The sequence below is a fragment of the Arthrobacter sp. LAPM80 genome (assembly GCF_046736435.1).
Classification (GTDB): Bacteria; Actinomycetota; Actinomycetes; order Actinomycetales; family Micrococcaceae; genus Specibacter.
On the sequence record NZ_JBCHVD010000020.1, the window covers coordinates 1 to 56,879 of the forward strand.

A 56,879-nucleotide genomic window follows, 5' to 3' on the forward strand; every position below is an offset into this window, starting at 1 on the left:
CAAAAAAGCTGATCGGGGTGAACTCCGCGGGTGCCGCGGGCTTGCGCAGTGGTTTCCTGGCGGGTCATGACGCTGCTTTCCACGTGGCCTGTCCCTCTTCTTTCCCCCAGCCTAACTATTTCGCGTCCGCGTAGCACTGGACAACACTGACATTGACGGGAAACTCCAGCGGCATCGTTCCAAAGATCAGCTCGGTGGCAGCCCGGGATGACTCGTGGACAATCCGGGTGACGTCATCCACCATGCCTAGGGGGCAATGCACCATGACCTCGTCGTGCAGGAACGCGACCATGTGAGGTGCCTCCTGCACAGTTGTGGCACCCGGGTCAGGCGTTCCCCCGGCGCCGGGTGGGGTGGGCGGCAGGGCCCGCAGCCGCCGTCGTAGTTCAGCCAACCAGCAGCAGGCCCATTCCGCGGCCGTTCCCTGGACCACAAAGTTACGGGTGAAACGGCCGCGGGAGCGGGCCGCCGACTCGGCGCGGCGCTGCTCCTGGGCGGAGGAACTGCGCTGGCCGTCGAGCCATTCCTGCGATACGGGCGGGGTGCTGCGGCCCAGATAGGTGCTGACGCGTTCGCCGCGCTCGCCAGCGCGGGCAGCCTGCTCAACGTAGTTAAGGGCGCGTGGGTACATGCGGGCCAGCTGGGGCACAAGCCTGCCGGATTCACCCGTGGTTGAACCGTAGATGGCACCCAGCAGGGCGATCTTGGCCATGCTGCGGTCGCCGCCGAATCCTTGGGCCGCGATCCCGGCGTAGAGATCCGTGTTGTTTCCCTCGGAGTCCCGGCCCGCGGCAGCCATGGCGGAATCCTGGGCCAGTGCGGCAAGCACCCGCGGCTCGAGCTGGGCGGCGTCGGCAACGATGAGCACATGGCCGGGGTCGGCGACGGCTGCGCTCCTGATTTGGGCGGGAATCTGCATGGCGCCTCCTCCGCGGGAGGCCCAACGCCCCGAAACCACGCCGCCCACCACGTACTCGGAGTGGAAGCGCCCGTCACGGACCCACTGCTCAAGCCAGCCCCAGCCATTGGTGGTGAACAGCCTGCTGAGCTTTCGGTAGGCCAGTAACGGTTCAATGGCTGGGTGCTTGAACTCCCGCAGTTCCCAGCTCCTGGTGGATTTTGCCTCAATCCCGGCCCGATGCAGGGCCCGGATCAGGTCCTGCGGGGAATCCGGGTTCAGGGCAGGGGCATTTAGGGCGGTGCGCAACTGCCCCGCCAGGGCCTCCAGCTTTTCCGGGCGGTCGTGGTTGATGGGTTTGGGTCCGAGCAAGTCATTGAGCAGCCTCCTGTGCAGGTCTTCCCTCCAAGGGATGCCTTCATATTGCATCTCCTCAGCGACCAATGCACCCGCAGATTCCGCACTGAGCAAAAGTGCGAGCCTTGCTGGGTGTGTGGAGGAATGAACGGCCGTTTTTTGGGCGCCCAGTTCCCCGGCCACCGTGGCAAGATCCCAGGCAGCCGTGGCCGGGTTTGCCGCCGGGGCATCAAATAAACTGTCCTGGCCCGCCTGTTGTCCGGCGGGGGATAGGCCGTGGCGCACCGGGTCAGTTTCCGGAGGCAGCGGGGTGGCTCGCTGGTTGTATCCGGTTGAGGCTGCAAAAGCAGAATGAAGCAGGATGTTTTGGCACAGGGCGAGGTCGTGGCATTTTTCCACGCGCACTCCCGCTGAAAGCAGCAACGGGTACCACTTGGCGGTCCTCTCCCACACCCAGCGGGGGTGATGGGCGTCTTCCACTTTCTGCACAGCCGGACCCAGTGCGGCCAAGGCCACCGTCCGGGCGTCCGAGGCGGGCTTGCCGTCGTCGTGCCTGAGCTGGACCACGGCGGTGGAACCCTCGGGACCCTCGGCCAGCAATGCGTACATAAGTTCTATTCTCCACTGGTGGCCCGCTTTATTCCTCCACAACGGACGCTGCCTGCCGACTTCCCCACTTTGCGGCCCCAGGGTGTGGAACCTGCTGGCGGGCGGCGGCACAGTTGCCCCATGAGAAAAAGTCACGGCCTTCCCCTCGGCACTGTGCCGGAACCTTGGCTTCCGCGCCGGGACACCACAGTTTTGCTGCTGTCCGCTTCCGCGGAATTGCAAGGTGCGGTGGGGCGCGTCAGTGCGGCGGCCGACGTCGAACTTGTCGTGGGGGAGGGGCTGGAGCAGGCCGCCGGTCGATGGGGGGACCTGGCCGCGGTGCTGATCGATGCAGCCTTGGATGCCGAGGTTGCAGTGGATGCAGCGCTTGCGGGGTGGAGAGGTCCAACCGCAGTGGTCGGCTTTTCCGCCGACTCGGCGCAGGTGTGGCAGCAGGCCGAGCGGATGGGCGCCGACAGAGTGGCCATTCTGCCCGAATCCGCGCCTTGGCTTGCCAATTACCTGAGTTGTTTGCGGAAGCCTGCCTCGGGTGCCGGAGTGGTGGGGATTCTGGGCGGATGCGGCGGGGCGGGCGCATCCACCCTGGCAGTTCTGGTGGCGGCAGGGGCTGCACGCCAGGGTGTGCGGACGTTGCTGGTTGATGGGGACCCATGGGGTGGCGGCTTGTGCACGGCGTTGTCGGCGCAGGATGTTCCGGGCCTGCGCTGGCCGGAGCTCCTGCGGGCCTCGGGTGCCATCAATCCCGAGCAATTGGCGGCTGCACTCCCGCACATCGAGGGGCTGGCACTGCTCTCGTGGGACACTGCGCGGCAGCAGCCGACCCGGCCCTTTGGCACTGCTTCGTTCGGGTCCTTGCCATCCCCGCAGCCTGCTTCCCCGGCGCACTCCCAGCAGCGGGCTGGAACTGCGGTGGGTGAGGTCATGCGTGCTGCGCGGGGGGCCTACGGCCTGGTGGTTGTTGATGTGGGCAGGACCCCCGACGCCGTCAACGGCCTGGCGCCCCACTGCAACGGGGTCGCCGTCGTGCTGCCGGGAAAGGCGCGCGCCGCCGCAGCAACTCTGCAAATGCGGCTGGCACTGCCGCCCAAGCCTGTGGCCGCCGTGGTGTCCGGCCCTTTGGGGGAGGGGCTCGATGCCCCGATGGTTGCTGCCGCGGTCGGCATGCCGATGGTGGGCAGGCTGCCCAGGATGCGGGGGCTGGCTGAGGCGATGGAATCGCGGCGTCTTCCCGAACTCTTGGGACGGCGGCCAGTGCAGGCACTCGTGGCGAACATTCTGGACTGGATGGCAGGGGATGACCCCAACACTGGCCGAAGACCAAACGACGGCATGGCTGCGGCAGGAACCCTGCCATGACCGCGCAACCACAACCGGACGGTCCGGCAGCGGGGCCATGGGACGGTGCCGTGGACGCGCAGTTGCTCGACGTCGTGAGGCGCAGCATCCTGGCGCAGGCCGGGCCGGTGACAGACCTGAAGGTCGCCGCTGCCGTGCGGGAAAGCGGACGATTGCTCGGGGCGGCAGGATCGCTGGTCGCCATGGAAAGGATTACCGCCGAACTCAACGGCCTGGGTCCCCTGCAGGGGCTGGTGAAGGACCCCGAGGTGACAGACATCTTTGTCAATGCCCCCAACTCGGTATGGCAGGACCGCGGGGCGGGGCCGGAACGGGTGGCGGTGCGGTTTTCCAGTGAAAGTGAACTACGCGCGCTCGCCGTCAGGCTCGTGGCCAGCGGCGGGCGCCGGCTCGACGAAGGCAGCCCCTGCGTGGATGTCAAGACAGCCTCCGGATACCGCATCCATGCGGTGCTACCACCGATTTCCGCCACCGGAACCCTCCTATCTATCCGCATTAAGCGTCGCACCGTACTCACGCTGGCCCAAATGGTGGCTGCCGGAAGCGTGGGGCCCGGCTTTGCCGAAATTCTTGAAGCCGTCATTGCCCGCAGGCTGAATTTCCTGATCAGCGGTGCAACCGGGGCCGGGAAGACCACCTTGCTTTCAGCACTTTTGGGCCTGTGCCCGCCAAGGGAACGGCTGGTGCTCATCGAGGACGCTGCCGAACTGGAACCCGAACACCCGCACGTGGTGACCATGGAAGCCCGCCATGAAAACACCGAGGGTGCCGGAGCCGTGGATTTGGCGGAACTCGTGCGGCAGGCGCTGCGCATGAATCCGGGACGTCTCATTGTCGGTGAGTGCAGGGGCCGGGAAGTCCGCGAACTGCTGATGGCCCTGAATACGGGCCACTGCGGGGGTGGGGGAACCATCCATGCCAACAGCGCCCGCGACGTCCCCGCCCGGCTCGCGGCGCTGGGCGCCCTCGCCTTTATGTCCCCGGAAGCCGTGTTCCTGCAGGGCGCCAGTGCGCTCGACGTCGTCATCCACCTGACCCGGATCAAGGGGCGGCGCATCGTGGCAGAGATTGCAGTGGTGGAATTGCACAGCGGCAGGCTTGAAGTGGTTACTGCACTGTCCCTGGCGTCTTCAGGACCGGGGCGGGAGCATGACGACCCGGACGGTGCCGACCTTGTTGCAGGACCTGGCTGGCCGCCCCTCGCTGAGCGGTTGGGGCTGGACAGAATCTTTGGTTTGCCGCCGGGAATGGGGGATTCCGGGAAACCACGTGGCACCCAGCCATGACCGCACTGCTGATTTTTGCCGTTTCTGCAACAGCCTGCTGCCTCTTCAGCCTCCAACGGGCCGCATGGCGGGCACCCCCGGGCGGCGGGTGGATCCGTGCGAGTGGTTTCCACCGGAGCCGGCCGGGTAAGGCGGAACCACAGTCGCTTCCAAGACTTGTACGCCAGTTGGCATCGCTGATGGCAGCAGGACGCACGGGACCACTCCTGTGGGAGGCGCTGGCCCTCGTACTGGAAGTGGAACAACACCGCACACGGGAAAACGCGAGGGCCCCAACACGTGGGCCACTTTGGAATCATGGCTGGCAGCCGGATCATCCTGCCGGACCAGTGGACGAAGGGTCAGAGGGAATACAGGCAGACGCCACACTCCTGCTGGTCCTGGCTGTGAGGCGCGCAGGCATACTGGGGCTTCCCACAGCCGCCGCCCTACGCGATGCTTGCGCCGTCGCGGAGGCAGGCCGGAGACGGTCCACGGGGCAACGCCGAGCGCCATTGACGGAGGAGCAGCTACGCATGTGGCTTGATGTGGCCGCGTGTTTTGAGGTGTGTGAGGACAGCGGAGCATCCGTTGCCGGCGTACTTGAACGCCTGGCGGACACCATTGAGGCAGACCAGGATGCTGCGGCCTTGAGGGAAACCGCGCTCGCGGGCCCCCGTGCCACGATGCGGCTGTTAAGCTGGCTTCCCTTCATTGGGTTGGGTCTGGGGGTGCTGATGGGTGTGGATCCGCTGGCCGTGCTTTTCGGCCATCCCATGGGATGGGCTGTGCTGGGAGCCGGCGTGGGTTTTGCCGTTGTGGGACGGATCTGGTCGGCGAGGATGATTGCCGATGCTGCACGCCCCGCCCAGCGGGGAACAAGGCATCTGGCCGACGCAAAAGTACTGTGGCCCTCCGTCCACGCGCGGAGGAGGGGCTGACCATGGGTGCACTCATGGTGTTCGTCCCGGCGGCCTTGGCAGCCTTCTGCCTGTGGGGCGGACACAGGGGGAGTGGCGTGTTGCTCCCCGATCGGGGAATGGGCCCCACCCGCAGGTTTCCAGTAGGCGGTGGAACCGTACCGGCGCGCGTGGACGGTGGTGGAGAGTCGCCATCGGCCCCATATGGGGGAGTGGCCTCGGTGCCATTGCTGCTTCAGCTTTTGGGCACGGCACTGGACTCCGGGCTGACTGTCCAGGGCGCCTTGGGCACAGTGGCCGGTATCTCGGCGCCGGGAATCCGGGACAGCCTGCTGCGCGTAGTGGCAGGCCTGGAGATTGGGGCGTCTTGGCAAAATTCCTGGGACGGGAATACCGTTCGCGCCGACGTGGCTCAAATTCATGACGCTCTGAGCTTCGGTGCGTTGACGGGTGCATCCGCTGCGCCGCTCCTCTACGCCGAGGCGCGGCGATGCCGGACTGCCGCCAGCCGCCATGCGGAAAAGCGTGCCGCCGCCTTGGGCGTGAAACTCGTCCTGCCACTCGGTCTTTGTTCCTTGCCGGCCTTCATTGCCTTGGGGATCGTACCCGTGGTGATGGCCATGATTCCGAAGCTCTGACCGATGTTCATTCATCCACAGCAACAGCCGCCACCGTTGCACTCCACCAAACGCCGTTGGGGCCTTTTTCCTAGACCGTGCGGGGAGAAGAGTTGGATGATCGGATTCTGGCAGGCCATCTTGCCGGGGCCCGGTGCCAGAAGTGATGCAGCATTGTGAACAAGGGAGTTGAAATGAAAAACAACGACGCAGCAACGGGATTGGCACCCGGGGCAGAGGAGGTCTTCGACGGCGGGAATGTCAGCGAAATCTTTCCCGGCGCCAGCATGAACAAGCCTGTGCTGAACCCTCCCAACCCCGCCTGGCCGGCGGAAACGGAGCAGCCTGCGCTGGGTCTGGCCGGGGCGAAGCGGGCAAGGAAGTGGGCCAAGGACGGCATGGAAGCCGGAATGGCAACTGCCGAATACGCGATTGCAACGCTGGCGGCCGTGGGTTTCGCCGGGCTTCTGGTGGTGATCCTTAAGAGTGACGAAGTGCGTGGTTTCCTCTTGAACGTCATTCGCACAGCCTTGAGCTTTTAGCCGCCGGCAAGACAGGCCCGACAGGAGGCTTAAGGTGAAAGCATCGAGAGAATCCCCACAGGCAGTTCATGCCGCTCCGCTGGATCATGCCTCAACGGGCGGCGGCTGTTGGGCAAGGACAATGCGGGGCTCGGTGACAGCCGAACTGGCAGTGGTGCTTCCGGCGCTCACGGTGCTGTTGGCAGTCCTGCTGCTCGGCGTTTCTGCCGGCATGCTCCAACTGCGGCTGGAGGAAGGCGCCCGCGCCGGTGCCAGGGCCCTGGCCCGGGGCGACTCGCTGGTCCAGGTTCAGGACACTGTGGCACGGGTATCGGGCTCCGACGCCTCAGTCTCGCTGGCCCTGTCCGTGGGTTATGCCACAGTCACGGTTCGGGGACGCGTGGGCGGGGCCTTGTCAGGACTGGTTCCGTGGACCCAAACAGCCCAAGCCAGCGCGAGGGTTGAGAGTGCCGGACACAATATGCGGTCCGACGGATCCACGGCACGCAAGTCATCGTTGTGGCGGTGGGTGCGCACTCCGGAATGCAGGCTGAGAACGGGGCTGTGCGAGGCAACCGCGGCGGGAACGTTGGGAGGTGTCCTTGTTCAGGGGTGAGGAAGGCGCTGGTACGGTGCTCGCTGCCGGATTGGCGTTTGCCATGGTGTTGCTCACCGTCCTGGCATTGGGTGTTGGTCAGGCAGCCGTCGCGGCGTCAAGGGCGGCCACGGCCGCCGATTTGGCGGCGCTGGCCGCAGCAGATGCCTACAGGGGTCTCGTCCCGGGGAACCCGTGCCACATTGCCGGGGAGGTATCTGCCCGGCACGGAGCTTCATTGGTGGAATGCACCTTGGCGGGAGACCAATCCGTCCAGGTGGAAGTGACCGTCAAGATGGCACTGCCGTGGCCATCAACGGGCAGGGCGAGGGCGGGCCCACCTCCGGACACTGTCCTACCGGGAGTTCGCTGAACTTCCCGGCCCAGTCACCAGTCCCTGCGCGCTGCTGCGCAAGCTCCTTGAAAACTGAACAGGGCAACTAACCGGGTGCGTTGGCCCTTGAGGCGTTGCCGAGCAGAAGCTTGAGCAGAAGTATGGCGCCTGCCTTGTCCAACGGGTTGTTCTTGTTGCCGCACTTGGGCGACTGGACACAGGAGGGGCACCCCGACGGGCACTCACACGCTTCAATGGCCTCCATCGTCGCCTTGATCCACACCCTGGCCATGTCAAAGCCGCGCTCAGCGAAGCCGGCTCCGCCCGGATGCCCGTCATAAACAAAAATTGTTGGCTGTCCGGTGTCGGAATGAATGGCAGTGGACACACCGCCGACATCCCACCTGTCGCTGGAGGCAACCAGCGGAAGCAGTCCGATGAGTGCGTGCTCCGCCGCGTGCAGGGCGCCCGGAAACTGCGGTTCCACCAGGCCGCCGGAAATCATCGTCTGGTTGTCGAGCGTGAACCAGACTGCCTTCGTGAAGAGGTCGCGGGCCTCAAGTTCCAGGGGTTCCTCGCCCAGGACTTCGTTGGAGATCATGGCCTTGCGTTGAAAGGAGACCACCTGCGTGCGGACCTGGACCGGCCCAAAATGCATCTCCACGGGCCCCCACAGCTCATGCTTTGTGGATTCGAGCACTTCAATCTGGGTGACGTCACGGGCAGTGGTGTAGAAGTCGGGGGTGCCGCGGCGGACCAGGGCGCAGTGGTCTGCTTCGTTCAGTTCAAGCACCACGTAGCTTGTTCCCTGGTGGACGTACACGGCCCCGGTGTGTGCCTGGTAGTGGGATTGCGGTGATCCCATGGTTCCCAGCAGTGCCCCGGTATCAGCCTCAATGATGTTGATGGGACCTCCGCCGTCCTCGCGCAGGTTGACCATGGCGGCGGCGCTTTGGGGGTGTGTCCAAAACCAGCCGGCAGTCCGTTTGCGCAGGTAGCCCTGGGTCACCAGCTGGTCAAGCAACGTGATGGTGCTGGCGTCAAAGATGGCCAGGTCCTGGTGGGTGATGGGCAGCTCGGCGGCGGCTGCGCACAAGTGCGGGCCAAGGACATAGGGGTTGGCTGGGTCAAACACTGTGGCCTCCACTGCCCGGTCAAAAATGGCCTCCGGATGGTGGACCAGAAAGGTGTCCAGGGGGTCGTCGCTGGCCACAAAAGCGGCCAGCGCATCCTGGCCGGCCCTTCCCGCCCGGCCGATCTGCTGGAAAAAGGATGCCCTGGTGCCGGGCCAACCGGCAACGAGCACGGCGTCCAGCCCGGAGATGTCAATGCCCAGCTCAAGGGCCGAGGTGCTTGATACACCGAGCAGCTCGCCAGCGCGCAGGGCCTTCTCCACTTCCCTGCGCTCTTCGGGCAAATACCCTGAGCGGTACGCGGCGACCCGCGGCGGAAGGCTGGGGTCGACGTCGTCCAGGAGCCGTTTGGTCACACTTGAGATGGTCTCCGCACCGCGCCGGGACTTGATGAACGCAATCGTGCGCACATGCGAGGAGACGAGATTGGCCAGCAGGTCGGAGGTTTCGGCAATCGCGGAGCGGCGGGACTTCGCGCCGTTCTCACCCTTGAAATCCGTCAGCTCCGGCTCCCAGAGCGCAACTGTGGTGGCGCCGTGCGGGGAACAGTCTTCGGTGACTGTTGTGACAGGCGCCCCGATCAAGCGGGCGAAGGATGTGCCTGGATCTGACGAGGTAGCCGATGCCCCGATGAAGATGGGATTGGCACCGTAGTGGGTGCAGATGCGGCGAAGGCGTCGCAGGAGCACGGCCACATGGGAACCAAAAACCCCCCGGTAGCTGTGGGCCTCGTCGATGATGACGTACTTGAGGCGCCTGAAGAACCGGGCCCACCACGTGTGGTTGGGAAGGACCCCAAAGTGCAGCATGTCCGGATTGCACAGAATGAAATTACTGTGGTCGCGGATCCAGCGCCTGTCGGAGGGAGCCGTGTCGCCGTCGTAGGTGGCGGCGCGCAGGCTTGGCAGCTTCAGGGAATCCAGCGCAGACAACTGGTCCGCCGCGAGCGCCTTGGTGGGGGAGAGATACAAGGCGACGGCGCCGTCGGTCTCCAACAGCCCGGGGTTTTCCGCCAGCCGCGCCGCAGCACGGTGCACGGCATCGAGGGCAGGCAGCTGGTAGGCGAGGGATTTTCCGGACGCCGTCCCTGTGGCGATCACCGTGTGCTCACCCCGGTGGGCCGCATTGGCCCCCTCAACCTGGTGCCTCCACGGCTCGGCAACACCGAGCATTGAATAGGCGCTGACGATGTCGGGATGAACCCAACCGGGCCACTGCTCGTTGACCGCCTGGCGGGCCGGAATTCTGCGGACATGCTGCAATTGGGGAGGGTTGGCTCCTCCCCCCAGCAGTGAAATCAGCGAATCATTGGTAGGCACTCCATCATTGTGCCACCGCGGCCATCACAGCCGGGCCATCTCCGCCAGCCGCTCCTTCGGCACCAGGACGGTCACAGGGCTCAAGGAGCGCCAGCCAAGTTTGTAGTACAGGCGCTGTCCGCCGGTGCTGGCCAAAATCAAACCCGTAGTGACGGGGTAGTCAAGAGCGCGGGCGGTCAGGGTCTTCATCATCAACATCCCAAACCCATGGCGGCGGTGCGCCGCATTCGTCTCCAACCCGTCAAAGATCGCGTACTCGCCATAAATGCCGACACTTCCACTGGCCAGGATCGTTTTGCCATGCAGAATGGCAGCGGAAAACCGGGCCTGGCAGGCAGAATCACTATGCCTGCCACCAATCCTCCTGACCGTCAGGACAAGCTCGGGGTCGCCTAAAAAGGGATCCTGGTTGTCCTGGGTTTCCATGGCGCAGACCATGAGCTGTTCGGACGTTGAGACCATCCCCATACCGGACCGGTGTGCCAGCTTCACGTACCCATGAATATCAGGGCCAAAAACGGACAGCGCCCGCTGCTTTGAAGCGGTCACCTCGGAGGCCACCGCGGCAAAGGCGGAGGGCGTCGGGGTGCAGGTGAAATACTCCCAATCGCCGCGGCGGTCAAAACGCAAAGCGGCAAAAAACCCCGGCCCGGTGCGGCTTTGATAGCTCCGCAGTGCACTCCAGCCGGTGAACCATGCTGTTACGTGGTCCGCAAGCTCAGTGGCGCCATCAGTCATGTCTCCAGCCTATGCCCCCGAAGCTGTCGGCAGCCATGAAAGCCGGGCCATTTGGCGGCGCAAAGTAGTCTTTAATACGTGTCGATGAACAAAATTGTGCTCTTTTATGGCTTTACCCCCCTTAGCGACCCTGAAGCGATTAAGCTCTGGCAGCGTGCCTTGTGCGAAAAGCTCAGCCTCAAGGGCCGCATCATCATCTCCAAGGACGGCATCAACGCCACCGTTGGCGGGGACATCAAGGACCTCAAGCAATACCTGAAGACCACCCGTGAATATCCCGGGTTCAAGGACATTGACATCAAATGGTCCGACGGCACAGGGGATGATTTCCCCCGCCTGAGCGTGAAGGCGCGCGAGGAAATCGTCAGCTTCGGCGCACCGGGCGAACTTAAGGTCGACGTGAACGGCGTTGTCGGCGGTGGCACCCACCTAAAGCCAGAAGAGCTCCACGAGCTTGTTGCCGACAAGGAGTCCAAGGGCGAGGAAGTGGTGTTCTTCGACGGGCGCAACGCCTTCGAAGCCCAAATCGGCAAGTTCAAAAACGCCATCGTTCCCGACGTCGACACCACCCACGACTTCATCAAGGAACTGGACTCCGGCAAGTACGACGACCTCAAGGACAAGCCGGTCGTCACCTACTGCACCGGCGGCATCCGCTGCGAAGTCCTCAGCTCCCTCATGGTCAACCGCGGCTTCAAAGAGGTCTACCAAATGGACGGCGGCATCGTCCGCTACGGCGAAACCTTCAAGGACAAGGGCCTGTGGGAAGGTTCCCTGTACGTCTTCGACAAGCGCATGCACATGGAATTCAGCGATGAGGCCAAGGAAATCGGCCACTGCATCCGCTGCAGCAACCCCAGCAACAAGTTTGAAAACTGCTCAAACCCCAGTTGCCGCAACCTGAACCTGTACTGCACCGACTGCGCCAGCGCCCCCGAAACACTGCAGTGCCCACAGGGCTGCACCAACTAATCCCCACTCGCCGGCCCGATAAATCGCTGACGCGATTTCCCGGGAACCTGGCGAGCGTGGGCCCAGCCGGCCCGATAAATCGCTGACGCGATTTCCCGGGAACCTGGCGAGCGTGGGCCCAGCCGGCCCGATAAATCGCTGACGCGATTTCCCGGGAACCTGGCGAGCGTGGGCCCCGCCGGCCCGATAAATCGCTGACGCGATTTCCCGGGAACCTGGCGAGCGTGGGCCCCGCCGGCCCGATAAATCGCTGACGCGATTTCCCGGGAACCTGGCGAGCGTGGGCCCAGCCGGCCCGGCGGGGCTCCGCCGACTCGTTAAGCTTGGTGCATGACTGATTTCGCCACAGTGCCCGACGCTCCTCGCAGCGACAACCCGGACCTGCTTGCCACCCTGGCCCATGACTTGATGGCCATCAACTACACGGTTGACGGCGTGGCGGAGCTCCTCGGCGATGACGCCAACCAGGCCCTGGGGCGGGACCAGACGGTGCCTGCAACGCTGGAGCTGCGCAACAACGCCGAGCCGCTGGCCGTCGTCGTCCGTCTGTGGCTGCTGGCCCAGAACGTAAGCCCCGAGGAACTCGGGAAGGCCCTGCCCGGCGTCGGCGTTGACGCCCTAGCGGCACTGGGGCTCGTTGAATCGGCGCATGACCAGGCCATGATCCGCGCGGCCGTTGACCTTCGCCCCTACGGCTGGCCGGCCACGGAAGATGGCGGCCGGGACACCAACCTCTGGGTTTCCAGCGACCTCGGCGCGCACCAGCGCCCCGGCGTGCTGCGCAAGGACCACGTACTGGGGATCGGGCAGGCGTCATTGACCTTGGCGCAGGCCACCATCCGCCGCGTCGTGGGCCGGGCCCTTGACCTTGGCACGGGCTGCGGCATCCAGACCTTCCACCTGCTCCACCAGGCAGGGTCGGTCGTGGCCACCGACATTTCCCCCCGTGCACTGGCGTTCACCCGCTTCAACCTCATGCTCAACGCCGCCTCGCTGGGCCTGGCGCCAACCGATTTTGACCCGCACAACGAGGTCGCCCGGATTTCGCTGCGTCTGGGCAGCCTCCTTGAGCCGGTCGCGGGAGAGACTTTCGACCTTGTCGTCTCCAACCCGCCGTTCGTCATCACGCCCCGGCACCGCGGCGAGGAGTCCGCAGAGCAGTTCACCTACCGGGACGGTGGCTTGGCCGGTGATGCCATCGTGGAAACGCTGGTGCGCGGACTGCCGTCAGTCCTAGCGCCCGGAGGTATGGCCCAGATGCTGGGCAACTGGGAGATCCAGGAGGGCGCGGACGACGCCGGCACCGGAGCCGGGTGGGCCACCCGCCCCAAGCAGTGGGTCAAGGAAGGGATGCAGGCCTGGTTCATCCAACGCGAACAGGTCAGCCCCGGCGGTTACGCCGAAACCTGGCTCCAGGACGCATCCCAGGGCCGCGACTCGCAGGCCTACATCGACGCCTACGAGGACTATCTTCTGGATTTTGCCTCACGCAACGTGGTGGGAATTGGCTTTGGCTACATCCTGTTGCGCCGCCCTGACGCTGCGGACTCGGATGGCGGGCCGGTCTGGAACTTCTCCACTGACTCCCGTTTTGAAGAAATCCTCTATCCGATCGAACAACCCGTTGGTCCGCACCTAGCCTCCACCCTTGACAGGGAAGCCTGGATCGACGCGCGGGAGTCCATCATGGACGAGCGCCTGGTGGTCGCCGATGACGTCACCGAGGAACGGCATCAAAAGCCCGGGGCCGAACACCCGGGGGTGATCCTGCTGCGCCAGGGTGCAGGCCTGCGACGCACCAACCTGCTCAGCACTGAGCTGGCGGGGTTTGTCTCGGCCAGCGACGGCGAACTCACGGTGGGTCAGCTGGTGGGCGCCCTGGCTTCGTTGCTTGAACGCGAGGATGCGGATTTTGCCGACGGACTGTACTCGGACGTGTGCAACCTGCTCCGGGACGGGTTCCTCCTGCCCGCCTAATGCAGTCCCGGGCCAACCGAAAATGCCCACCCCCCAGCGGTATTTCCTTCGAGGGAGAAAACGAAGATAGTGCTCCTTGGGGTCCCGCAGATAGCCAATTTTTTTGACCCGGTTTCCCAAGCAATACGCGTTCGCGGTAAAAATATGGTGAACTAGGCTCTTGGGGGACGCCGTTCGTCCACCTTTCATTCCCCGTAGGAGTACAGTGCCCAGCAAGGCAGCAGCCAGCAAGCCCAAGACCGGCAAAAAGCTCGTAATTGTAGAGTCCCCTGCCAAAAGCAAGACCATCGCCAAGTACCTTGGCGAGGGTTTCGTTGTCGAAGCCTCCATTGGGCACATCCGTGACCTGCCGCAGCCTTCCGAGCTGCCCGCGGAGCTGAAAAAGTCCTCGATCGGTAAGTTCGCCGTCGATCTTGAGAACAACTTCAAGCCGTACTACGTGGTCTCCTCCGACAAGAAGAAGAAGGTGGCGGAGCTCAAGGCGCAGCTCAAGGACGCCGACGAACTTTACCTCGCAACTGATGGGGATCGCGAGGGTGAAGCCATCGCGTGGCACCTTCTTGAGGTGCTCAAGCCCAAGGTTCCCGTGCACCGCATGACCTTCGCCGAAATCACCAAGGAGTCGCTCCAGCGCGCCCTGGGGAACCTGCGCGAGCTGGATACGGACCTGGTTGACGCGCAGGAAACCCGCCGCGTCGTCGACCGCCTGTACGGCTACGAGCTCTCCCCGGTGCTCTGGCGCAAGGTCGCTCCGAAGCTGTCGGCAGGCCGCGTGCAGTCAGTTGTCACGCGCATGGTGGTTGAGCGCGAACGTGAGCGCATGGCGTTCCGTTCTGCCAGCTACTGGGACCTGGTCGGAACCTTCGGCACCACCGACACCCACGAATCCTTCAGCGCCAAACTGGCCGCCGTCGACGGAAAGCGCGTCGCCTCCGGACGTGACTTTAACGACAAGGGTGAGCTGACGGGCAAGAACGTCGCCCACCTGGATGAGGTCGCCGCCACGGCCCTCGCCGCAGCCCTGCAGGACGTGAGCTTTGCCGTCCGCTCGGTCGAGCACAAGCCCTACACCCGCCGCCCGGCCGCGCCGTTTACGACGTCGACCCTGCAGCAGGAAGCCGGCCGCAAGCTTCGCTTCTCCTCCAAATCCACCATGCAGACCGCCCAGCGCCTGTATGAAAACGGTTACATCACTTATATGCGTACCGACTCGTCCTCGCTGAGCGAGGAGGCAGTCAACGCCGCCCGCCGCCAGGCCTCGGAACTGTACGGCCCCGAATTCGTGCCGGCAGCCAAGCGTGTCTACGCCAGCAAGGCAGCCAATGCGCAGGAAGCCCACGAGGCCATCCGCCCCGCCGGTGACTCCTTCCGTACCCCGGCCCAGGTGGCCAGTGCCTTGGGCAAGGACGAATTCAAGCTGTACGAGCTGATCTGGAAGCGCACCGTCGCATCCCAGATGGCCGATGCCAAGGGTTCGACGGCGACCATCAAGTTGGGCGCCACCGCCGTCGGTGGCGCTGCCGACGGCCAGGACGCCGAGTTCTCGGCCTCCGGCACTGTTATCACCTTCCGCGGCTTCATGGCCGCCTACGAGGAAGGCCGTGACGAGTCCCGCAACGACTCGGAGGATTCCGACCGCCGCCTGCCTAACGTCAAGGAAAATGACACGCTCTCGGCAGCCGAGGTCCAAGCCAATGGCCACGACACCTCACCGCCGCCGCGCTTCACTGAAGCGTCCTTGACCAAGGAAATGGAAGAGCGCGGCATCGGCCGCCCGTCCACCTACGCCTCCACCCTGTCCACCATCATGGACCGTGGCTACGTGCGCAAGCAGGGCTCGGCGCTGGTGCCGAGCTGGATCGCGTTCTCCGTGGTGCGCCTGCTGGAACTCCACTTCACCGATTACGTGGACTATGAGTTCACGGCCGGCATGGAAAAGGGCCTGGACAGGATCGCCAACGGTCAGGAGCAGGGCTCCGATTGGCTGACCCACTTCTACTTTGGCGGCGACGACAACCGCGGCCTTCAGGACATCGTGAACAACCTCGGTGAGATCGATGCGCGCGAGATCAACTCCATGCCCATCACCGACACGCTGGTGCTGCGCGTTGGCAAGTTTGGCCCGTACCTGGAGAGCACCGTTCCCACGGTTGATGCCAAGACCGGCGAGATCATCGAAGCCGCCCGCGCCAATGTTCCCGAGGACCTGGCCCCGGATGAGCTCACGCCTGAAAAGGCGCAGGAACTCATGGACACTGCCGCGCCCGAGGAACGCGTTCTCGGCGTCGACCCCGTTTCTGGGCACTCGGTTGTCGCCAAGAACGGCCGCTACGGCCCCTACGTCACCGAGGTCATCCCGGAAATGACGGAGGAGGACATCGCCAACCAGCCGGTCGAGTACTACAAAAACGGCAAGCCGAAGCCGCCAAAGAAGCCCGTCAAGGTCAAGCCGCGCACGGGTTCCCTGTTCAAGTCCATGACGGTTGACACCGTCACCATGGACGAGGCGCTGGCCATTATGAGCCTGCCCCGGGTTCTGGGTGCCGACGCCGAGGGTAACGAGATCACCGTTCAGAACGGCCGCTTTGGACCGTACCTGAAGAAGGGCTCGGATTCTCGTTCCATCGGCACCGAAGAGGAAATCTTCACCATCACGCTGGATCAGGCGCTGGAGATCTACTCCCAGCCAAAGCAGCGCGGTGCCCGTGCGGCAGTGGCTCCGTTGGCCGAGTTCGGCGAAGACCCGGTGTCGGGGAAGAACATCGTGGTGAAGGAAGGCCGTTTCGGGCCCTACATCACCGACGGCGTCACCAACATCACCGTTCCGCGCGGCACCGAAGTTGAACAGCTGACAAGGGAAACCGCCATCGAGCTCCTGGCCGACAAGCGCGAACGCGGACCCGTTAAGCGGACCGCGAAGGCGCCTGCCAAGAAGCCCGAAGCCAAGGCCCCGGCCAAGAAGAAGGCTCCCGCAAAGAAGTAGCCTGACCGCAACGTCCGGCAGTTCCGGACATCCAAAAAGCCCCGCTCCCGGCGGGGCTTTTTGCATTCCCGGCCATGGTTCCGGAGCGTCTCGGCGAGCCTAAAGAATTGTTCAATAATGTTCGTTTTACACCGAAATGAGATCGGTAACTTATGGATTTAATCCAATGAGACCCGTAACATATCTCCAGTAGCCCCCTTTTTTATGTCTTGGATCACGTTCCTTTGGTGGTTGGCAGCAGGACCGGGTGCTCGAGTCCATATGACCAATCCAGCATTTCTGGGGAGATATGAAAATTCGCCATCGCACGGGCCGGAATGCCGTTGTTGCGGCTTTGACCGCGGCCGCATTGACCCTGGCCTCCACCGCCATAGTGCTCCCGGGCGCGAACGCCGCCGTGGCACCGGCGCTCGCGCCGGCAGTGCTCGCCGTTACGGCACCGGCCGGTGCCGTCCCGCTGACACCGGCCGGTGCGCCCCAAACAATTCCGGGACTCTCAACCTGGACCGCTGCTACCGGCCAGTTCACCCTTGGCGCCAGCGCCAAGGTCATTGGCGCCGATGGCGTGTTGACGGGCGATCTCGCGCAGCAGCTCTCCTTGGTCCTTGACCGGAGCGTGGCAACGGCTACCATCGGTGCCATTGCCGGAGACCTAGAAGTTGCCATCGATCCGTCCCGCAGCGCAGCGCTTGGCAAAGAGGGCTATGAGCTCGTTGTTGGCAACACCGTCAAGGTTGTCGGCGCAACGGACACCGGCGCTTTCTACGGAGCCCAGACCATCCTGCAGCTTCTAGCCCAGGGCAACACCGTTAACAAGGGCAGTTCCATCGACGTCCCCCGATACCAGGAACGCGGTGTAGGGCTGTGCGCGTGCCAGCTGAAGATTTCCATGGAATCCCTGGAACGCACCATGAAGGACATGGCATATAACAAGCTGAACCAGCTGTGGCTGGAAACCAAGCTGAAATCGGATGCCTACCCCAACGCCAACTTTTGGTCGTATTACACCAAGGTCGAAGCTGCCCAAATCAGTGCGTGGGCCAAAAAGTACCATATTCATCTTGTCCTTGAGGTCAACTCTCCCGGTCACATGCGCCCATGGCTTTACAAATACCCTGAGCTGCAGCTGGTCAACAATGCGGGTGTGAAGAAGGAGAACCAGCTCGATATCAGCAAGCCTGAGGCCTTGGAAATGGTGACGAAGCTTGCCGACGAATACGCCGCAGCTTTCCCGGATTCGACCTATTGGCACATGGGCGGTGACGAGTACATGATCGGCGACAGTTACAGCAATTACTCACAGTTTGCTGCCTTTGTTGCCGCGAATCCGGATAAGTTCCCGGCCGGTTCGGGGCCCGGGGATGTCTTTATCTGGTTCATGAACCAGGTCAACGCTTACGTCAAGTCCAAGGGCAAGCAGTTGCGCATTTGGAACGACGGCGTGCCCTCCTCCAGTGTCATCCCGCTGGACAAGGACATCATCGTTGAGCACTGGGTCAACTCCGGCCCGACCCCGCAGGCTCTGCTCGACGCGGGACATGACGTGGAGAACTCCATGCAGGGGTTGTACTTCAATCGTCCGGGCCAGTTCAACGTTAACCTGGTGAACCTCTGGAACACGGGTTGGACTCCGGAGAAGTTCGACGGCGGACGAACGGCTACCGTTGTTCCCGGCAAGGGCAAGATTCTCGGTGCCAAGTTCTCAGCGTGGCCCGATGACACTCCCGCGGCCACCGAGGCCATGGTGGAAAAACAGATGTTCGCGACAATGCGCTTCCTAGCCCAGAGCACGTGGGGCAGCCCCAAGCCCACCAATGATTTCGCATCGTTCACAGCCTTGACGAACAACCTGGGGCGTACCCCCGGTTACAACAGCTACGCCCGCACTCCGCTTGGCAATGGTGGCTACGCCATCTCCACGGCCAGTAAATCGGTCAATGCTTCGGGTTCCGGCGTCACTGTTTCGACGGCTGCTAACACAACCTGGACACTGGCATCCACCGATGACAACTACTACAAAATAACTGCTGAGAATGGGCAATGCCTGGCCATGGCAGGGGGCACCTTGTGGCTGGAAGCGCCCATGGACCAGAACTTGGCGCCGTCACTTTCTGCTTGCACCACAACGGATCCTCGCGTGAACAACCTGCAAAAATGGGAAGTTCTCAAGGTCGACGGCGGCTACATGATCCGCAATGCCATCACGCAGATGCCGTTGAGTGTAAACGCATCCGGTGCATTGACGCAGCAACCAGCGGACATCCTGCCTGCAAGCGTCTTCACCGTGGCTGGCGAGGTGTCCACCAGTGTCACCGGTCCCGCCCGCGCAGTGGCCGGCACCCCGGCTTCCCTCACGGTGAATGTTGACAACCGCACGACGAGCATCATCACTGGCGCCGTGGTCACCCCCTCGGTTCCGGCAGGTTGGGGTGTTTCACCATCCTCCATCACAGTGGGTGATGTCGCGGCGGGAACAGCCAAGACAGCCAGCTTTACACTCACGCCGGCTGCCGGCGCGTCCTACGGAAACTTCGCCGTCACGGCATCCACCGCTTACACAGCGGGGGACGAATCACGGACAAGTGCTGCAACCACCACCGGACTGTTGAGCTGCTCTGCTGCCCCGGTGCGCCCAGTCGGTGCAACTGTGGACAGCTTCAACAACGGCGGAGGAGAAATCACTCCGGGCTCTAATGCCATCGACGGGGATCCCAACACATTCTGGGGAACAGCATGGACCCCCTCCGACGCGCCCTTGCCGCACACCATTACGGTGGACTTGGGCAAGGAGATGAGCATCTGCGCCGTCAATGCACTTCCTCGCCAGGGCACTTCCACCGGTGCTGCTAACGGCCGGATCAAGGACTACGAGCTCTACGTCAGCAACACTGCAGGAAGTGTGGGAAGCAAAGTTGCCCAGGGCGCCTTCCCTAACCTCGCCAGCCTGCAGATTGTGGCCCTTGAAACGCCAGCGGTTGGCCGCTACCTCACCCTGAAGGCACTTTCCGAACAGGCGAACAAGCCGTGGACCACCTTGGCAGAGCTGACTGTAGACGCAGTTGACCCAGCTCTGATTCCAACGGCGCCTGCAACGACGGCGCCTGCAACGACGGCGCCTGCAACGACGGCTCCGGCGACGACGGCTCCGGCGACGACGGCTCCGGCGACGTCTGCCCCGGCGACGACGACGGCGCCTGCAACGACGGCTCCGGCGACAACGACGGCGTCTGCCCCGGCGACGACCGCACAGGCGACGACCGCACCGGCGACAACGACGGCGCCTGCACCGACGGCCCCGGCGACGACCGCTCCGGCGACGACGACGGCGCCTGCCCCGGCGACGACGACGGCGTCTGCCCCGGCGACGACCGCCCCGACTGAAACCGACCCTGAGACGTCGGCTCCTGCCGGCACCACGGCAGCAACCACCCCAGCCGGGACCACTCCCGCGGCCACTGCCACGACCACGAACCCGGCCGCCGCAGTCGTGGCCAAGGACGTTCGCCAGGGCCAGTCGGTGACGTTGACCGGTTCGGGATTCCAGCCCGGGGAACAGGTCACAGGCACCGTTCACAGCACCCCCGTGGACCTGGGGACTTCCGTTGCGGATGCCAGTGGAAACGTCTCCTTCACCTGGACAGTTCCGGCCAGCTTTGACCTGGGCCAGCACATTGTCACCCTCACCGGCGAACTGTCCGGCCGGTCGGTTGAGGCTTCCTTCACCGTCCTGCCCAGCCAAGCCGTGCAGCAGGACGGCGATGGCCTGGCCCATACAGGTGCCAACACCACATCACTGTGGGGTGCAGCACTGTTGATGGCACTGGTGGGCGCCGGGATCGTCCTTGGCAACCGCCGTCGGGCAGGTCTGCACAAGTAACAACCGGTAGCGCAACCAGCCGCCAACAAAGGCCGTCCGGTGTCGAAGCAACGCCATATGCTTCGCCACCGGACGGCCTGTCACATCTAAGGGCTGTCGAGGGTCAATAATGGGATTATGAGATTAGGCGTGCTCGACATTGGCTCAAATACAGTCCACCTGCTGCTGGTTGATGCGCGCCCAGGGGCGAACCCCGTGCCATACGCCTCCCACAAGCGCCCGCTGAGCCTGGTGAAGTACCTCGATGACGAAGGGAACATCACCGACGAGGGCCAGCACGAGCTGATTGAGTTCATTCTCGAGGCGTGGGAGTTTGCAGCCAAGCACAAGGCCAAGGACCTCCTGGCATTTTGCACCTCCGCGATCCGGGAATCCACCAACGGCGCGGCCGTGCTCGACCGGGTGCAGCATGAAACAACCATCAGGTTGACCGAACTCACGGGCGAAGAGGAATCGGCCATGACGTTCTTCGCGGTGCGGCGCTGGCATGGCTGGGGCGCCGGCACCATCTTGAACCTTGACATCGGCGGTGGATCCTTTGAAATTTCCCAGGGGAGCAACGAACTGCCCGACCTGGCGCATTCGGTGCCCTTGGGGGCCGGACGCCTGACCCGCGAATGGCTGGCCGAGGACCCGCCCACGGCCAAGAGCATCAAATTCCTGCGCAAGTACATCAAGGACACCCTTCGGGAACCCATTGCCGCAACCCGGGAACTTGGCGCCCCGAACATCGTCACCGGCTCATCCAAGACCTTCCGGGCGCTGGCGCGCATCACGGGAGCAGCGCCGTCGTCCATGGGACCGTATGTGCGACGCGAACTGCACCTGAGCGACCTGGGGCTGTGGTCCCAGCGGCTGTCTGCCATGTCGTCCGCCGATAGGCTGTTCCTGCCCGGTGTTTCGGCCGCGCGGGCCCAGCAGGTGCTCGCCGGCGCGCTGGTGGCGCAGAGCGCGCTTGAGATGTTCAAGGTGACAAGCATGCAAATCAGCCCCTGGGCACTGCGGGAGGGATTGATCCTGCGGCGCCTGGACCAGCTGGTTTTTGACGGCCCGCTGGATCCACCCGCGCACGTAGGCAAGCTCAGCAATTCGGAAAAGAAGTAGGCAAAAATGATGCAGGAACCCACGAATTCCCCTGACGCGACCCCGGATATGCCTGCAGGACCGCGCAGGCACATCCCCGTGGCGCTGTCCACGGCCTCGGTTTATCCCCTGTCGGTGCACGACGGCTTCGCCGTGGCGGCCGATCTCGGGTACGACGGCGTCGAGGTGCTCGTGACACACAACGGCGACAGCCAGAATGCGTCGGCACTGAACCGTCTGGCTGAACGCTACGACCAACCCATTCTCGCCATCCACGCACCCACGCTTTTGCTGACGCAGCAGGTGTGGGGCAATGCCTGGAACAAAATCCAGAAATCAGCGCAGATGGCTGTGGATGTGGGCGCCGAAGTGGTGGTTGCGCACCCGCCGTTCCGTTGGCAGAACGACTACGCCGAAACGTTTTCCCATGGCGTACGGGACATCGCAGACGCCTTCGGCATTCGCATTGCCGTGGAAAACATGTACCCGTGGCGTGTCCGTGGGCGCGAGGCCCTGGCCTACCTGCCACACTGGGACCCGGTTTTTCAGGACTACCGCGACGTCACCTGGGACTTCTCGCACGCGGCAACCGCCGACGCCTCAAGCCTGGATGCCGTGCGGGCCTTGGGTGACAGGCTGCGGCATGTTCACCTCACCGACGGCATTTCGCCGTCGACCAAGGACCAGCACCTCATTCCGGGCCACGGCACGCAGGAGTGTGTCGAGGTGCTCCAGCACATTGCCCACAACGGGTTCGACGGCGCAGTGGTCGCCGAAATCTCCACGCGCAAGGCCAAGGGTGCCGGGCAGCGCGAGGAATGGCTGGCTGAAACGTTGGAGTTTGCCCGCGTACACCTGGGCCAGAGCGTCGCGTAGCCGGAAGACGCCGGGCCGGTTCAGCCTGTACGAAAATTGGCCTTAAAGTGAAATCGCCGGAGATTTTTTCACCAGTGGATGGGGGGAATCACTGGCGAGATCTCCGGCGATTTGACTGGCCTTCAGGACAAGGCCAGTCCGATCATCACTCGCACCCTTATGAGGTATTTAAAAGATTACGGCCGGCGTTTGAGAATAGCCGGGGCGCCACCTGTGCGTTTGCCATTAAGTGATTTTAGTGGCCAAAAGTTTGTGATTCCGGGTCTTGAAGCGGCTGCCCGGTTGCATGCAGTGCCGCCGCAAATAAAGATGGAGGAATGATGAAGAAGATTGTGTTTCTTGGCTGCGGTTCAATGGGTGAAGCCATCCTGGGTGGCATGCTGGCCGCCGGGGTGCCGCCACAGTCGGTTGTGGTCACTGTGCGCCGCCCGGAACGGGCCAATGAACTTGCCACCATTCATGGTGTCACCGCCCTTGCCTCGAACGAGGAAGCCGGGGCCAACTCCCTGGCGGTCGAGGGTGCAGGCGTGGTGATCCTCGGCGTGAAGCCCGTGGGAACCATTGACTTGTGCCGCGAAATTGCCGACTCGCTTGATCCCGGCGCAGTGGTCATCAGCGTTGCGGCAGCTGTCTCACTGGAACAGCTGGAAGGTGCGCTGCGCCCGGGGCAGCCAGTGGTGCGCTCCATGCCGAACACACCGCTGAAGGTTGGCCGCGGCGTCGTCGCCCTGTCCGGAGGGTCAAGCGTTGACGAACACCACCTGGCGGCCGCCCATGAGGTGTTTGACGGGTCAGGCGTGGTCCTGGACGTCCCTGAAGACCAGCAGGACGCGGTTTCGGCCATCAGCGGCTCGGGCCCGGCCTACGCGTTTTACCTTGCCGAGGCCATGGCTGCGGCCGCCGAGGACTTTGGTCTGTCGCCGCACATCGCCCAAGTTCTTGCGCGTGAAACCGTCGCCGGGGCGGGCATGATGCTGGCCGAACCCGGAGCCAATGCAACCGAATTGCGACGAGCGGTCACAAGCCCCAACGGCACCACCGAGCAGGCCATTGCCAGCTTTGACAGGGCAGGGCTGCCAGGAATCATCCTTGCCGGTGCACAGGCCGCCGCCGCTCGTGCCGCCGCGATCACGGCGGAGCTCTCCGCCAAGTAGCAGGCAAACGCGTCGGGATGTCGAAACGGTCATCCGCTGGTGATATATCAACAGCGGATGACCGTTTCGCAGTCCTGGCGGCCGAATTCAGGTGGATTCCCGGACCAGGCTCCTCCACAGACGCAAAAGCGCGCCGCAGTGTCCACATTTGGTGGTGGCAGCGCAGGCAGGATTGATGGTTGGTCGCACCATGGAGTGATGAACACCTTCCAACTGCTTCCGTTCATCACTGCCCCGAGCAAGTTCGTCAGTGAAAACGGGTCTCGTCAGCTCTCCAGACTTGCCGCAACCGGTGAACTGGTCCGGATTCGCCACGGACTGTACCTGCGCAGCGAGGAGTGGGAGGCGCTGCCGCCCTGGCACAAATACCGCATGCGGATACAGGCAGTGCACGAGCTGGCTGTCCGAAGTCCGGTTTTTGCCCGTGAATCTGCGGCACAGATCATGGGCCTGCCGTTGACGTCCGCGTCCCCGAGAGTACACACGCTCGTGCGTCCAGGTCAGGACGGCGGGCGCAGCGGCAACGGGGTCCAACGCTCGCAGGCGATCGCCGGTGACCCGGAACCGTGGGAAATGTTTGGATTGCTGCTGACACCGCCGGTGCAAACGGCCAGGGATCTGGCCGTTCACCTGCCATTGATTCATTCCCTGCCGGCCATGGACAAGTTGCTGGCACAGCAGATCCTTCCCGGATCCCCGGCCGGCGTGCAGCTGGCTTTCACAGCTGGAAACGTGGAAGAAGCCATCACCATGCTGCCCAATGCAACGCAGCGGAACCGTGCACGCAGGGTTCTTGGAGTCGCGGATGGCAGGTCCGAATCGGCGGGCGAATCCTGGAGCAGGGCCATCATGATCCAAAACGGCTTCCCCACGCCCGTCCTTCAGGCGGAGTTCCGGGACGGATTGGGGCGGATTGGATTTCCCGACTTCGACTGGGAGGAGTTCAAGACGCTTGGTGAATTTGACGGCCACGAAAAGTACTCCGCCCAGCGCTACCTCAACGGCAGGACGCCTGCTCAAGTGGTGATTGAGGAAAAAAACCGCGAGAACCGGCTCCGTGCACTCGGCTACAACGTGGTTCGGTGGGAATGGAAGGACCTGAAAAATCCCCAACGACTGGTTCAGCTGCTGCGCGGCGCGGGTCTGCCGCAGGTCAGTGCCCGGAAATCCACCTGAATTCGGGCCCGAGGACTGCGAAACGGACATCCGCTGCTGATATATCCACAGCGGATGTCCGTTTCGACGTCATGGATGCCGAGAGAGGGGGTCATTGCCCTGCTTCGAGGGCCAGGAGCACCGATTTTGCCTCCGTGCCGCCCAGATAGGCTCCCTGGCTGCCATCCGAGCGGATCACCCTGTGGCAGGGGACCACCAGCGGCAGGGGATTGCGTGCACACGCAGTTCCCACAGCCCGCACGGCCCGCGGGCTGGACGTCATGGCTGCCACGGCGGCATAGCTGGCCGTGTGGCCGTACCCAATCTCGGGCAGATGGGCCAGGACCTCGCGGCGGAACCCGCTGGCCAGCCTGAAATCCAGGTCCAGGTCAAAGCTGTGGCGACGGCCGGAAAAGTATTCGTCCATTTCCCGGGCCGCCAGATCCAGCCGGGCAGGTGCCGCGAGGATGCGCGGGCTCACGGCTTTGGAGAGCTGTTCCAACACCGCTTCATGTCCCTCGCGGGCAAACGCCACACGCACCAGGCCCAGCCCTGTTCCGGCCAGGAGCAGCGGCCCCACGGGGGAATCCACCACCCGATAGGCAACGTCCACCAGCCCTTCCGCCGCCGCGGCAAGACGCAAGGAGGCGCCAAGACGCTCCAAATCCGCATCCCGGACTTCTTGCGCGGCCAATAATTCTGCCGGAAACTCATAGTCAGTCATGGCCAAAATCCCTCTCAACGTGCGCCAGTTCACGGCGCAGCGACTTCATACCTTCGGACGCGGCCCTGCGCGCGGCCTCCGGCGACTTTCCCAGCAGTCGGCCCACCTCCGCGTACCGCAAGCCTGCAAGGTGGTGAAAGACCACCGCCTCACGCTGGGCGGGCGGCAATTTTCCCAACGCCGCCCATACAATGGCTGCCTCGCCACGGGCTTCAACGGAACGTACGACGCCGTCACCGCCACCCTGCCCGGCCTCGCCTATGCGCGCACGGGCCGAAAAGATCCCGTCGGATTCATCCGACACCCCTGAACCGCTCGCCGGGATGGGGAGCCTGAGGGTCTTCCTGTGATGGTCCACAGCCTTGTTGCGGGCTATCGTGACAAGCCAGGCCTGCCAATTTAGGACCTCTGCTGCCGTCGGATAGGCCCGCAGGGCCGCGAGAAACGTCTCCTGCCAGAGGTCGTCGGCGTCGCCTGCGCCCACCAGGACCCGGCAGACACGCAGCACCGTGGCGCCGTGGGTGGAGACGAGGACCTCAAAGGGCGGCAACGGAGACGATGCACCGTCGGTCCTGCTCACTTAGAACAGCGCCTCGGTGTGGACCCGGGAGGTGTTTTCCAGCTCCAGCAGGTATTCCTTACAGTCAAGCCCGCCTGCGTAGCCCACGAGCGACCCGTCAGCGCCGACCACCCTGTGGCAGGGGACGATGATGCTGATCGGGTTCCGGCCGTTGGCTGAACCCACTGCCTGAGCCATCGACTTGTCGCCCAACCCGGCTGCCAGCTGGCCGTACGTGCGCAATTCGCCGTAGGGAATTTCAGCCAGCGCTGCCCAGACCCGGTGCTGGAACGGGCTGCCGAGGGGCGCCAGTGGAAGTGAAAACTCCCGCCTTGCGCCGGCAAAATACTCGCCCAGCTGGTCGGCTGCGGCGGACAGAACAGGGGAGTCAGTAACAAGCTGCCCCAATGTCGCCAAAGCCGGCCGCCGCGTGTGTTCGGTCATGTACACGGCCTGCAGTCCGGCGTCGTTCTCCACCAGCGTCAGCAGTCCAAGGGGCGAGCCAATATCCATGTGCCTGACCATCAAATTACCTCCTGCCCTGTAGACGCCGCACAACTCATAAACGTGAGGTCAGGGGCGCGCGGCGAAGCGCTCCAACAGGTCAACGTAGCCGGAGACAATGAGCATGTCGCGGCTTGAAACCTTGGTGCTCGGCTGCGCATAGGTGAAATCTTCGCCCGGCGATTTCACCCCGACCACCGTCACGCCGTACTTGGAGCGCACCTTGGATTCCTCAAGCGTGAACCCCTGGGTTTCCTTCGGCGGGTACATCTTCACGATCGCGAAATCGTCGTCGAACTCGATGAAGTCAAGCATGCGCCCCCCCACCAGGTGAGCGGCGCGGACACCGGCGTCGGCCTCGGGGTAGATGACGTGGTTGGCGCCGATGCGGGTCAGGATCTTGCCGTGGGACTGCGTGATGGCCTTGACCCACAGGTGCGCGATGCCCAGATCAACCAGGTTCACGGTGATGAGCACGCTGGATTCGATGGACGTTCCCACACCGACGACGGCGGAGCTGAAGTCCTGTGCCCCCAGCTGGCGCAGCGCGTCAATGTTGGTGGCGTCGGCCTCGACCACGTGGGTGAGTACGCCGGCCCACTTCTGCACCAAGACCGGGTCACGCTCGATCGCGAGGACCTCCCGGCCCTGCTTGACCAGCTGGTGGGCCGTAGCGGCTCCGAAGCGACCCAGCCCGATGACCAGGACAGGGGCGTTGTGCGGGGGACGGTCGTTTGGGCCTGTTTTGTCAGCCAATGATGGGCCTCTCTTCCGGGTAGTGGAACAGCTGTCGGCGCTGGCGCAGGGCCAGGGCCGCAGCAAGGGTGATGGATCCGACGCGGCCAAAGAACATCATGGCCGTCAGGATGTACTTGCCCGACGGCGGCAGCTCGGCACTGAGCCCCGTGCTCAGCCCCACGGTGGCAAAGGCCGAGATTGTCTCGAACAGGACCCGGTCCAGGCTTTGCCCCGAGATGGCCAGCAGCAGCCCGCAGGCGATCATGACGAAGGTGGCCCCCATCATGATGACCGAGATGGCCACGCGCATAGTGCCCTGGGGGATTGTGCGTCCGTATATTTTTACGTCGTTGTCACCGCGGGCCTCGGCAACAATGGCCAGGAACATCACCGCCAAAGTGGTGACCTTGATGCCGCCGGCCGTTGAGGCGGAGCCACCGCCCACAAACATCAGGGCGTCGGTGAGCAGCATGGTGGAGGAGTTCAAGGAGTCCATGTCCACAAGGTTGAAGCCCAGGGAACGGGTCATGATGGAGGCAAAAATGGAGTGTGTGATCTTGTCGCCAACGCTCATGCCGCCCATGGTGGCGGGGTTGTCCCACTCCATGGCGCCCCAGAGGATGGCGCCCGAGACAAGCAGCATCAGTGAGACCTGAATGGTCAGTTTTGCGTGGAGTGTCCATTTCTTGAAACGGAAGCCTGTGGCCAGCAGGACCATGAGCACCGGGAAGCCGAGGCTTCCGATGAAGCCGCCGATCATGAGCGGGACAAGTATCCACAGGTCCGCCTCGTAGGGCACAACGCCGTCGGAGTGAGGGGTGAATCCTGCGTTGTTGAAGGCCGAGATGGAATAAAAAGTGGCGTGCCAGATGGCTTGGGGCAGTGACTCGCCGAGGATCAAAAACCGCGGGGCCAGGGCCAAGGCCAGGATGACTTCGATGGCAACGGAGGTGCTGATGACAATGCGCAGCAGCGTGCCGACCTCGCCCAGGCGTCCGGCGTTCATGGCTTCCTGGGCAATGAGCTTTCCGCGCACGCCGAGCCGCTTGCTGACCATCAGGGACATCAACGAGGCAAGGGTCAGGATGCCCAGGCCGCCAACGAAGATGCCGATCAGGATCACGAGCTGGCCAAAAAATGACCAGTGCAAGGCTGTTGAAACTGTTGTCAGGCCTGTCACGCAGACGGCCGACGCCGCCGTGAACAGGGCGTCGTGGAAGGCCGTGGCTTGTCCGTCGCGGGACGCCACAGGAAGGCACAAGGTCAGGGTGAACGCGAGAATGACGAGGGCGAAGACGATCAGTGCCAGCCGCGCCGGTGAACTGTTGGCCACCCTGTCGACGAAGTCGCGGACACTGACGAAAACTCTCAACGGCCAGTGCGGGAGCCACTGGTGAAGGGTTGAATTAGTGCTCAACGGTGTGCCGCCCCTCCTGCCATGAATTGTTGCGAAGCCGCGAATACGGCAAATGTGGCCGGACTTCGATAGCCTGTGATGGATGTCATCCTTTGCCAGCTCCGGGCCAGCAGCCGTCCCGACAAGCATAGTCTGCGATGCGGCCATGTCTGCGTACAATTTTGGTCCCAACCACCCCATGTCGCCCCTGCGCCTTGACCTCACCGCAGCATTGGCGCGGGAGCTGGGCATCTTCGAGCTGCCGCAGGTCGAGGTGATTCCCGCCTATGTGGCCTCCGACGACGAACTGGCCACGGTGCACACGCGCGAGTACATCGCCGCCGTGCGCCGGGTGGGGGAGGACCCAACCCTTTCCGACCACGCCCACGGCCTGGGCACCGAGGACGACCCCGCGTTTGCCGGCATGCATGAGGCCAGTGCGCGGCTCGCCGGAGGGTCCCTGCTGGCAGCCGACGCCGTACTTGGCGGGTCCGTGCAGCGGGCGGTGAACTTTGGCGGGGGCATGCACCATGCCCTTCCGGAAAAGGCCAGCGGCTTTTGCATCTACAACGACCCCGCCCTGGCCATCATGAGACTGCTGGATTCGGGTGTGTCAAGGGTCGCATATATCGACATTGACGCGCACCACGGGGATGGCACCGAGCGGGTCTTTTGGGAGGACTCCCGGGTCCTGACCATCTCCCTGCATGAATCAGGGATGACGCTATTCCCCGGCACGGGGTTCGCCAACGACATCGGCGGGCCGAACGCGGAAGGCTGCGCAGTCAACGTCGCCTTGCCGGCCGGCACCTCCGATGCAGGTTGGCTCAGGGCCTTCCACGCCGTCGTGCCCCAACTGGTGGCAGCCTTCGGCCCTGACGTCATTGTCAGCCAGCACGGCTGCGACTCGCACCGCGATGACCATCTGACGCACCTGAACACCTCCGTTGACGGGCAACGTGAGGCCGCGCTGAGCATCGCGGCGCTTGCCGAGAAGGTGTGCGAGGGGCGTTGGATTGCCGTGGGTGGCGGCGGATACAACGTTGTCAGCGTGGTGCCACGGGTGTGGAGCCATCTCATGGCGATTGCGGCCGGGAAGCCAGTGCCGCTGCGCACGGCCGTCCCGGAAACGTGGCGAGCGCACGTGGCGGAGAAATACGGCAGGGTTGCGCCCCTGCTCATGGGCGAGGACGCCGATACCTGGTGGCGTTCGTGGGAGGTGGGCTACAACCCTTCGGACGCCCTTGACCGGACGGTGATGGCCACGCGGAAGGCCGTGTTCCCCCTGTACGGCCTTGATCCCTGGTTCGACTGAGCCCTGCCAACCCAGAAACTGCCACCCCGATGGGGCCGGACCGGCGGCGGTCCATTTCTTCAATTGGTTACTATGCGGGAGTTTCGGTGCAGGATCGGGGTCTGGGGATTGCAGCGGTGGCCCATCACGTGGCACCGGCAGCGGCGCGACCTTTGAATTTGTCAATAAGTATGCGGCCCGAGGGCCGCAAATCAGGAGCTATGAGATGACTTATCCCACGCCGGAGCGCTCCGGATCATTTGGCGCTCCGAACGGAGTGCCGGGTGCGGTCGCCCAAAGCTTCCCCTGCGGGAACCCGTACACTGGGTTTCAGGCAGTCAGGGAACCGCATGGCGGCCAGATGCCGGCCGGGAGCTCGTTCGCTGCCATCACCGTGCGCGACTACGCCGCTGATGCCATCGCACTGACGTTGCTGGTCATTTCGCTTTTCCTGCCATGGCGCACCACGTTCTCCGGTTCCGTGGATGTTGCCGTTCTCGCCGCCAGTCGCATTGATGTGCTGCTGGTGACGATTCTGAGCATGCTGTCGCTGGGCCTGAGCTACGTGTGGCGGTCAGGAGCGTTTGGCCCCACGGCAGGCCGAATTGGGTGACCCCCGGGTCGACTCCGCCCGGGACAAGCGCTCGTTGTTTGCACTCCTGGCAGTTGCCGCGATCGCTGTCCTGACAGTGATGGTTCAAGTGGTGCAGCTCTTCGTCAGCAACCCGATTCTTCCCTTCGGTCCCTTGTTCCTGGTTTCTCCTGTCGTCTTGGGGCTGCTCACGCCTGCGCTTTTGTCCTCGTTGCGTTGAAGGTCGTGCAGAGGAGCCAGACGTGGCGGCTCATCGGCATCGGAATCGGCTTGGCCGGCTCGTGGTTGACCAGCCTGCCCTGCTGTACTACTACAACGAAACCCCTGTTGTGTGGGTGTTGTCGCTGATTTTCGCAGCCGTCGCGATTGCCCGGACCCTGTGGATCCTCACGTCCATGCGCGAACACCTTGGCACATTGCCGCAGGCCGGCGCAACGCCTACGCAGCCCGCAGTTGCAGTTCCATTGACGTACGCTCCATCGTCTGACGCTGTGGAGGCAGCCATCGCGGAAGCCGCAAACCCGTCCACCTATCGGGGCCATTGCAGGGTGAGGTTGCCGACGCGGCCGGGGCATCCTGAAGATCTCAAGATGCCCCGGCTGGCATATGTCGCTAGGGTAGTGGAATGGTTGCAGAAAAAGTCTTCGCGGTAATTGCCGAAAGTACCCGCCGGGACATCCTGGAAGCGCTGGCACAGGAAAGCAAGGCCGTGGGCCAGCTTGTCGACGAACTCGGGGTTTCGCAGCCGACGGTTTCCAAGCACCTGAGGGTCTTGCGTGAAGCCGGTGTCGTGACGATGCGGGCCCAGGGACAGAAGCGTTTCTACGGCATCAACACGGCCCCCCTTGGCCTTGTTTCTGCCTGGCTGGAGACATTGGGAGCAGCCGCAGCCGCGCCTACTGCGGCCCCTGTGGCTCCGGCCTCCACTGCCTCAGTGGCGCCGGACGCAAAGGTCCGCAAAATCCAGGATCACCCTGCAGTCGCCGCCCCGACAGCGCCTGCCCCCGCAGTTTCGTCCACTGCACGGGCAGCCACGTCGAAGCCGGCCCCCATGGAGGAATCTGCGGTTAAGGAATTGCCGGTGAAACCCGACGAAAAGGAGGCACCCGGTGCCGGCCAGCCCGCGCACCCCGCTGCCAACGCGTCACCCCCGGCAGGGGGCACGGCAGGGCCCACTTCGGTGCCATCGAGGGAGGTGGCCGCCATTGTGCAGTCGAACGAAAATGACGGCGGTGTGCAAAGCCAGATCAGCCGCAGTGTGGGGCGGGCTGCCAACAAGGCGGCGGACTTGCTGGCAAATCTGCCAACACTGCCGACGTTTAGGCGCCGAAAAGACTAAGAGTATTCTCCAAATACACGGCTGATCGAACAACTTATGCGCGATCTTGCATATGGTATCGCCTTCTGAGAAAAATTAGTGTAACCGGTGGGGTGCTTGGAAAATTGCCAATGAGCATACTTATGCGCCACGCGTTGGCGCCCCAGACCCTTCAGGAGACTCATGGATACCAGGCTCGCAGCCATCCGGGAGCAAGTTTTAGCCCGCAACCCCGGTGAAAAAGAATTCCACCAGGCAGTGCTTGAAGTTTTTGAAAGCCTCGGCCCCGTTCTTGATAAGCATCCAGAATTCGTTGACGCCGCCGTGCTGCAGCGTTTGTGCGAACCTGAGCGCCAGATCATCTTCCGCGTGCCGTGGATGGATGACGCCGGTCGAGTGCAGATCAACCGCGGTTTCCGTGTTGAGTTCAACTCGGCCCTTGGCCCGTACAAGGGCGGCCTGCGCTTCCACCCCTCCGTGTACCTGGGCATTGTGAAGTTCCTCGGCTTCGAGCAGATCTTTAAGAACGCACTGACAGGCATGCCCATCGGTGGCGGCAAGGGCGGTTCCGACTTTGACCCGCGCGGCAAGTCCGACGCCGAGGTCATGCGCTTCTGCCAGAGCTTCATGACAGAGCTTTACCGCCACATCGGCGAATACACCGACGTCCCTGCCGGTGACATCGGCGTTGGTGGCCGTGAGATCGGTTACCTGTTCGGCCAGTACAAGCGCATCACCAACCGCTACGAATCCGGCGTTTTGACCGGCAAGGGCATTGGTTGGGGCGGCTCGCTGGTGCGTCCGGAAGCCACCGGCTTCGGAACTGTGATGTTCACCCAGGAAATGCTCAAGACCCGCGGCACCTCCCTTGATGGACAGCGCGTCGTCGTTTCCGGTTCAGGCAACGTTGCAACCTTCGCCATCGCCAAGGCCCAGCAGTGGGGCGCGAAGGTTGTGGCCTGTTCGGATTCCTCCGGCTACATAGTGGACGAGAACGGCATTGACGTTCCGCTGCTGCGCCAGATCAAGGAAAAGGAACGCGGACGCCTGAAGGAATACGCTGTTCGCCGTGGCGCATCCGTCAGCTACGTCGAGGGCGGTTCCGTGTGGGATGTCAATGCCGCTGTGGCCCTTCCCTGCGCAACCCAGAACGAAATCAACACCGAAGCGGCAACGCGCATGGTGAAGAACGGCCTTGTTGCACTGGCTGAAGGCGCCAACATGCCGTCCACCAGCGGTGCCATCGCCGTCTTCCAGGAGGCCGGCGTCCTGTTCGCTCCGGGCAAGGCTGCCAACGCCGGTGGCGTGGCAACCTCGGCCCTGGAAATGCAGCAGAACGCCAGCCGTGATGCCTGGACGTTCGAGCACACGGAGGAGCGCCTCCACCAGATCATGATCGGCATCCACGACCGTTGCGCCGAGACCGCAGACACCTACGGCTCACCGGGCAACTACGTGGTGGGCGCCAACATCGCCGGCTTCGTCAAGGTTGCCGACGCAATGCTGGCCCAGGGCCTGATCTAGGAAGCTCCAGCACCTGAATAGGGACGACGGCGCGTTCCCCACCTCGGTGGGCAACGCGCCGTCGTGTGTTTAAGTCTTTGCGTCCCAAAAACCAGTTGGCCAGGTTTCCGATATGCCTGAGTTTTCCAGTTCCTTTAGGAGTTCCACTGCGGTGGGCCCAATGAGTTACGGTCGCTGCTGCATTCACGGCAACGGGACCACTGCCGAGGCCGCAAAGTCGATGTCGTCATAGCCCACCGGTGCCACGTCGTCGGTGATTCGACGCGTGAGCAACATGGGGAGGGATTGCATGACACCCAAGGCCAGCACGTCATTGGTGCGGGACAGCCCGTCAGGGATCGATGTAGTGCCTCCCCTGTTTGGGTCGTGGCCGCAGTCGACAAGCACGCCAGCGGTTGCCGATGTCCAGAACAACAAGGCCAATGGTTCATCTGGTACCTGCAGCACAACGTCATGGCCCAGGGTCCCTCCTGTTCTTCAAGGCCGCGGCCAAGGTGCTCTTCGAACCGGACGTAGGCGGGGGCATCATGTCCATCTCCTCCAACTCCGTATACGCCGGAGCCACGACCATCGCGTACTCGGCAACGAAGACCGAGCAGGCCCATCAGGTGCGCCGGCTGGCAGCTGAGCTCGGGAAATACGGTGTGGACGAGGAGAAGCCGGGCCAGTACCACGCCCAGCGAACCCTACACAAACTTGAGGTCCTGCAGGAGGACCCGGCCAACGCCGCTGCCGTGCTGACAAGCGCTGAGCCCTAGCCCACCACGTGCCTGCATATCCCTCTGGACGCTGGCGTGGCAGTTGCGTTCCTGCAATAACAGCTGACTCTTGGTCGCGGCCAGCCACCCGGGGACCCCGTACCACCCGCACACCGGGGTGGGAGGGTGGTCTGTGGACGTTCGGGCAATCGGGGATACGCTGGGACCACCGTCGGCAGACACAGCTGCCGGCCAACTCTCAAGGAGTGTGAATCGTGGTCAGTGCAAAGGCGCCTGGGCATGCGGTGGTCGTTGGGGCGGGAATCATTGGCTTGTCCACTGCCTGGTACTTGCAGGAACAGGGCGTGAAGGTCACCATCGTCGACCGCGGCCAGGTGGCGTCCGGCGCGTCCTGGGGCAATGCCGGCTGGCTGACTCCGGCGCTGACACTTCCGCTGAGTGAGCCTTCGGTGCTCAGCTATGGGCTCACGGCCATGTTGGATCCGGCATCGCCGCTGTACATCCCTTTTTCCACTGATCCGGCGCTGTTGAAATTTCTGCTCGGTTTTGCCCGCAACTGCACGCCGGGCAAATGGCGCGCCGCGATGGCAGTGTTCGCGGAGATTGGCCGTTCCGGGATTGACGCGTTCCAGGAGATCGCCGCAGGCGCCCCGGCCGTCGCCGAGCCGACGCTTCTTGCCGACCCGTTCCTGACCGGCTTCGCCTCCCTGAAGGACCGCGACGCCCTGGTCAAGGAATTCCACGTGATCCGCGAGACCGGAGGCCAGGTGGACTTCGCCTTGATGAGCGGGGAGGAAATTCGTCATATGGAGCCCACCCTTGGCTCCGGGGTTGTGGCCGGCATTGCCATTCGGGACCAGCGTTTCATCCACCCGCCCGACTTCCTGGCATCCCTTGCTGCGACAGTGGTGACTCGCGGCGCCACCTTGACCACGGCCTTCACCGTCTTTGATGTGCGCGATACCGGCAGCGGTGTTGAGGTGATTGGTTCCGAAGGGCGCCTCATTAAGGCCGACGCCGTTGTCCTCGCCACGGGTGCCTGGCTGGGGACGCTGGCGCGCAAGTTCGGCGTCAAAAGGGTGGTGCAGGCAGGCCGCGGCTACAGTTTCACCGTTGTCCCCGCGGCCATGCCAACCCACCCCATTTACTTTCCAGCCCAACGCGTTGCCTGTACGCCGTTGGGGGACAGGTTCCGGGTGGCGGGCATGATGGAGTTCCGAGATGCCGACGCGCCGCTGGATCCGCGGCGCATCAAGGCCATCGTGGAGGCAGCCTCGCCCATGTTCACAGGCATCAATTGGGAGGATCGGGCCGAGGAATGGGTGGGGTCCCGGCCCTGCACCACCGATGGTTTCCCTCTGGTGGGCGCCACCCGCTCCCCACGTGTGCACGTGGCTGGCGGGCACGGCATGTGGGGGATCGCTTTGGGCCCGCTCACGGGCAAAATGGTCGCCGCGGGCCTGACAGGCAACACCCCGCCAGCTAGCATGCGCCACTTCAACCCGCTGCGGTAGGCGTTCTTGGTGTTGGGGGACCATTGGATGTGGCTCGGACATGTGTTCCCGGACTTAGCGCCGGGCCCGACTGGAACGGAAACCGCGCGATGCCCCCTTTGCCCTGCTACTTGAACAACTCCGCGAGCACTCGACGGCGACGGTTGAACCGGAGGATTTTGATGCCTGCTGGGATGAAAGCATTGTCGCCGCCCGCGAGTTTCCGCCGGAAGCATCCTTCACCCCGGTTGATAACCTGTTGCGCGTCATCGACAGTTTCGATGTGGTGTATTCCGGTGTCGGCTGGGACCGGATCAGGGGATGGCTGCATATGCCGGCCAACCGCGCCCCGGGCGAAAATCTGCCTGTGGTTGTCCAGTGCATTGGCTGCCGGAAGGCTCGACGGCGTCACAGCCGTCATGCCCGAAGTCCCGTTCCGGCAGGACTTGCCGCTTTCCTCAAGCGCCGGCCAAGGAAATGGAGTTCTACCGCTTCAACAACCATGAGGGCGGCCAAGAGCACCAGTGGCTGCGGCAGCTACATTACGTGGCCGATTTGCTGGCTCGATAATTGCGGGGCTATGGTGTGGACATGACAAACCGTTGGTATGCGTATTTTTCGTTGGCTCTGGAGGGGCCCGCGTCTAACTGACACGCACCCAACTTCCTTCAGAGCCAACAGGACAGAGAATCTTATTCTCTGTCCTTCGCCATTTTCAGGCGGGCTTTCGAAGAGGGCTCGCTGTCCGCCACCAATAAAAGGAAAAAATTCCATGAGCATCACAGCAGCCAACGAAGCCCCCAACACCACGGCAAATCTGCGCGTCAGCCAGTTCACCGAACTGCCGTCACCGGCCGAGCTGGCAAAAAAGCTGCCGCTGGATGCGCAGACAAGGAACGTCGTCGAACGTGGCCGTGACCAGGTCCGGGCCATCATGGACGGGGTGGATGACAGGCTCCTGGTGGTGGTGGGCCCCTGTTCCATCCACGACACGGAGGCCGGACTCGAATACGCTGCCCGCCTAGTGGAGGCTGCCAAGGCACATGAAGAAGATCTGCTGATCCTCATGCGCGCCTACTTCGAAAAGCCGCGCACCACCGTGGGCTGGAAGGGCCTGATCAACGATCCGAACCTCGACGGCAGCCACGATGTAGCCAAGGGACTTGAAATGGCGCGTAAGTTTCTGCTGGGCGTGGCCAAGTTGGGCATGCCCACGGGCACCGAATTCCTCGAGCCGATCAGCCCCCAGTACACGGCAGACCTGATCTCCTGGGGCGCCATCGGGGCTCGCACCACCGAGAGCCAGATCCACCGCCAGCTGACCTCGGGGCTGTCCATGCCGGTAGGTTTCAAGAACGGCACCGACGGGGACCTCCAGGTTGCCTTGGACGCCTGCAACGCGGCCAGCGCGTCGCAGTCATTCCTCGGGATCGACGGCGACGGCCGGGCCTCACTCGTCAGCACGGCAGGCAACCAGGACACCCACGTTATTCTTCGAGGCGGACGCAAGGGCCCGAACTACAAGGCCGCCGATGTGGCCGACGCATCTGCAAAGGCAGCCGGAGCTGGTGTCAACCCGTGCCTGATCGTGGATGCCAGCCACGCCAACTCCGGCAAGAGCCACCACCGTCAGGCAGAGGTTGCCCTGGAAATCGGTGCCCAGCTGGAAACCGGCGACGACTCGGCGCACACGATCGCCGGCGTCATGCTTGAGAGCTTCCTTGTGGGCGGAGCCCAGAGCCTTGATGTCGAGAAAGTTGCGGCCGGCGAGGCCGAGCTGACCTACGGGCAGTCGGTCACCGACGCCTGCATGGACTGGGACGTGACGGCGGATGTCTTAGCGAACCTGGCCCGCAGCTCGCGTGCCCGCCGCACCGCATAGGCACTTTGCTACGCTGTCGTTGCGCAGCTGGCACGAAAACGGTGCAGGAATCCCACGGGCCTATTGGCCCCACAGCATGAAAAGCGTCGGATGGAGACTGAAATGATTCGTTTTCCTGTGCGCGCGGTGTTCATCTGAGCGGGAGCGGACTACTTGGGGCTATTGCCGTCTTCACGGCAGCCCAGGCCATCCTGGCGCCTTTCGTTTTCAACAGTGCCCGTCATCATCGACCGCTGGTGGGCCAAGCGCACTCGTGCCAGGACCGGTCTGTAGCCGCAACAAGCACTTTCACATTGTCCCCATCAGCCCCTAGAGTTAGCCTTGAAGCGCCGGGTGCAAGGCCCTTGGCGCGGGCCGCCTGATTGAAATGGAAAGTACGCGCATGACACAGGAGCAGAATTTCTCCGACGTGAGCTTTTTGACTGTCCAGGAAGTCGCCGGACTCATGCGGGTATCCAAGATGACCGTTTACCGCATGGTGCACGCCGGTGAGCTCCCCGCGGTGCGTTTCGGACGGTCCTATCGGGTGCCGGCAAACGCCGTCGAAAGTTATCTTCGATCGGCCGTGGTCGATGGCACAGAGTCTCAAGGACCCTCCGGTTCGGCGCATACAGGGTAAAGGCGGTACCCTAGGAAAGATCCATTTTCGGCTTTGACCGATTCCTGCGATCGGTCGACCTAATCGTTTACGGCCTCACTCGAGGTTGTTCTATGCAGTTTGTGAGGAACTTTCATGGGTTCAGTAGTTAAGAAGCGCCGCAAGCGGATGTCCAAGAAGAAGCACCGCAAGCAGCTTCGCAAGACGCGTCACCAGCGTCGCAACAAGAAGTAAATCTTCTTTCTTCGCTAAAGCACCCGTCCACCGTCAAGGTGAGCGGGTGCTTTTTGTTGCCTTCCCCGGGCGCAGTTAGCGCTTCCTGACCCGGGCAATGCCCTTCCACAATCCGTACACCACGCCCACACCTGTCGCCGCCTGCAGGCCAAGAGTTGCTGCGCGGCGCCCGGAGCGGTAGTCGTAGATGGGCCAGTTGTTGTCCCGTGCGTGCCTGCGCAACTTGGTGTCGGGGTTGATCGCAACAGGGTTGCCCACAGCGGTGAGCAGCGGAATGTCGTTGTAGGAATCGCTGTAGGCCCAGCTGCGTGAGAGGTCCAGGCCCTCTTTTTCCGCCAATTCTCTCACTGCCCGGCCCTTGGCGGGCCCGTGCAGGATTTCGCCGACAAGACGGCCCGTGTAGAGGCCGTCGTCAATTTCGGCCACGGTGCCCAAGGCGCCGGTCAGGTTCAACCGCTCGGCAATGACCCCCGCAACTTCCACGGGGGTCGCCGTCACAAGCCACACCTGGCGGCCGGATTTGAGGTGTTCCTGGGTCAGGGCCCGGGTGCCCGGCCAGATTTTCGAGACGATCATCTCGTCATACACTTCTTCGCCCAGCTGGCGGATGAAGTCGGCGCTGATGCCGGCGGCCAGTTGCTGTGCTGAATCCTGGACGGAATGAACGTCGCTCATGTTCTCGCCGCGCATGATGAACTTGGTTTGCTTCCAGGCAAATCCAACAGCATCCCTGAGGGTGAAGGCGCGTTTTTGATACATTTTACGGGCCACGTGGAACAGGCTGGCACCCTTCATCAGCGTGTTGTCCACGTCAAAGAAAGCAGCCTCACCTTGGTGCTGCACAGCAGTCGAGGGGGCCTCGGCACTGTTGCTAGTCACGTCGGGCATGAAATGATTCTAGTCAATCCTTGCGCGCCCTGCCCGTTCCGCCACCTGCCCCGGGGGTTAACTGTGGTGAAACTTTCATTTCGCGGAGCCGGTCCGGCGGTTTTTTCCACCGCGCAGCCCACGCAGGTTGAGTGGCATTCCCTGCGCGGGAAACCGTTTCCATTGAGTACCGTTGTTGCCATGGAACCATCTGAGAGAGTCCCGGCCGGCCCCGACGTGGATGCCGGCGCCGCACCCGCCCCTGCGGTACCCCTGCCGTTGCTTGAATTGATCACGAAGACAGGCTGCCACTTGTGCGATGACGCCCGCGCCGTCGTCACCGACGTTGCAGGGGGACTTGGCCTGCCGTGGCATGAGGTGAGCATTGACGGGAACGCCGCCCTGGCGCAGCAGTACGGTGAGGAAATCCCCGTGGTTCTTGTTGACGGCATCCAACGCGACTTTTGGCACATCGATCCCGCCCGGCTGCGCACCATCCTGAGACGCGCCCTGGCTTCCTCCTGAGCGGCAAGCGGGCGCGCTGTGCTTTTGGCTGTGGCCGGGTCTGGTCATACAGTGGATGAAGGCGGATGTGGGTCTTTGGGCCATGCGTTCGGCAGCCACATGTGGCTTTAATCTGAGAATGTGAGTGTTGCCTTGACGTCTGCGCAGACCCCGGAAGAGCCGTCGGCCGAACCGGCCCGGCAGCTGCCGCCTGCCACCGTTTCGCGGCTGACGCTATACCTGCGCACCTTGAACGCCCTGCTGGCCGACGGCGCCGAGAGCGTCTCCTCTGAGGCGCTGGCTGAATCGGCCGGCGTCGGAGCCGCCAATGTCCGCAAGGACCTTTCGTATCTTGGCTCTTACGGAACCCGAGGAGTCGGCTACGACGTGGGCAACCTGAGCCGAAAAATTGCCCAGGCCCTCGGCCTGACCCACGAATGGCGGGTTGCCATTGTTGGTGCCGGCAACTTGGGCCGGGCGCTCGCCCGCTACGCAGGATTCGAATCCCGCGGATTTGACGTGGTGGCCCTTCTTGACGCCGACCAAATGATCATTGGCAGCGAAATTGGCTGGCTGCGGGTCAATGACGTGGCCAACCTTGAATCTGTCGTGGCGTCCACCCGGGCCAACATGGTTGTCCTGGCACTTCCTGCCTCCGTTGCCCAGTCCGTGTGCGACCGCGTTATTGCCGCCGGCGTGCACAGCATCCTGAGCTTCGCACCCGTCGCGCTGACTGTTCCCGACCATGTCAACCTGCGCAAGGTTGACATGGCTACCGAACTGCAGATCCTCGCCTATCACGCCCAGCGGCTGCAGGAGCCGAACCTGGAACAGGACCGCCCCGGAGCTTAGCGGCGGGTGGGTCAGCGCCCCCGCTGGCCCCTGTTGGCCTTGTGCGCCCGGAAGAACTCCTTCGCGGGTGATCTGAACAGCATCAGCACGGCTACGGCACCCAGTCCGATCTGGACAATGGCAAGCGGGCTGGGCTGGGCCAGTAAAAAGAGCGACAGGCAGGCAAGCACCAGGGCCGTGGTCCTGGCCCAATTGGCGCCGCGCCGAATCTTATAGGCCAGCCAAAAGTAGACGACAGCCATCGCCAGGCTCAGGACAAAGGCCAGGTACAGGGCCGTATTGATCAGGGCCGGATCGGAATAGGCCTCCGCAAGGGCGGGGTTGCCGGCCATGGCCGTCCGAAACGCGTCAAGCATGACGGCCTTGACCGACGGGACAAACAACACGAAAAGCAGCACCACGGCGGAAATCGTCTGCAGCACCCCCGCCAGCTGAATCAAGCGGGCTGCCAGTGACACCTGCCTCGGTGCCGCCACCCGCTCCAGCGGTGCACCGGCCATGCCCGGGCCGCCAGCCTGTGCCCCGCCGAACCCGGGGTAGGAAGGGGAGGGAGGAAGGGCCGACGCCGGGGTGTTGGCATTCTGAGCGTCCTTGACGTCCTGGGGCGGATCCCACCCCTCGGGTGCGTACTGGCCGTAACGGGGGACGCCTGGGGCGATCTCACCGTAGCTTCCCGGAAGGGGGGTGGGCTGCTCTTGGGGTTCTTCACCGGGGGTGGTCATGACAGCTGCTCTTTCAATGTTGCCGGGCAATGGTGCCAGGTACCTGGCCAACGGGGCCGGCCAGGTGATCGTGCCGCATGAATCCAGACGTAAAGAGAAGGCCGCGGCGGGTTGTAACAAACCCTACGCGACCTCTCCGGGCCCCACTACTTGTTCCGGACCAATGCCGGACTCAGTGCACTACGCACCGGCCCGGGAATTGAACCATGCGTTTGATTCGGGCAGCCACATCAGCACGGCTGCCACAATCCCTAGCAAACCGCCGCCTCCGGCGCCGAGGAACAAGAAGATAATGCCCACAACCACGATGGCCGACAGTGCCAGCCGGGCCCACTGCATTCCTTCCTTGAGTTTCATGGCGCACACGAGCAAAGCGGCAATCAGCACCACCGAAATGATGGACAGCACGATTCCCTTGATGGCGTCGCCCGTGAAATACGTCGCGGCCAGCAGGAAAAGGGATCCGATGAAGGTGAAGAAGGTGGAGATCAGCCAGAGGGCTGCCGTCACCAGCCAGATGATGTAGGAGATTTTAAGCAGTTGTGGCAGGCCGTCCATCTTGAACATGTTTGAGAAGCCGCCGGCAGGCATGACGTCCTGCACCGAGTGCGGCATGTCCTTGGGCATCTTAAACTTGTAGGCGCCGCCCGGTTGCTGGTACCCGGGTGCGGGTGCTTGCGGAGCATGTGGCGGGGGCTGAGAACCATAACCGGGGGGTGGTGGTTGCGAGCCTGGCTGCTCAGGACCTGGAAACTCATTCGGTGTGCTCATAGCAAGAACCATAGTCTTGGGGTGATCCCCTGCATAGGTGTACTAGTAAGTAGCAAAATGCCGGCCCGCCGTCGTGGCGGACCGGCATCAAGATCCCCTGGACCAGGGGCGCCCCAGCGCTGGGCCGGGGCTCGAACCAGGTGCTTATGCAGCCTTCACGAAAGCAACTTCGAGGGTGATGGTCACCTTGTCCGAAACCAGCACGCCGCCGGCTTCAAGTGCTGCGTTCCAGGTCAGACCGAAGTCCTTGCGGCTGATGACGGTCTTGGCTTCGAAACCTGCGCGGGTGGCGCCGAAAGCGTCTACCGCCACGCCGCCGAACTCGCCCTTGAAGGTCACTGTCTTGGTGATGCCGCGAATGGTCAGCTCGCCGGTCATTTCGAACTCTTCTTCATCGCCTGAAACGGAAGTGGAGACGAACGTCAGGGTGGGGAAGACCTCGACGTCGAAGAAATCGGCGCCGCGGACGTGGGCGTCGCGGTTGGCGTCGCCTGAGTTGAAGCTTGCGGCGGCGATGGTGGCCGTGACGGCGGTTTCGGCGAGGGTCTCGCCGAGCGTCAAGGAGCCTTCCATTTCGGTGAACTGGCCGCGGACCTTGGAGATTCCGGCGTGGCGGACCATGAAGCCAACCGTGCTGTGTGAGCCGTCAAGGTTCCAGGTGCCTTGTGTGAGGTCTGTGGATTCAATGGTTGTTACTGACATGGGGTGTCTCCTTGGGAAGAATGGATTTCAAGCCGCAGCGCATCCGTGGTGGGTGCCCTTCGAAAGGTATAAGCATGCGTTTGTATCTAATATTCCCGTGTGGCCAAAAACTTTTTGTCCCCCGGATTAACCCCTTGTTCACTAACTTTGAGAAACTGGGAGGCATGTCCCGAGTAACAGTTCATCTTTTGCGCCACGGTGAGGTATTTAATCCCGAAGGCGTGCTCTACGGCCGGCTCCCCGAGTTTCACCTTTCAGAGCGCGGCCTTGCCATGGCCCACATGGTTGCCGAGCATTTCGCCGCCCTGAAGAACGACGGCGCTGCCCCGGTTTACCTCGTGGCCTCACCTTTGACCCGGGCACAGGAAACGGCGCAGCCCACGGCCGCGGCCCTGGGCCTGGAGATCGTGACCGATCCGCGCATCATCGAGGCGGAGAACCACTTCGAGGGCATGAAGGTCAACAAGGCTGAGCTGCTCAAGCCCAGGCATTGGCGCTACTTCGTGAACCCGATGCGTCCCTCCTGGGGCGAGGCCTACGCGGCCCAGGCCGACCGCATGCTTGAAGCGGCGCGCGATGCCCGCCGTCGTGCCTTCGAGATTGGCGGCGACGGCGCGCAGGCCATCATGGTCAGCCACCAGCTGCCCATCTGGGCCACCCGGCGCAGCGCCGAGGGCAAGCGGCTGTGGCACGACCCCCGCAACCGCGAGTGCACACTCGCCTCGCTGACCTCACTCACCTTCGACGGCGAGAACATTGTCAATGTTGCGTACAGCGAACCCGCTGCAGCGCTTCTTCCCGGCGCCGCAACCACCCCCGGCGCCTGATGCCGCCGGCACACAGCTGACAGTCAGCTTTTCGACGTAGCGTAGAACACAATGCCATTTCTGCGTCTGCACCTTGGCTTCCACACGAAATGAAAGATTTGCGTCGTGACTTCCTCGATGAGCCGTAGATCGCTTTTTGCCGCCGGCGGCGCCGCGCTGACGGTGGCCCTGGCCGCATGCACCAGCAACGACCCCCTGGCGAAGCAGGCAAGCGCCGGGGACAACAAGAACTACATCGCAGGCGACGGCTCGGTGACTGAGTACGGGGCGGGCGACCGCAAGGACGCCGTGGAGTTCACGGCCACCTTTTTCGACGGCAAAAAAGTCGACGCGGCGACGTTCCCCGGCCAGGTCACCGTCATGAATTTCTGGTACGCGGCGTGCGCCCCGTGCCGTTTGGAGGCGCCGGACATGCAAGCCCTCAACACCGAATTCAGCCCCAAAGGCGTGGAGTTCCTGGGTGTCAACGTGCGGGATGAAAAAGCCACGGCCGAAGCCTTCGAGCGCAATTTTGGCTTGACATACCCCAGTATCGCGGACAAGGACGGCGGCGTGCTGCTGGCGTTGACCAAGTTCGTGCCCCCCGCCGCAGTTCCCACCACCTTGGTTCTGGACAAGAAGGGCCGCGTCTCCGCACGCATCCTCGGCGTTGCCGACAAGGGCACGCTGAAGGCCCTGATCACCTCCGCGCTGGCAGAAAACTAGCAGCCCGCCACCCGTGAACAATCCCTTCGCCCAAACAGTGCTCAGCGGCTCAATGCTGCTGGCGATCCCCGTTGCCCTGCTGGCCGGGCTTGTCTCCTTCCTGTCGCCGTGCGTGCTTCCGCTCGTGCCGGGGTATTTGGGCTACGTAACGGGGCTCAGCGGCGCCGACCTGCAGGAGCAGCGCCGCGGCCGGATGGTTGCCGGGATTGGACTGTTCGTGCTGGGATTCTCCGTAGTCTTCATGCTCATCGGTGCCGTGTTCGGCCAGCTCGGTGCCTGGCTGATGGGGCCCGACGCCGCATGGGTCACCCGGGTGCTTGGCCTCGTGGTGGTCTTCATGGGCGTCGTTTTCCTTGGCGGCATGAGCTGGTTCCAAGGCGAGGCGAAGATCCATGCGAAGCCGCCGGCCGGGCTGTGGGGCGCCCCCATCTTGGGGCTGACCTTTGGTTTGGGCTGGGCGCCGTGCATCGGGCCGACCTTCAGCGCCGTACAGCTGCTGGCGTTTTCCGACGGCCCGAATGCAGCCAAGGGCGCCTTCTTGACGTTCATTTACTGCCTTGGCCTAGGCCTGCCATTCCTGTTCATTGCCCTCGGGGCACGCAAGGGCCTGGGGGCCATGGCGTTCTTCAGGAAGCACCGCCGCGGACTGCAGTACTTTGGCGGCGGCATGTTAATTGTTTTGGGCTTGTTGATGGTGTCCGGACTGTGGGGCACCTGGATCAGCGAACTCCAGTTTTGGTTTGCCAATGAAGTGAGGTTGCCAATCTAATGAAAGAGACAGTGGTGAAAGAACCCAAGGGCACGGCGCAAAAGCCCGCCGGTCATGAAGTGGTGCTGCCGCAGCTGGGCTTTGTGGGCATGCTTCGCTGGGCTTGGCGGCAGCTGACAAGCATGCGCACGGCCTTGTTCCTGCTCCTGTTGTTGGCTGTGGCTGCCGTGCCTGGGTCCCTGTTCCCGCAGCGGCCCTCTGCGCCGTCGCAAGTCACCCAGTATCTGAAGGACAACCCGGTGTCGGGGCCCATCATGGACTGGTTCAAGCTCTTCGATGTATACTCCTCGCCGTGGTTTGCGGCCATCTACCTGCTGCTGTTCACCTCCCTGATCGGCTGCGTTCTGCCGCGTGCCAAGATCCACTGGCACGCCATGCGTTCCGCACCGCCGCGGACGCCCAAGCGGCTCTCCCGCCTTGCCGAATACGGCACAGTCACCATCCCCGCAGGCAGCGGCATTGACGCCGAAACCGCCGTCCACGAGGCCGCGGCCGTGCTGAAGTCCCGCCGCTACCGCGTCGACGTGCGCGACCTCGACACCGACCGCCCCTCGGTGGGTGCGGAAATTGGTTTCCTCAAGGAAGTCGGCAATCTCATCTTCCACACCGCCATGATCGGTGTCCTGGCGGCGGTCGCCGTCAGCGGCCTGTTCGGGTACAGCGGCCAGCGGGTCCTGGTTGAGGGTGAGACCTTCGTGAACACCCTTTCCAGCTACGACACGTTCACGCCCGGCGCCAACTTCGGTGATGACAAGCTGAGCCCCTACTCGGTGCAGCTCGACAAGCTCGTGGTCAAATACGACCGCTCAACGCAGGCCCACTATGGCCAGCCCCTGGACTTCAACGCCACCTTGACAGTCAAGGACGACCCCGGTGCCGAGGCCCAAACGAAGACCCTGAAGGTCAACGATCCGGTTTCCATTGGCGGAACCAATGTCTATCTTGTGGGCAACGGCTACGCGCCTGTCGTCACTGTCAAGGACGGTAAAGGCAACATTGCGTTCCAGGGTCCCGTCATCACCATCCCCACCGATGGCGCCTACACCTCACTGATGGTCATCAAGGTACCCGACGCCAAGCCCAACCAGCTGGGGTTTGTGGGCTTCTTCCTGCCCACGGCACTGTACAACGACAAGGGCGTGGCCTTTGGCTCCGACCCAGACCCGTTCAACCCGGTGCTGAACCTGAACGCCTACACCGGCGACCTCGGCCTGGACAGCGGCGTGCCGCGCAATGTTTACACGCTGGACACCTCAAAGCTGAAGGAGATCAACTCCCGCACCCTGGCCTCCGGCGGCATCGTCCTGGCCCCGGGCAAGAGCTACACGCTGCCAGGAAACAACGGCAGTATCAGCTTTGACGGCATCAAGCGATTTGCCGCCCTTGACATCCGGCACGACCCCGGCCAGGGCTACGTCCTGGTGTTCGCACTCCTGGCCCTTGCCGGACTCATGGGCTCCTTGTTCCTGAACCGGCGCCGCGTGTGGATCCGCACGGGCAACCACCCCGACGGGCGCACCATGGTCGAGTTCGGCCTGCTGGCCCGCGGCGAGGACCACCGCCTGGCAGGCGAATATCAGGCCATCAAAAAGGCCCTGCATGCGAAGTGGCTGGTGCCAATGGATGATGCAGAGCAAAATGGTGGACAGGCACAATCAACAACCGACAACTCCGAACACGGCGTCAGCGCTGCAGCTAAGGACCAGTAATGTCAGACATCAATGAGGGCTTTGCCCAACTCAGCGAACAGCTCATGCTGGTGGCCGGGGTGGCCTACGCAGTGGCTTTTTGCGCCTACGCATGGGACCTGGTGACATTTAGCCAGACCATCAAGCGGGGAATCGCCGTCGAAAAGGCGGCCAAGGCCGCTGCCGTCGAGCCGGCCGAAGCCGTGCTGGCCGGCGTCGGCGCGCAGGGTGCGCGTGGGGCCGCAGGGCAGGACCTGGGCGTGGGGCCGCAGGACCGCGGCGTGCGCCCCAGCAGCAAGACCCATGCAGGGTCCGACGGCGTCACCGCCGGAGACTCCATGCTCTACGGCAAGGAACGGCGCGTGGTGGCCCGGGTCGCCGTCGCGCTGACTGTTGTTGCCGTCGTCGTGCAGGGCCTTGCAGTGCTCTTCCGCGGTCTGGCAGCCTCGCGCGTGCCGTGGGGCAACATGTACGAATTCTGCACCACTGGCAGCTTCGCCGTCGCCATTGTGTTCCTGCTGGTCCTGACCCGTCGCGACCTGCGCTTCCTTGGCACGTTTGTGATCGGACTGGTGCTGGTGATGATCACGGCGGCCTCGGTGTCGTTCTGGACCCCCGTGGGCCATCTTGTTCCTGCGCTGCAGAGCTACTGGCTTGTCATCCACGTCTCCATCGCAGTGATTTCCTCGTCCCTTTTCACGTTGACGTTCGCCATGTCCGTCCTGCAGCTCTTCCAATCCAAGCGCGAAGCGTCGATCTCCTCCGGCAAGGCGGACAAGTTCCCCGTCATGCGCCTGGTCCCGAACGCGCTGAGCCTTGAGAACCTGTCCTACCGAATCAACAGCATCGCCTTTGTTGGCTGGACAGTGACGGTCATGTTCGGTTCCATCTGGGCCGAAAAGGCCTGGGGCCGCTTCTGGGGTTGGGATACCAAGGAAGTATGGTCGTTTGTTATTTGGGTTGTCTACGCCGGTTACCTGCACGCCCGCGCCACCAAGGGCTGGACGGGCACCCGGGCAGCCTGGCTCTCCATTGTTGGCTACCTCTGCGTGGTCTTCAATTTCACCATTGTGAACGTGTACTTCTCAGGCCTGCACTCCTACGCGGGTGTTGGCGGCTAGTCAGTTGAGATTGCAGAAAATGACGCCCCGGGTTGCCCCGGGGCGTCTTTTTGTGCAGGAAGTTACTTCATGCCGCCCTTGTGAGGGCGCAGGCGTGGACGGCGCCCTACATGCTGCCGACCTGGTCCCCGCCCGTGATCGCCGCCAGGGTGCCTGTGAGAACTGAGCGGTGCGCCATGTCGCGGCAGCCGAGGATGTCGATGAATCGACAAATGATCCCGTTCGCGGGTTTCGACACCGGTAGAACGGTGTCGAAACCCGCGAACGGGATCATTTGTCAAAAAGGGGCGTTACAAGGTGCTCAGCTGGCCCTGGCTGACAGACCAGCGGGTGTCCAACCGCACGTTGTCGAGCAGGCGGCGGTCGTGGGTGACGAGCAGCAACGTGCCCTCATAGCTCTCCAGTGCTTCTTCCAATTGCTCGATGGCGGGCAGGTCAAGGTGGTTGGTCGGCTCGTCCAGGACCAGCACGTTGACGCCACGGGCCTGCAGCAGCGCCAACGACGCGCGGGTTCGTTCGCCGGGGGACAGGGCGTCGACGGGGCTTGTCACCTGGTCGGCCTTCAGCCCAAACTTTGCCAGCAGCGTGCGCACCTCGGCCTGGTTCAGCTCCGGGACAAGCGACTCAAACGCCGCGCCCAGGGGAATGTCCTCCGGGAACTGGCTGCGGGCCTGGTCAATTTCGCCCACCGCTACGTTGCTGCCCAGGGATGCCGTGCCGCTGTCGGGGGGAGTGTGGCCAAGCAGCAGCCTGAGCAGGGTTGATTTGCCGGCGCCGTTGGGGCCGGTGATGCCGATCCGTTCGCCGGCGTTGACCTGCGCCGAAACAGGACCGAACGTGAAATCGCCCTGTTGCACCAGCGCTTCATTCAGTGTGGAAACCACTGTGCTCGACCGTGGTGCTGCGCCGATGCTGAACTGCAGCGCCCACTCCTTGCGGGGTTCGGCAACCTCGTCGAGGCGGGCGATCCGAGACTCCATCTGCCGCACCTTCTGGGCCTGCTTTTCGCTGGATTCGCTGGCCGCCTTGCGCCTGATCTTGTCGTTGTCGGGGCTCTTCTTCATGGCGTTACGCACGCCCTGCGAGCTCCATTCACGCTGCACCCGGGCACGCCCCACAAGGTCTGCCTTCTTGTCTGCGAACTCGTCATAGGCCTCGCGGGCGTGGCGCTTGGCGATTGCGCGCTCCTCCAGGAAGGAATCGTAGCCGCCGTCGTACACGCCAACCTTGTTCTGCGCCAGGTCCAGTTCAACCACGGAGGTGATGGTGCGGGCAAGGAACTCCCTGTCGTGCGAGACGAGCACGACGCCGCCGCGCAGGCCTGTCACGAATTCCTCCAACCGTGCCAGGCCGGCCAGGTCGAGGTCGTTGGTTGGTTCATCCAACAAGACGATGTCGAAACGGCTCAGGAGCAGTGCGGCGAGGGCGACCCTGGCAGCCTGGCCGCCGGAGAGTCCCACCATGAGGGCCTCGGGGCCAACGTCGAGGCCAAGCTCGGCCAGAGTCGCCGGGATGCGGTCCTCAAGATCGGCGGCACCGCAGGCAAGCCAGCGGTCAAGCGCATTGGCGTACTTGTCATCGTCCTCGGAATTGCCCGAGCCAAGTGCCTCGGCGGATGCCTCCATGGCATCGGTCGCCTCGGTGCAGCCTGTGCGGCGGCCAATGTAGCCGGCGATGGTTTCACCCTCAAAGCGTTCATGTTCCTGTGGCAACCACCCGACGAAGGCGTCCTGGGGTGCCGTGCTGACGCTGCCGGCCTGGGGCTTGTCGGCCCCTGCCAGCAGCCGCAGCAGCGTTGACTTGCCCGCACCGTTGGCGCCCACGACGCCGATGACGTCGCCCCGGGCGACAGTGAATGAAAGGTTGCTAAATAAGGTGCGGTGGGCGTGGCCTCCGGAGAGGTCCTTCACCACAAGTGTTGCGCTCATAACTCAATCTTAAGTTGCTTCGGGGTGCCGCGAGGACAGCAGCGGTGTACGGCACAGGCCTCTATGCGAAGGAAAAACCACTGTCTGAAGCAATCACACTCGAGGAAACCGCCGACGAGTGGGCCCAGCGCCATGCCAGTCGCGGCTACCTGTTTGGGGCTGCAGCTAGCGTTCTTCCGGCGCCAACGGTGGTGTGCCCAGTGAAAGCCAGTTTTCCCTATTGGCAAGGGCTGCTCCTTCGGCATCCCCCGACGTCGCGAGCCTGATGATCTCGGCGTGGACGGTGACTGAATGCCGTGCGGCATGAGAACTGAAGCGCTGCCTTTCAACGCGAAGCAGTAGCGGAAGAGTCGAATCTAAAACGGTCGAAATTTTCTCATTGCCGCAGGAGTCGATAATCACGGCGTGGAATTCGCCATCTGCAGCCAAGGCGGCGTCGACGTCGTCGTTCTCCAAGGACGCGGCAAATCGGGCATTGGCAGCGGTCATCGCCGCTAGTTGCTCACCGTTCAGTGTGGGGACCGCGAGACGTGTGGCCAGTTCATGCATGGCAGCCACTACCTCCTGGGCGTCGAGGGTGGATTTGGTGTCAACCGGGGCAACCATCGTGGCTCGGCCGGGCTGGGTAACCACAAGGCCGGCCCGTTCCAGCCGCAGCAGCGCCTCACGAATTGGCGTCCGGCTCACGCCCAGCCACGATTCCAACTCGGGATCCTTGAGCCGTTCGCCCGGGGCGAAGGTGCCGTCAACAATGGCGTTGCGCAGGGATGTGTACACGTCGTCGCGCAACAGCGAGCGTTTGTGGATGCCATGGGGCGGGGGAGTGGGCATGCAACATAGGATATATCGCCGCGGCAGAGGTTTTGGCCCCGCCCCGCCGCGACTCAGCCGGTTGCGGGAAATAACGCGCCAGCCATTGACACTCCCGCAAAATTGGTATGCAATATATTGCATACGCACTTCCGGGATTGTGCCCCACGTCTGAAGGAAAAAACCATGGCAATCACCGATTTCGAACGTTATCCGCTGACCTTTGGCCCCAGCCCCGTCCACGATCTGCCCCGCCTCACACAGCATCTGGGAGGCGCGAGGATGTGAACAGCGGCCTCGCCTTTGGCGGCAACAAGACGCGCAAGCTTGAATACATCGTCCCGGACGCCATCGCCCAAGGCGCAGACACCCTCGTCTCCATTGGTGGGTACCAGTCAAACCACACCCGCCAGGTGGCGGCCGTCGCCGCAAAGATCGGCATGAAGGCCCGGTTGGTGCAGGAAAACTGGGTTGACTGGCCGGACCCGCTCAGCGACCGTGTGGGCAATATTCAGCTCTCCCGCATCATGGGTGCCGATGTTCGTCTGGACAAAGCCGGTTTCGACATTGGCATTCGCAGCAGCTGGGAGCAGGCCATCAAGGATGTGGAAGATGCCGGCGGCAAGCCGTACCCCATCCCGGCAGGGGCCTCTGAGCACCACTTGGGCGGACTGGGCTTCGCTAATTGGGCCTACGAGGTTCAGCGGCAGGAACAGGAACTGGGTGTCTTCTTTGACACCATCATCGTCTGCACGGTCACCGGCTCAACCCATGCCGGCATGATTGCCGGTTTCGCCGGACAGGACCGCCAGCGTCGGGTCATTGGCATTGACGCGTCGGCAACGATTGAAAAGACCCGTGACCAGGTGGGGCGGATCGCGCGCCACACGGCGGAGCTGATTGGCCTGGGCCGAGAGCCGCGTGAGGACGAGATTACCGTCATGGAGGGCTGGGCCGGGGACTACTACGGCATTCCCGTCGAGTCCACCATGGAAGCCATCCACCTCACAGGCTCACTTGAAGGGATGATCATCGACCCCGTTTACGAAGGAAAGTCCATGGCGGGTTTGATCGATCTCGTAAAAAACAAGGACATTCCGGCCTCAAGCAACGTCCTTTATGCACACCTGGGTGGGCAGCTTGCCCTGAACGCCTATAGCGGGCTGTTCCGCTAGGCGAGCGGCTGCCAACCCTGCGGATTGCATTGAAGGCCGGGCGTGTGTGGGTTAGGGTGAATCCTTGTGAGATAGATAACGCAGCCCCGCCCGCGCCGATCGCTCAGCCACTGTTGCGGCAGGCGGATCGCGTCAGAAGCCTGCCAATCCACGAATTTTGTTAAAAGGCCGTTGTGCGCTCGTTGCCTGACAAACCCGCCGGAAGACCCGATATCCGCTCACCCGGGCGCTACCTGCTGGGACTGGCAGGGTTCGTGATTGTCCAGACGGTGCTGGCCCGCTGGGCCCAGCGCGAGGGCATGGTGCTGGGCGAGAAGGTGTTTGCCCAGCTGCGCGAGGAGTTCATGGAACAAGTCACCTCGCCCCGTTGTCCACGGTGGAAAACGCAGGCACGGGGGACCTCGTCCCGCGCACCACCAACGTCGTGGAGTCCGTATCGCACACCGTACGTTTTGGCGTGCCGCAGGTCTTGGTATCCGTTGCGACAATTGCGCTGACGGCGGCTGCCGCCGTGTTTGCCAGTCCGCTCGTGGCAGCGGCGCTGCTGGTGGGTGTGCCGCTTCTGGTGCTGGCCGAACCGCAAGCAGCCAGGTACCTTGGGTTCTCGCTCGGCGCTGTCCTGTCAAGGCGGACTGTGGTGGCGATTGCGCACAGGCTGCAGACTGCGCACGACGCCGACAGGGTGGCCGTGGTGGAAAAGGGGTGCATCTGCGAGCTGGGCTCGCACGCTGAACTGCTGGCGCAGGACGGCGCCTACGCTGCCCTGTGGAACTCGTGGCGGTCCGACTCCTGAGCCTGTTGAACGCAGGGAAATGGGCGTAACGTTCGAAGAGGGGCGCGTTGGACCGGCCGGCCCGGTGCGCAACGTTTCGCAGTGAGAAGGAGTTCGCAATGCCTGACAAACAGCCACACCACCACGAACACAAGAAAATTGACAAGGGCCACGCCATCAAGGCCAAGCGCGCCGAGAAGAAGGCCCGGGGCGCAGCTGACGAGTCTGCCGACCCCGTCGCCCACATCACGAAGAAGCGCTAGACCTTGATCCTCGGCGGACCACCTGCGGGCTATATGCGTATGCATGGAATAGCCCGCGGGTGGTCCGGGTTGTGACCAGCATGGAAGCAATCGTCAAGAAGCGCATAGGTTTCCTGTCCTCCGGCCATTGCGGCACAGGGCACGGATCGCACACCAATTCGGCCGCCGACGCACTACACCAGGGCATTGACCTTGCCGTCGCGGCTGAGGAACTGGGCATCGACGGTGCGTTTTCCGCGTGCACCAGCCGCAATGACATCGGCAGGCACGCGCCCCTAGGTGGAAAGCGGCTGCTGCGTACTGAGCCGCAGTCCCGGGCCTTTCACAGCGCATCTGGTGGGCTGCGGGCATCCGGGCCCCGGCTTCACGCTTCGGGGCCCCTAGTCGCAGCGTCATCGCCCCCGCGATCCGCTGGATACTGGTCACGCCGTAGATGATGGAGTCCGCCCAGGGCTGGGCCAAGCCGCGAAAACGACGTTGCTCCACGGGTGTTTTGCGGGTTGCCCGCTGTTTCGGCCATAAGGACCCTCGATGGACCAGATCAGGTGGCCGATTGGGTCGGCTGAAGAGTGTGTTCAGAGGCTTCCAGGGCGCTCCTTTGGCACGTGGAATTCAAGTGCGGCTGCGGTGGTAAAATCGGGGTTGGAGCAATCCCCCTAACTTTTAGCGTCACCGGCCCAGCTTTGGCCGAATGCGTCGCACGAGAAGGTGGCACATCGCCGCCGGCCGCCCACTACAGCAACAAGTCTGGAACCCATGAGAAGAACACCACGCCGTACCCCGCCCGCCCTAGAGAATGGTGCAATGCGTATCGTTGCCCTCGGTGGATTGGGGGAGATCGGGCGCAACATGACCGTCTTCGAATTCGACGGCAAGCTGCTGATCGTCGACTGCGGGGTGCTCTTTCCCGAGGAGCACCACCCAGGCGTTGATCTGATTCTGCCTGACTTCTCCTACCTTGACGGCAGATGGCAGGACGTCGTGGGCCTCGTGCTGACGCACGGCCACGAGGACCACATTGGCGGTGTGCCGTACCTGCTCAAGAAACGCGGCGACATTCCCGTGATCTCCGCCAAGCTGACGCTCGCATTCCTGAAGACCAAGCTCGACGAGCACCGCATCAGGGGCAAGCTGATCACCGTCAAGGAAGGCGACCGTCGCAAGTTCGGTCCGTTCGACGTCGAATTCCTGGCTGTCAACCACTCCATCCCTGACGGTTTGGCCGTCGCCATCCGCACTCCTGCCGGCCTTGTGCTGGAAACCGGCGACTTCAAGATGGACCAGTTCCCGCTGGACAAGCGCATCACCGACCTTGCAGGCTTTGCCCGCTTGGGCGAGGAGGGCGTTGACTTGTTCATGCCCGACTCCACCAACGCCGAGGTTCCGGGCTTCCTGGCAGCTGAAGCCGACCTGATTCCCGCCATCGATCAGGTCATGCGCACCGCGCCGCGCCGCGTCGTGGTTTCCAGCTTCGCCAGCCACGTGCACCGCATCCAGCAGATCATCGATTCCGCTGCCAAGTACAACCGCAAGATCGCCTTCGTGGGCCGCTCCATGGTTCGCAACATGGGCACGGCAAGCGACCTTGGCTACCTGAAGATTCCCAAGGGAATGCTCGTTGATGCCAAGGAACTGGAGAAGATGGCCCCCAACAAGGCAGTTCTCATCTGCACCGGTTCACAGGGTGAGCCCATGGCAGCGCTGGCCCGCATGGCCAACGGCGACCACCAGATCCGTCTGACCGAAGGGGACACCGTCCTGCTGGCCAGCTCGCTGGTTCCCGGCAACGAGTCATCGATCTACCGCCTGATCAACGACCTCACCAAGCAGGGCGCCAATGTCATTCACAAGGGCAACGCAAAGGTCCACGTCTCCGGGCACGCCAGCGCGGGTGAGCTCGTGTACTGCTACAACCTGGTCAGGCCCAAGAACGTCATGCCTGTCCACGGTGAATACCGCCACCTGAAGGCCAACGCCGAACTCGCCGTGCGCACCGGTGTTGACCCCAAGAAGGCGTTCATTGTTGAAGACGGCACCACCATTGACCTCAAGAACGGCATTGCCCGCGTGACAGGCAACGTTCCTGCCGCTTACGTGTACGTTGAGAACATGGTTGCCGGTGCCGCCACGGAGGAGTCCCTGCAGGACCGGCTCCGCCTGGGTGCCGATGGTGCTGTCACTCTTCTGCTGATCATGGATCCGGAAACCGGACGGATCGAAGAGGACCCGGAATTCTTCCCCGTGGGCTTCAGCTTCACGGAGAAGGACATCGAAAAGGCAACCGTCATTGTGGAGAAGGCTGTTGCTTCGCTCCGTGGCGAGAAGACCGGTCCCGAAGCCGAGAAGGCCATCGCCAACGCTCTGCTGCGCTGGTCGGACCGCGCGCTGCGCCGCAAGCCGGTCTACACGGTCATCACCGTCGACGCCTAAGCTTCACGCAATTTGAGGGCCCGTCCGGGTACCCAGTCCGTCATGGACAGGGCACCCGGACGGGCCCTGGCTTTTAAGGGGCGGCTTGAGCGGACCGCTCAGGCGCCGCCGTCGAGCCTTGATGTACGACGGCGGCACATGGCTTTAGGGTGTTGGCCCGCCTGATCCGGGTTCTTGGGAATGCTCGCTGTGGACCCCGTGGAGCAGGGCCGCAGCTGCTTCATCCGGGGCAATCTGCAGGTTGTCCCGGAGCCATTCGACGGCCCGGCGCTGCATGGTGGCGTCGTGAAATGTGTACCAGGCCTTGCTGACGTCCGGATAGTGGTGAAGGACGTCCTTGAAGTGGCGGAACGGGTGGCTGCGGTCAATGGAGCGCTCCAGGTCCTCCCTGCACCGGGAATCCTCCACGCCGGCAATAAATGCCTCCATGTCTCGGTAGCCTTCATGTGAGCCCACAGCTTCGATTCGGATGCCGCCGCGTTCATCCACATCCCAGCCCTCGGCCTCGGCTTCGTCGGCTGTTTCCTCTCCCCACAGTTGGATCCCGCCGGTGGCGGGATCCAACCAGAAGAAGGTGTCATAGTCCATGAAATTGGTGTCGAGGGCCGTGGCCAGGTCCTCAAGGTTTACATCGCTTATGTGCAGCATGGCTCGGTCCTCCGTTGTGCCGCCTCGGGCCAAACTCCAAAGCCCGTGAAACAATACTTTCGCGTGGCTTTGGATTCTGCAAGGGGACCGGGTGGACGGGTTTCAGGACTGCTATTTTTCACGCCGGATGGTTACAGCGGGCAACAGCCTGGCGTCCCCAAAGAGCTGTCCGCCGTGTATGTGCCCTCGAACTAATATCGTCCTGGGTGCGCTCAGTGCGGACCCCGATTCTCGCCGGTAGAAGGAGCGAACCCTGTTGACACGTTTCGTCCGCTAACTGTTATTGGTACAAGCCATTCACTTTCCGGTTTGTAGCCCAGTGCGAGCGGCGCGGTTGTCCGATGGCCGACCAGTTGTGTTCTTCCCTTGGGCGATGCGTCCCTCGGTCGGGGCGTGGTTCGCCGGGTCCCGGAGCGAAGGTTGTCGGCCATGGTAACCATGAGCTTAACTACGTCTTGATCCTCGCTGTTCAAATTGTTGACCACCCGGATGTGGCGTGCGCGGAGGCCAACATAGTGCCCGCTTTCCATGCCGTCCAGCCATCGTGAGAGTGCGTCCCATTTGATCACCAGCAAGTCTGGAATTCCCTCACCAACACGCCACAGGATGAACTGCCGCCTGCTGGTATCGGTTAGAAGACCCTTGTGCATGGGGCGGAACTTGTGCAGTGAAGTCGTCAGGGATGTTTGGGTTTGCGGCAACGTCTTGCGGGCCTTTGCCCCAAGGCGAGAGCCAACGTCTGCGTACGCAAAGATCCCGTAGCTGTAATTGCAAATGTCATTGATGAACTTGGAGTGGGTTGTTGGCGTCCAATGTTCCTCACGGGCATCCTTAGGGCTCATAGACCTTTGAATCTTGGCATCCACTTGAAGCGCGGCGCGCATCTGGTGAAAGAAGTCACCGTAGCTGGACGGGCAGAAGAAATCCAAAGTCCGTTGAAGCTCGCGAACTTCATTGGCGCTAGCTCCAATTTGGCTCCGAAAGACCGGGAATTGTGGTGCTGGCAGGATT

53 protein-coding genes and 4 pseudogenes are annotated in these 56,879 nt (G+C 63.1%); 39 read left to right on the forward strand and 18 right to left on the reverse strand.

What is annotated here, in order from left to right; translation table 11 throughout:
* Positions 1–115: 115 nt before the first annotated feature.
* A complete protein-coding gene (locus AAGW05_RS15765; RefSeq protein WP_411805509.1) occupies positions 116–1,864 on the reverse strand; it encodes a bifunctional 3'-5' exonuclease/DNA polymerase in 1,749 nt (582 codons plus the stop codon).
* A 120-nt stretch (positions 1,865–1,984) separates the two neighbouring features.
* On the opposite strand from AAGW05_RS15765, the gene ssd reads away from it, so the two are divergent.
* From ssd to AAGW05_RS15800, 7 genes are all read left to right on the forward strand, one after another.
* Positions 1,985–3,220 carry a septum site-determining protein Ssd gene (gene ssd, locus AAGW05_RS15770; protein WP_411805510.1) on the forward strand — a complete coding sequence of 412 codons (1,236 nt, stop codon included), beginning with the start codon at positions 1,985–1,987 and terminating at the stop codon, positions 3,218–3,220.
* Entirely contained in the window at positions 3,217–4,506 is a 1,290-nt protein-coding gene (locus AAGW05_RS15775; RefSeq protein ID WP_411805511.1) for a TadA family conjugal transfer-associated ATPase, read from the forward strand. The genes ssd and AAGW05_RS15775 overlap by 4 nt, the downstream gene beginning before the upstream one ends.
* A 515-nt stretch (positions 4,507–5,021) precedes the next feature.
* Complete coding sequence (locus AAGW05_RS15780) at positions 5,022–5,426, forward strand: type II secretion system F family protein (protein WP_411805512.1); 405 nt, start codon at positions 5,022–5,024, stop codon at positions 5,424–5,426.
* Positions 5,427–5,626: 200 nt separating this feature from the next.
* Complete coding sequence (locus AAGW05_RS15785; RefSeq protein WP_411805513.1) at positions 5,627–6,043, forward strand: type II secretion system F family protein; 417 nt, start codon at positions 5,627–5,629, stop codon at positions 6,041–6,043.
* Between the two features lie 173 nt (positions 6,044–6,216).
* Positions 6,217–6,564 carry a DUF4244 domain-containing protein gene (locus tag AAGW05_RS15790; protein WP_411805514.1) on the forward strand — a complete coding sequence of 116 codons (348 nt, stop codon included), beginning with the start codon at positions 6,217–6,219 and terminating at the stop codon, positions 6,562–6,564.
* A gap of 133 nt (positions 6,565–6,697) precedes the next feature.
* Positions 6,698–7,159 carry a TadE family type IV pilus minor pilin gene (locus tag AAGW05_RS15795; RefSeq protein WP_411805515.1) on the forward strand — a complete coding sequence of 154 codons (462 nt, stop codon included), beginning with the start codon at positions 6,698–6,700 and terminating at the stop codon, positions 7,157–7,159.
* The gene (locus AAGW05_RS15800) at positions 7,140–7,511 is read left to right on the forward strand and encodes an Rv3654c family TadE-like protein (protein ID WP_411805516.1); all 372 of its coding nucleotides are present in this window, start codon (positions 7,140–7,142) and stop codon (positions 7,509–7,511) included. Before AAGW05_RS15795 ends, AAGW05_RS15800 begins: the two co-directional genes overlap by 20 nt.
* A gap of 67 nt (positions 7,512–7,578) precedes the next feature.
* Here AAGW05_RS15800 and AAGW05_RS15805 read toward each other — a convergent pair whose 3' ends face one another.
* Together AAGW05_RS15805 and AAGW05_RS15810 are read right to left on the reverse strand one after the other, a co-directional pair.
* On the reverse strand, positions 7,579–9,924 hold the full coding sequence (locus tag AAGW05_RS15805; RefSeq protein ID WP_411805517.1) for a DEAD/DEAH box helicase: 2,346 nt from the start codon (positions 9,922–9,924) through the stop codon (positions 7,579–7,581).
* 24 nt (positions 9,925–9,948) lie between these two features.
* Positions 9,949–10,662 (reverse strand): GNAT family N-acetyltransferase, encoded by a 714-nt coding sequence (locus tag AAGW05_RS15810; protein WP_411805518.1) that lies wholly within the window; start codon positions 10,660–10,662, stop codon positions 9,949–9,951.
* Positions 10,663–10,740: 78 nt separating this feature from the next.
* Here AAGW05_RS15810 and AAGW05_RS15815 point away from each other — a divergent pair, with 78 nt between their 5' ends.
* From AAGW05_RS15815 to AAGW05_RS15850, 8 genes are all read left to right on the forward strand, one after another.
* The gene (locus AAGW05_RS15815) at positions 10,741–11,634 is read left to right on the forward strand and encodes a rhodanese-related sulfurtransferase (RefSeq protein WP_411805519.1); all 894 of its coding nucleotides are present in this window, start codon (positions 10,741–10,743) and stop codon (positions 11,632–11,634) included.
* Between the two features lie 330 nt (positions 11,635–11,964).
* Positions 11,965–13,611, forward strand: a complete 1,647-nt coding sequence (locus tag AAGW05_RS15820) for a methyltransferase (protein WP_411805520.1) — start codon at positions 11,965–11,967, stop codon at positions 13,609–13,611.
* 205 nt (positions 13,612–13,816) lie between these two features.
* Positions 13,817–16,594, forward strand: coding sequence for a type I DNA topoisomerase (gene topA, locus AAGW05_RS15825; RefSeq protein WP_411805521.1), 2,778 nt, complete (start codon positions 13,817–13,819; stop codon positions 16,592–16,594).
* A gap of 289 nt (positions 16,595–16,883) precedes the next feature.
* Complete coding sequence (locus tag AAGW05_RS15830) at positions 16,884–20,471, forward strand: family 20 glycosylhydrolase (RefSeq protein WP_411805522.1); 3,588 nt, start codon at positions 16,884–16,886, stop codon at positions 20,469–20,471.
* A gap of 117 nt (positions 20,472–20,588) precedes the next feature.
* Complete coding sequence (locus AAGW05_RS15835) at positions 20,589–21,575, forward strand: Ppx/GppA family phosphatase (protein WP_411805523.1); 987 nt, start codon at positions 20,589–20,591, stop codon at positions 21,573–21,575.
* Positions 21,576–21,581: 6 nt separating this feature from the next.
* On the forward strand, positions 21,582–22,430 hold the full coding sequence (locus AAGW05_RS15840) for a sugar phosphate isomerase/epimerase family protein (protein ID WP_411805524.1): 849 nt from the start codon (positions 21,582–21,584) through the stop codon (positions 22,428–22,430).
* Between the two features lie 317 nt (positions 22,431–22,747).
* A complete protein-coding gene (gene proC, locus AAGW05_RS15845) occupies positions 22,748–23,584 on the forward strand; it encodes a pyrroline-5-carboxylate reductase (RefSeq protein WP_411805525.1) in 837 nt (278 codons plus the stop codon).
* A gap of 198 nt (positions 23,585–23,782) precedes the next feature.
* On the forward strand, positions 23,783–24,760 hold the full coding sequence (locus AAGW05_RS15850) for a hypothetical protein (RefSeq protein WP_411805526.1): 978 nt from the start codon (positions 23,783–23,785) through the stop codon (positions 24,758–24,760).
* Positions 24,761–24,851: 91 nt separating this feature from the next.
* Here AAGW05_RS15850 and AAGW05_RS15855 read toward each other — a convergent pair whose 3' ends face one another.
* From AAGW05_RS15855 to AAGW05_RS15875, 5 genes are read right to left on the reverse strand one after another with little or no spacing between them, the layout of a single operon-like run.
* Positions 24,852–25,463, reverse strand: a complete 612-nt coding sequence (locus AAGW05_RS15855; RefSeq protein ID WP_411805527.1) for a methylated-DNA--[protein]-cysteine S-methyltransferase — start codon at positions 25,461–25,463, stop codon at positions 24,852–24,854.
* The gene (locus AAGW05_RS15860; RefSeq protein ID WP_411805528.1) at positions 25,456–26,043 is read right to left on the reverse strand and encodes an RNA polymerase sigma factor; all 588 of its coding nucleotides are present in this window, start codon (positions 26,041–26,043) and stop codon (positions 25,456–25,458) included. Before AAGW05_RS15860 ends, AAGW05_RS15855 begins: the two co-directional genes overlap by 8 nt.
* Complete coding sequence (locus AAGW05_RS15865; protein WP_411805529.1) at positions 26,044–26,547, reverse strand: methylated-DNA--[protein]-cysteine S-methyltransferase; 504 nt, start codon at positions 26,545–26,547, stop codon at positions 26,044–26,046.
* A 48-nt stretch (positions 26,548–26,595) separates the two neighbouring features.
* Positions 26,596–27,282 carry a potassium channel family protein gene (locus AAGW05_RS15870; RefSeq protein ID WP_411805530.1) on the reverse strand — a complete coding sequence of 229 codons (687 nt, stop codon included), beginning with the start codon at positions 27,280–27,282 and terminating at the stop codon, positions 26,596–26,598.
* Positions 27,275–28,636 carry a TrkH family potassium uptake protein gene (locus tag AAGW05_RS15875; protein ID WP_411805559.1) on the reverse strand — a complete coding sequence of 454 codons (1,362 nt, stop codon included), beginning with the start codon at positions 28,634–28,636 and terminating at the stop codon, positions 27,275–27,277. Before AAGW05_RS15875 ends, AAGW05_RS15870 begins: the two co-directional genes overlap by 8 nt.
* 190 nt (positions 28,637–28,826) lie before the next feature.
* Here AAGW05_RS15875 and AAGW05_RS15880 point away from each other — a divergent pair, with 190 nt between their 5' ends.
* The 6 genes from AAGW05_RS15880 to gdhA all read left to right on the forward strand — a co-directional run bounded on the left by AAGW05_RS15880 (position 28,827) and on the right by gdhA (position 33,388).
* A complete protein-coding gene (locus AAGW05_RS15880) occupies positions 28,827–29,975 on the forward strand; it encodes an acetoin utilization protein AcuC (protein WP_411805531.1) in 1,149 nt (382 codons plus the stop codon).
* A 205-nt stretch (positions 29,976–30,180) separates the two neighbouring features.
* Entirely contained in the window at positions 30,181–30,567 is a 387-nt protein-coding gene (locus AAGW05_RS15885; protein ID WP_411805532.1) for a hypothetical protein, read from the forward strand.
* On the forward strand, positions 30,560–30,766 hold the full coding sequence (locus AAGW05_RS15890; protein WP_411805533.1) for a hypothetical protein: 207 nt from the start codon (positions 30,560–30,562) through the stop codon (positions 30,764–30,766). The genes AAGW05_RS15885 and AAGW05_RS15890 overlap by 8 nt, the downstream gene beginning before the upstream one ends.
* A 22-nt stretch (positions 30,767–30,788) precedes the next feature.
* Entirely contained in the window at positions 30,789–31,199 is a 411-nt protein-coding gene (locus tag AAGW05_RS15895) for a hypothetical protein (protein ID WP_411805534.1), read from the forward strand.
* Positions 31,172–31,885, forward strand: coding sequence for an ArsR/SmtB family transcription factor (locus tag AAGW05_RS15900; RefSeq protein WP_411805535.1), 714 nt, complete (start codon positions 31,172–31,174; stop codon positions 31,883–31,885). The genes AAGW05_RS15895 and AAGW05_RS15900 overlap by 28 nt, the downstream gene beginning before the upstream one ends.
* Before the next feature lie 162 nt (positions 31,886–32,047).
* Entirely contained in the window at positions 32,048–33,388 is a 1,341-nt protein-coding gene (gene gdhA, locus AAGW05_RS15905) for an NADP-specific glutamate dehydrogenase (protein ID WP_411805536.1), read from the forward strand.
* A 183-nt stretch (positions 33,389–33,571) separates the two neighbouring features.
* Here gdhA and AAGW05_RS15910 read toward each other — a convergent pair whose 3' ends face one another.
* Positions 33,572–33,805, reverse strand: a complete 234-nt coding sequence (locus AAGW05_RS15910) for a hypothetical protein (RefSeq protein WP_411805561.1) — start codon at positions 33,803–33,805, stop codon at positions 33,572–33,574.
* A 15-nt stretch (positions 33,806–33,820) separates the two neighbouring features.
* Between AAGW05_RS15910 and AAGW05_RS15915 the strand changes: the two are divergent.
* From AAGW05_RS15915 to AAGW05_RS15940, 6 genes and pseudogenes are all read left to right on the forward strand, one after another.
* Positions 33,821–34,146, forward strand: a pseudogene (locus AAGW05_RS15915) (bifunctional rhamnulose-1-phosphate aldolase/short-chain dehydrogenase); the annotation flags it as partial.
* A 215-nt stretch (positions 34,147–34,361) separates the two neighbouring features.
* Positions 34,362–35,621, forward strand: coding sequence for an NAD(P)/FAD-dependent oxidoreductase (locus AAGW05_RS15920; RefSeq protein WP_411805537.1), 1,260 nt, complete (start codon positions 34,362–34,364; stop codon positions 35,619–35,621).
* Between the two features lie 103 nt (positions 35,622–35,724).
* A complete protein-coding gene (locus tag AAGW05_RS15925; protein WP_411805560.1) occupies positions 35,725–36,195 on the forward strand; it encodes an acetylxylan esterase in 471 nt (156 codons plus the stop codon).
* A 177-nt stretch (positions 36,196–36,372) separates the two neighbouring features.
* A complete protein-coding gene (locus tag AAGW05_RS15930; RefSeq protein ID WP_411805538.1) occupies positions 36,373–37,482 on the forward strand; it encodes a 3-deoxy-7-phosphoheptulonate synthase in 1,110 nt (369 codons plus the stop codon).
* Between the two features lie 382 nt (positions 37,483–37,864).
* The gene (locus tag AAGW05_RS15935) at positions 37,865–38,101 is read left to right on the forward strand and encodes a helix-turn-helix domain-containing protein (RefSeq protein ID WP_411805539.1); all 237 of its coding nucleotides are present in this window, start codon (positions 37,865–37,867) and stop codon (positions 38,099–38,101) included.
* Between the two features lie 114 nt (positions 38,102–38,215).
* Positions 38,216–38,314, forward strand: coding sequence for a 30S ribosomal protein bS22 (locus tag AAGW05_RS15940; RefSeq protein WP_074712200.1), 99 nt, complete (start codon positions 38,216–38,218; stop codon positions 38,312–38,314).
* Positions 38,315–38,389: 75 nt separating this feature from the next.
* Here the strand turns inward: AAGW05_RS15940 and AAGW05_RS15945 are convergent, their stop codons facing one another.
* Positions 38,390–39,202 carry an HAD family hydrolase gene (locus AAGW05_RS15945; RefSeq protein ID WP_411805540.1) on the reverse strand — a complete coding sequence of 271 codons (813 nt, stop codon included), beginning with the start codon at positions 39,200–39,202 and terminating at the stop codon, positions 38,390–38,392.
* Between the two features lie 180 nt (positions 39,203–39,382).
* On the opposite strand from AAGW05_RS15945, the gene AAGW05_RS15950 reads away from it, so the two are divergent.
* Entirely contained in the window at positions 39,383–39,706 is a 324-nt protein-coding gene (locus AAGW05_RS15950) for a glutaredoxin family protein (protein WP_411805541.1), read from the forward strand.
* Between the two features lie 120 nt (positions 39,707–39,826).
* On the forward strand, positions 39,827–40,537 hold the full coding sequence (locus tag AAGW05_RS15955; RefSeq protein ID WP_411805542.1) for a redox-sensing transcriptional repressor Rex: 711 nt from the start codon (positions 39,827–39,829) through the stop codon (positions 40,535–40,537).
* 11 nt (positions 40,538–40,548) lie between these two features.
* Here AAGW05_RS15955 and AAGW05_RS15960 read toward each other — a convergent pair whose 3' ends face one another.
* From AAGW05_RS15960 to AAGW05_RS15970, 3 genes are all read right to left on the reverse strand, one after another.
* The gene (locus AAGW05_RS15960) at positions 40,549–41,259 is read right to left on the reverse strand and encodes a hypothetical protein (protein ID WP_411805543.1); all 711 of its coding nucleotides are present in this window, start codon (positions 41,257–41,259) and stop codon (positions 40,549–40,551) included.
* 180 nt (positions 41,260–41,439) lie between these two features.
* Positions 41,440–41,886, reverse strand: a complete 447-nt coding sequence (locus AAGW05_RS15965; RefSeq protein ID WP_411805544.1) for a hypothetical protein — start codon at positions 41,884–41,886, stop codon at positions 41,440–41,442.
* A gap of 288 nt (positions 41,887–42,174) precedes the next feature.
* On the reverse strand, positions 42,175–42,732 hold the full coding sequence (locus AAGW05_RS15970; protein WP_411805545.1) for a YceI family protein: 558 nt from the start codon (positions 42,730–42,732) through the stop codon (positions 42,175–42,177).
* 164 nt (positions 42,733–42,896) lie between these two features.
* On the opposite strand from AAGW05_RS15970, the gene AAGW05_RS15975 reads away from it, so the two are divergent.
* From AAGW05_RS15975 to ccsB, 5 genes are all read left to right on the forward strand, one after another.
* On the forward strand, positions 42,897–43,559 hold the full coding sequence (locus tag AAGW05_RS15975; RefSeq protein WP_411805546.1) for a histidine phosphatase family protein: 663 nt from the start codon (positions 42,897–42,899) through the stop codon (positions 43,557–43,559).
* A 117-nt stretch (positions 43,560–43,676) separates the two neighbouring features.
* Positions 43,677–44,264, forward strand: a complete 588-nt coding sequence (locus tag AAGW05_RS15980; protein ID WP_411805547.1) for a TlpA family protein disulfide reductase — start codon at positions 43,677–43,679, stop codon at positions 44,262–44,264.
* A gap of 13 nt (positions 44,265–44,277) precedes the next feature.
* Positions 44,278–45,033 carry a cytochrome c biogenesis CcdA family protein gene (locus AAGW05_RS15985; RefSeq protein WP_411805548.1) on the forward strand — a complete coding sequence of 252 codons (756 nt, stop codon included), beginning with the start codon at positions 44,278–44,280 and terminating at the stop codon, positions 45,031–45,033.
* Positions 45,033–46,742, forward strand: coding sequence for a cytochrome c biogenesis protein ResB (locus tag AAGW05_RS15990; protein WP_411805549.1), 1,710 nt, complete (start codon positions 45,033–45,035; stop codon positions 46,740–46,742). The genes AAGW05_RS15985 and AAGW05_RS15990 overlap by 1 nt, the downstream gene beginning before the upstream one ends.
* Positions 46,742–47,842, forward strand: coding sequence for a c-type cytochrome biogenesis protein CcsB (gene ccsB, locus AAGW05_RS15995; RefSeq protein WP_411805550.1), 1,101 nt, complete (start codon positions 46,742–46,744; stop codon positions 47,840–47,842). The genes AAGW05_RS15990 and ccsB overlap by 1 nt, the downstream gene beginning before the upstream one ends.
* A 106-nt stretch (positions 47,843–47,948) precedes the next feature.
* Here the strand turns inward: ccsB and AAGW05_RS16000 are convergent, their stop codons facing one another.
* From AAGW05_RS16000 to AAGW05_RS16010, 3 genes are all read right to left on the reverse strand, one after another.
* The gene (locus AAGW05_RS16000; protein WP_411805551.1) at positions 47,949–48,080 is read right to left on the reverse strand and encodes a hypothetical protein; all 132 of its coding nucleotides are present in this window, start codon (positions 48,078–48,080) and stop codon (positions 47,949–47,951) included.
* Positions 48,081–48,132: 52 nt separating this feature from the next.
* Positions 48,133–49,770, reverse strand: coding sequence for an ABC-F family ATP-binding cassette domain-containing protein (locus AAGW05_RS16005; protein ID WP_411805553.1), 1,638 nt, complete (start codon positions 49,768–49,770; stop codon positions 48,133–48,135).
* A gap of 165 nt (positions 49,771–49,935) precedes the next feature.
* The gene (locus AAGW05_RS16010; protein ID WP_411805554.1) at positions 49,936–50,601 is read right to left on the reverse strand and encodes a GntR family transcriptional regulator; all 666 of its coding nucleotides are present in this window, start codon (positions 50,599–50,601) and stop codon (positions 49,936–49,938) included.
* Between the two features lie 165 nt (positions 50,602–50,766).
* Here AAGW05_RS16010 and AAGW05_RS16015 point away from each other — a divergent pair.
* From AAGW05_RS16015 to AAGW05_RS16035, 5 genes and pseudogenes are all read left to right on the forward strand, one after another.
* Positions 50,767–51,755: pseudogene (locus AAGW05_RS16015) on the forward strand (1-aminocyclopropane-1-carboxylate deaminase).
* Positions 51,756–52,245: 490 nt separating this feature from the next.
* Positions 52,246–52,548, forward strand: a pseudogene (locus AAGW05_RS16020) (ABC transporter ATP-binding protein); the annotation flags it as partial.
* Between the two features lie 98 nt (positions 52,549–52,646).
* Positions 52,647–52,790 carry a hypothetical protein gene (locus tag AAGW05_RS16025; protein WP_411805555.1) on the forward strand — a complete coding sequence of 48 codons (144 nt, stop codon included), beginning with the start codon at positions 52,647–52,649 and terminating at the stop codon, positions 52,788–52,790.
* An 80-nt stretch (positions 52,791–52,870) separates the two neighbouring features.
* Positions 52,871–53,023 (forward strand): annotated as a pseudogene (locus AAGW05_RS16030) (alkane 1-monooxygenase); the annotation flags it as partial.
* A 571-nt stretch (positions 53,024–53,594) separates the two neighbouring features.
* On the forward strand, positions 53,595–55,220 hold the full coding sequence (locus AAGW05_RS16035) for a ribonuclease J (RefSeq protein ID WP_411805556.1): 1,626 nt from the start codon (positions 53,595–53,597) through the stop codon (positions 55,218–55,220).
* A 144-nt stretch (positions 55,221–55,364) separates the two neighbouring features.
* Here AAGW05_RS16035 and AAGW05_RS16040 read toward each other — a convergent pair whose 3' ends face one another.
* Together AAGW05_RS16040 and AAGW05_RS16045 are read right to left on the reverse strand one after the other, a co-directional pair.
* Positions 55,365–55,868: a UPF0158 family protein gene (locus AAGW05_RS16040; RefSeq protein WP_411805557.1), complete on the reverse strand. Its 504-nt coding sequence runs from the start codon at positions 55,866–55,868 to the stop codon at positions 55,365–55,367.
* A 212-nt stretch (positions 55,869–56,080) separates the two neighbouring features.
* A partial coding sequence (locus tag AAGW05_RS16045) for a hypothetical protein (RefSeq protein ID WP_411805558.1) occupies positions 56,081–56,879 on the reverse strand: 799 nt, incomplete at its 5' end.

What these genes read in the sequence shown, in the direction of transcription:
- AAGW05_RS15840 (WP_411805524.1), top strand. Translation starts at nt 21,582, where the DNA reads ATGATGCAGGAACCCACGAATTCCCCTGACGCGACCCCGGATATGCCT.
- AAGW05_RS15820 (WP_411805520.1), top strand. Translation starts at nt 11,965, where the DNA reads ATGACTGATTTCGCCACAGTGCCCGACGCTCCTCGCAGCGACAACCCG.
- AAGW05_RS15950 (WP_411805541.1), top strand. Translation starts at nt 39,383, where the DNA reads ATGGAACCATCTGAGAGAGTCCCGGCCGGCCCCGACGTGGATGCCGGC.
- AAGW05_RS15790 (WP_411805514.1), top strand. Translation starts at nt 6,217, where the DNA reads ATGAAAAACAACGACGCAGCAACGGGATTGGCACCCGGGGCAGAGGAG.
- AAGW05_RS16035 (WP_411805556.1), top strand. Translation starts at nt 53,595, where the DNA reads ATGCGTATCGTTGCCCTCGGTGGATTGGGGGAGATCGGGCGCAACATG.
- AAGW05_RS15880 (WP_411805531.1), top strand. Translation starts at nt 28,827, where the DNA reads ATGTCTGCGTACAATTTTGGTCCCAACCACCCCATGTCGCCCCTGCGC.
- AAGW05_RS15945 (WP_411805540.1), bottom strand. Translation starts at nt 39,202, where the DNA reads ATGCCCGACGTGACTAGCAACAGTGCCGAGGCCCCCTCGACTGCTGTG.
- AAGW05_RS15865 (WP_411805529.1), bottom strand. Translation starts at nt 26,547, where the DNA reads ATGGTCAGGCACATGGATATTGGCTCGCCCCTTGGACTGCTGACGCTG.
- AAGW05_RS15835 (WP_411805523.1), top strand. Translation starts at nt 20,589, where the DNA reads ATGAGATTAGGCGTGCTCGACATTGGCTCAAATACAGTCCACCTGCTG.
- proC (WP_411805525.1), top strand. Translation starts at nt 22,748, where the DNA reads ATGATGAAGAAGATTGTGTTTCTTGGCTGCGGTTCAATGGGTGAAGCC.
- AAGW05_RS15855 (WP_411805527.1), bottom strand. Translation starts at nt 25,463, where the DNA reads ATGACTGACTATGAGTTTCCGGCAGAATTATTGGCCGCGCAAGAAGTC.
- AAGW05_RS15830 (WP_411805522.1), top strand. Translation starts at nt 16,884, where the DNA reads ATGAAAATTCGCCATCGCACGGGCCGGAATGCCGTTGTTGCGGCTTTG.
- AAGW05_RS16040 (WP_411805557.1), bottom strand. Translation starts at nt 55,868, where the DNA reads ATGCTGCACATAAGCGATGTAAACCTTGAGGACCTGGCCACGGCCCTC.
- AAGW05_RS15965 (WP_411805544.1), bottom strand. Translation starts at nt 41,886, where the DNA reads ATGCCCAAGGACATGCCGCACTCGGTGCAGGACGTCATGCCTGCCGGC.
- AAGW05_RS15810 (WP_411805518.1), bottom strand. Translation starts at nt 10,662, where the DNA reads ATGACTGATGGCGCCACTGAGCTTGCGGACCACGTAACAGCATGGTTC.
- AAGW05_RS15990 (WP_411805549.1), top strand. Translation starts at nt 45,033, where the DNA reads ATGAAAGAGACAGTGGTGAAAGAACCCAAGGGCACGGCGCAAAAGCCC.
- AAGW05_RS15900 (WP_411805535.1), top strand. Translation starts at nt 31,172, where the DNA reads ATGGTTGCAGAAAAAGTCTTCGCGGTAATTGCCGAAAGTACCCGCCGG.
- ssd (WP_411805510.1), top strand. Translation starts at nt 1,985, where the DNA reads ATGAGAAAAAGTCACGGCCTTCCCCTCGGCACTGTGCCGGAACCTTGG.
- AAGW05_RS15930 (WP_411805538.1), top strand. Translation starts at nt 36,373, where the DNA reads ATGAGCATCACAGCAGCCAACGAAGCCCCCAACACCACGGCAAATCTG.
- AAGW05_RS15940 (WP_074712200.1), top strand. Translation starts at nt 38,216, where the DNA reads ATGGGTTCAGTAGTTAAGAAGCGCCGCAAGCGGATGTCCAAGAAGAAG.
- AAGW05_RS15970 (WP_411805545.1), bottom strand. Translation starts at nt 42,732, where the DNA reads ATGTCAGTAACAACCATTGAATCCACAGACCTCACACAAGGCACCTGG.
- AAGW05_RS15975 (WP_411805546.1), top strand. Translation starts at nt 42,897, where the DNA reads ATGTCCCGAGTAACAGTTCATCTTTTGCGCCACGGTGAGGTATTTAAT.
- ccsB (WP_411805550.1), top strand. Translation starts at nt 46,742, where the DNA reads ATGTCAGACATCAATGAGGGCTTTGCCCAACTCAGCGAACAGCTCATG.
- AAGW05_RS15935 (WP_411805539.1), top strand. Translation starts at nt 37,865, where the DNA reads ATGACACAGGAGCAGAATTTCTCCGACGTGAGCTTTTTGACTGTCCAG.
- AAGW05_RS15885 (WP_411805532.1), top strand. Translation starts at nt 30,181, where the DNA reads ATGACTTATCCCACGCCGGAGCGCTCCGGATCATTTGGCGCTCCGAAC.
- AAGW05_RS15850 (WP_411805526.1), top strand. Translation starts at nt 23,783, where the DNA reads ATGAACACCTTCCAACTGCTTCCGTTCATCACTGCCCCGAGCAAGTTC.
- AAGW05_RS15980 (WP_411805547.1), top strand. Translation starts at nt 43,677, where the DNA reads ATGAGCCGTAGATCGCTTTTTGCCGCCGGCGGCGCCGCGCTGACGGTG.
- AAGW05_RS15960 (WP_411805543.1), bottom strand. Translation starts at nt 41,259, where the DNA reads ATGACCACCCCCGGTGAAGAACCCCAAGAGCAGCCCACCCCCCTTCCG.
- AAGW05_RS16025 (WP_411805555.1), top strand. Translation starts at nt 52,647, where the DNA reads ATGCCTGACAAACAGCCACACCACCACGAACACAAGAAAATTGACAAG.
- gdhA (WP_411805536.1), top strand. Translation starts at nt 32,048, where the DNA reads ATGGATACCAGGCTCGCAGCCATCCGGGAGCAAGTTTTAGCCCGCAAC.
- AAGW05_RS16010 (WP_411805554.1), bottom strand. Translation starts at nt 50,601, where the DNA reads ATGCCCACTCCCCCGCCCCATGGCATCCACAAACGCTCGCTGTTGCGC.
- AAGW05_RS15765 (WP_411805509.1), bottom strand. Translation starts at nt 1,864, where the DNA reads ATGTACGCATTGCTGGCCGAGGGTCCCGAGGGTTCCACCGCCGTGGTC.
- AAGW05_RS15780 (WP_411805512.1), top strand. Translation starts at nt 5,022, where the DNA reads ATGTGGCTTGATGTGGCCGCGTGTTTTGAGGTGTGTGAGGACAGCGGA.
- AAGW05_RS15775 (WP_411805511.1), top strand. Translation starts at nt 3,217, where the DNA reads ATGACCGCGCAACCACAACCGGACGGTCCGGCAGCGGGGCCATGGGAC.
- AAGW05_RS16005 (WP_411805553.1), bottom strand. Translation starts at nt 49,770, where the DNA reads ATGAGCGCAACACTTGTGGTGAAGGACCTCTCCGGAGGCCACGCCCAC.